At 30.2% G+C, this 57671-nt stretch carries 66 protein-coding genes (1 of these 66 only partly in view); 59 read left to right on the top strand and 7 right to left on the bottom strand.

Going from position 1 to position 57671, the window contains the following annotated elements; translation table 11 throughout:
* Positions 1-128 precede the first annotated feature (128 nt).
* The 35 genes from rpsJ to truA all read left to right on the top strand — a co-directional run bounded on the left by rpsJ (position 129) and on the right by truA (position 18717).
* Entirely contained in the window at positions 129-452 is a 324-nt protein-coding gene (rpsJ, locus tag AYC61_RS11960; RefSeq protein WP_066502457.1) for a 30S ribosomal protein S10, read from the top strand.
* Between the two features lie 73 nt (positions 453-525).
* Positions 526-1158, top strand: a complete 633-nt coding sequence (rplC, locus tag AYC61_RS11955; RefSeq protein WP_066502452.1) for a 50S ribosomal protein L3 — start codon at positions 526-528, stop codon at positions 1156-1158.
* Positions 1159-1182: 24 nt separating this feature from the next.
* The gene (gene rplD, locus AYC61_RS11950) at positions 1183-1806 is read left to right on the top strand and encodes a 50S ribosomal protein L4 (protein WP_066502451.1); all 624 of its coding nucleotides are present in this window, start codon (positions 1183-1185) and stop codon (positions 1804-1806) included.
* Positions 1806-2096: a 50S ribosomal protein L23 gene (gene rplW / locus AYC61_RS11945; protein ID WP_066502450.1), complete on the top strand. Its 291-nt coding sequence runs from the start codon at positions 1806-1808 to the stop codon at positions 2094-2096. Before rplD ends, rplW begins: the two co-directional genes overlap by 1 nt.
* Positions 2097-2135: 39 nt before the next feature.
* Complete coding sequence (rplB, locus tag AYC61_RS11940) at positions 2136-2969, top strand: 50S ribosomal protein L2 (protein WP_066502446.1); 834 nt, start codon at positions 2136-2138, stop codon at positions 2967-2969.
* Positions 2970-3020: 51 nt separating this feature from the next.
* Entirely contained in the window at positions 3021-3305 is a 285-nt protein-coding gene (gene rpsS / locus AYC61_RS11935) for a 30S ribosomal protein S19 (protein ID WP_066502443.1), read from the top strand.
* Between the two features lie 39 nt (positions 3306-3344).
* Positions 3345-3680, top strand: a complete 336-nt coding sequence (rplV, locus tag AYC61_RS11930; RefSeq protein ID WP_066502441.1) for a 50S ribosomal protein L22 — start codon at positions 3345-3347, stop codon at positions 3678-3680.
* Between the two features lie 17 nt (positions 3681-3697).
* Entirely contained in the window at positions 3698-4363 is a 666-nt protein-coding gene (rpsC, locus tag AYC61_RS11925; protein WP_066502437.1) for a 30S ribosomal protein S3, read from the top strand.
* A gap of 24 nt (positions 4364-4387) precedes the next feature.
* Entirely contained in the window at positions 4388-4831 is a 444-nt protein-coding gene (gene rplP, locus AYC61_RS11920) for a 50S ribosomal protein L16 (protein ID WP_066502434.1), read from the top strand.
* A complete protein-coding gene (rpmC, locus tag AYC61_RS11915) occupies positions 4821-5024 on the top strand; it encodes a 50S ribosomal protein L29 (RefSeq protein ID WP_066502431.1) in 204 nt (67 codons plus the stop codon). The genes rplP and rpmC overlap by 11 nt, the downstream gene beginning before the upstream one ends.
* 38 nt (positions 5025-5062) lie before the next feature.
* Positions 5063-5317, top strand: coding sequence for a 30S ribosomal protein S17 (gene rpsQ, locus AYC61_RS11910; RefSeq protein WP_066502427.1), 255 nt, complete (start codon positions 5063-5065; stop codon positions 5315-5317).
* A gap of 31 nt (positions 5318-5348) precedes the next feature.
* Positions 5349-5717 (top strand): 50S ribosomal protein L14, encoded by a 369-nt coding sequence (gene rplN / locus AYC61_RS11905; RefSeq protein WP_066502423.1) that lies wholly within the window; start codon positions 5349-5351, stop codon positions 5715-5717.
* A gap of 14 nt (positions 5718-5731) precedes the next feature.
* Positions 5732-6043: a 50S ribosomal protein L24 gene (gene rplX, locus AYC61_RS11900; RefSeq protein ID WP_066502420.1), complete on the top strand. Its 312-nt coding sequence runs from the start codon at positions 5732-5734 to the stop codon at positions 6041-6043.
* 28 nt (positions 6044-6071) lie between these two features.
* The gene (gene rplE / locus AYC61_RS11895) at positions 6072-6614 is read left to right on the top strand and encodes a 50S ribosomal protein L5 (protein ID WP_082759933.1); all 543 of its coding nucleotides are present in this window, start codon (positions 6072-6074) and stop codon (positions 6612-6614) included.
* A 14-nt stretch (positions 6615-6628) separates the two neighbouring features.
* Positions 6629-6814, top strand: a complete 186-nt coding sequence (locus tag AYC61_RS11890) for a type Z 30S ribosomal protein S14 (protein WP_066502418.1) — start codon at positions 6629-6631, stop codon at positions 6812-6814.
* A gap of 30 nt (positions 6815-6844) precedes the next feature.
* Entirely contained in the window at positions 6845-7243 is a 399-nt protein-coding gene (gene rpsH / locus AYC61_RS11885; RefSeq protein ID WP_066502416.1) for a 30S ribosomal protein S8, read from the top strand.
* Positions 7244-7281: 38 nt separating this feature from the next.
* A complete protein-coding gene (gene rplF / locus AYC61_RS11880) occupies positions 7282-7821 on the top strand; it encodes a 50S ribosomal protein L6 (RefSeq protein ID WP_066502415.1) in 540 nt (179 codons plus the stop codon).
* Positions 7822-7837: 16 nt separating this feature from the next.
* On the top strand, positions 7838-8200 hold the full coding sequence (gene rplR, locus AYC61_RS11875; RefSeq protein WP_066502408.1) for a 50S ribosomal protein L18: 363 nt from the start codon (positions 7838-7840) through the stop codon (positions 8198-8200).
* Positions 8201-8215: 15 nt separating this feature from the next.
* On the top strand, positions 8216-8722 hold the full coding sequence (rpsE, locus tag AYC61_RS11870) for a 30S ribosomal protein S5 (RefSeq protein WP_066502406.1): 507 nt from the start codon (positions 8216-8218) through the stop codon (positions 8720-8722).
* A gap of 12 nt (positions 8723-8734) precedes the next feature.
* Complete coding sequence (gene rpmD, locus AYC61_RS11865) at positions 8735-8911, top strand: 50S ribosomal protein L30 (RefSeq protein WP_066502403.1); 177 nt, start codon at positions 8735-8737, stop codon at positions 8909-8911.
* A 34-nt stretch (positions 8912-8945) separates the two neighbouring features.
* A complete protein-coding gene (rplO, locus tag AYC61_RS11860; RefSeq protein ID WP_066502400.1) occupies positions 8946-9386 on the top strand; it encodes a 50S ribosomal protein L15 in 441 nt (146 codons plus the stop codon).
* A 3-nt stretch (positions 9387-9389) separates the two neighbouring features.
* Positions 9390-10667, top strand: a complete 1278-nt coding sequence (secY, locus tag AYC61_RS11855; RefSeq protein ID WP_066502398.1) for a preprotein translocase subunit SecY — start codon at positions 9390-9392, stop codon at positions 10665-10667.
* Between the two features lie 31 nt (positions 10668-10698).
* Positions 10699-11346: an adenylate kinase gene (locus tag AYC61_RS11850; RefSeq protein WP_066502395.1), complete on the top strand. Its 648-nt coding sequence runs from the start codon at positions 10699-10701 to the stop codon at positions 11344-11346.
* A gap of 2 nt (positions 11347-11348) precedes the next feature.
* A complete protein-coding gene (map, locus tag AYC61_RS11845; RefSeq protein WP_066502393.1) occupies positions 11349-12119 on the top strand; it encodes a type I methionyl aminopeptidase in 771 nt (256 codons plus the stop codon).
* Positions 12097-12387, top strand: a complete 291-nt coding sequence (locus AYC61_RS11840; protein WP_338026048.1) for a KOW domain-containing RNA-binding protein — start codon at positions 12097-12099, stop codon at positions 12385-12387. The genes map and AYC61_RS11840 overlap by 23 nt, the downstream gene beginning before the upstream one ends.
* 25 nt (positions 12388-12412) lie before the next feature.
* Positions 12413-12631 (top strand): translation initiation factor IF-1, encoded by a 219-nt coding sequence (gene infA, locus AYC61_RS11835; RefSeq protein WP_066502389.1) that lies wholly within the window; start codon positions 12413-12415, stop codon positions 12629-12631.
* A gap of 15 nt (positions 12632-12646) precedes the next feature.
* Positions 12647-12760, top strand: coding sequence for a 50S ribosomal protein L36 (gene rpmJ, locus AYC61_RS11830; RefSeq protein WP_066502387.1), 114 nt, complete (start codon positions 12647-12649; stop codon positions 12758-12760).
* 52 nt (positions 12761-12812) lie between these two features.
* Positions 12813-13181: a 30S ribosomal protein S13 gene (rpsM, locus tag AYC61_RS11825; RefSeq protein WP_066502384.1), complete on the top strand. Its 369-nt coding sequence runs from the start codon at positions 12813-12815 to the stop codon at positions 13179-13181.
* 24 nt (positions 13182-13205) lie between these two features.
* Positions 13206-13604 carry a 30S ribosomal protein S11 gene (gene rpsK, locus AYC61_RS11820; RefSeq protein ID WP_066502382.1) on the top strand — a complete coding sequence of 133 codons (399 nt, stop codon included), beginning with the start codon at positions 13206-13208 and terminating at the stop codon, positions 13602-13604.
* A gap of 71 nt (positions 13605-13675) precedes the next feature.
* Positions 13676-14623 (top strand): DNA-directed RNA polymerase subunit alpha, encoded by a 948-nt coding sequence (locus AYC61_RS11815; RefSeq protein WP_066502380.1) that lies wholly within the window; start codon positions 13676-13678, stop codon positions 14621-14623.
* A gap of 53 nt (positions 14624-14676) precedes the next feature.
* Complete coding sequence (gene rplQ / locus AYC61_RS11810; RefSeq protein WP_066502378.1) at positions 14677-15018, top strand: 50S ribosomal protein L17; 342 nt, start codon at positions 14677-14679, stop codon at positions 15016-15018.
* Between the two features lie 414 nt (positions 15019-15432).
* Positions 15433-16266 carry an energy-coupling factor transporter ATPase gene (locus AYC61_RS11805; RefSeq protein WP_066502376.1) on the top strand — a complete coding sequence of 278 codons (834 nt, stop codon included), beginning with the start codon at positions 15433-15435 and terminating at the stop codon, positions 16264-16266.
* On the top strand, positions 16266-17129 hold the full coding sequence (locus AYC61_RS11800) for an energy-coupling factor transporter ATPase (protein ID WP_066502482.1): 864 nt from the start codon (positions 16266-16268) through the stop codon (positions 17127-17129). The genes AYC61_RS11805 and AYC61_RS11800 overlap by 1 nt, the downstream gene beginning before the upstream one ends.
* A complete protein-coding gene (locus tag AYC61_RS11795) occupies positions 17122-17922 on the top strand; it encodes an energy-coupling factor transporter transmembrane component T family protein (protein WP_066502374.1) in 801 nt (266 codons plus the stop codon). The genes AYC61_RS11800 and AYC61_RS11795 overlap by 8 nt, the downstream gene beginning before the upstream one ends.
* A 57-nt stretch (positions 17923-17979) precedes the next feature.
* Positions 17980-18717, top strand: a complete 738-nt coding sequence (gene truA, locus AYC61_RS11790; RefSeq protein ID WP_066502371.1) for a tRNA pseudouridine(38-40) synthase TruA — start codon at positions 17980-17982, stop codon at positions 18715-18717.
* A 267-nt stretch (positions 18718-18984) separates the two neighbouring features.
* Here truA and AYC61_RS11785 read toward each other — a convergent pair whose 3' ends face one another.
* Positions 18985-19476: a hypothetical protein gene (locus AYC61_RS11785; protein WP_066502368.1), complete on the bottom strand. Its 492-nt coding sequence runs from the start codon at positions 19474-19476 to the stop codon at positions 18985-18987.
* Positions 19477-19792: 316 nt separating this feature from the next.
* Between AYC61_RS11785 and rplM the strand changes: the two genes are divergently transcribed.
* From rplM to AYC61_RS11760, 5 genes are all read left to right on the top strand, one after another.
* Positions 19793-20221, top strand: coding sequence for a 50S ribosomal protein L13 (rplM, locus tag AYC61_RS11780; protein WP_082759932.1), 429 nt, complete (start codon positions 19793-19795; stop codon positions 20219-20221).
* A gap of 21 nt (positions 20222-20242) precedes the next feature.
* The gene (gene rpsI, locus AYC61_RS11775) at positions 20243-20635 is read left to right on the top strand and encodes a 30S ribosomal protein S9 (RefSeq protein WP_066502355.1); all 393 of its coding nucleotides are present in this window, start codon (positions 20243-20245) and stop codon (positions 20633-20635) included.
* A 1039-nt stretch (positions 20636-21674) separates the two neighbouring features.
* Positions 21675-22274, top strand: a complete 600-nt coding sequence (locus AYC61_RS11770) for a Type 1 glutamine amidotransferase-like domain-containing protein (protein ID WP_066502353.1) — start codon at positions 21675-21677, stop codon at positions 22272-22274.
* A 352-nt stretch (positions 22275-22626) separates the two neighbouring features.
* Positions 22627-23376, top strand: coding sequence for a DUF2971 domain-containing protein (locus AYC61_RS11765; protein ID WP_066502351.1), 750 nt, complete (start codon positions 22627-22629; stop codon positions 23374-23376).
* A gap of 345 nt (positions 23377-23721) precedes the next feature.
* Positions 23722-24345: an ABC-2 family transporter protein gene (locus AYC61_RS11760; RefSeq protein WP_066502348.1), complete on the top strand. Its 624-nt coding sequence runs from the start codon at positions 23722-23724 to the stop codon at positions 24343-24345.
* 238 nt (positions 24346-24583) lie between these two features.
* Here AYC61_RS11760 and AYC61_RS11755 read toward each other — a convergent pair whose 3' ends face one another.
* Positions 24584-25252 carry an XRE family transcriptional regulator gene (locus AYC61_RS11755; RefSeq protein WP_066502346.1) on the bottom strand — a complete coding sequence of 223 codons (669 nt, stop codon included), beginning with the start codon at positions 25250-25252 and terminating at the stop codon, positions 24584-24586.
* Positions 25253-25436: 184 nt separating this feature from the next.
* Here AYC61_RS11755 and AYC61_RS11750 point away from each other — a divergent pair, with 184 nt between their 5' ends.
* Positions 25437-26024 (top strand): Holliday junction resolvase RecU, encoded by a 588-nt coding sequence (locus tag AYC61_RS11750; protein ID WP_066502335.1) that lies wholly within the window; start codon positions 25437-25439, stop codon positions 26022-26024.
* Positions 26025-27383: 1359 nt separating this feature from the next.
* On the top strand, positions 27384-28346 hold the full coding sequence (locus AYC61_RS11745; RefSeq protein WP_066502333.1) for a glycerophosphodiester phosphodiesterase family protein: 963 nt from the start codon (positions 27384-27386) through the stop codon (positions 28344-28346).
* Between the two features lie 689 nt (positions 28347-29035).
* Here AYC61_RS11745 and AYC61_RS21280 read toward each other — a convergent pair.
* Entirely contained in the window at positions 29036-29179 is a 144-nt protein-coding gene (locus AYC61_RS21280; RefSeq protein ID WP_156456446.1) for a hypothetical protein, read from the bottom strand.
* 563 nt (positions 29180-29742) lie between these two features.
* Between AYC61_RS21280 and AYC61_RS11740 the strand changes: the two genes are divergently transcribed.
* Complete coding sequence (locus AYC61_RS11740) at positions 29743-30573, top strand: helix-turn-helix domain-containing protein (RefSeq protein ID WP_066502329.1); 831 nt, start codon at positions 29743-29745, stop codon at positions 30571-30573.
* Between the two features lie 656 nt (positions 30574-31229).
* On the opposite strand, the gene AYC61_RS11735 is transcribed toward AYC61_RS11740, so the two are convergent.
* Positions 31230-31577 (bottom strand): RidA family protein, encoded by a 348-nt coding sequence (locus tag AYC61_RS11735; RefSeq protein WP_066502325.1) that lies wholly within the window; start codon positions 31575-31577, stop codon positions 31230-31232.
* A gap of 304 nt (positions 31578-31881) precedes the next feature.
* Here AYC61_RS11735 and cwlD point away from each other — a divergent pair, with 304 nt between their 5' ends.
* Both cwlD and AYC61_RS11725 read left to right on the top strand, forming a co-directional pair.
* Positions 31882-32613, top strand: a complete 732-nt coding sequence (gene cwlD, locus AYC61_RS11730; protein WP_066502317.1) for an N-acetylmuramoyl-L-alanine amidase CwlD — start codon at positions 31882-31884, stop codon at positions 32611-32613.
* Between the two features lie 329 nt (positions 32614-32942).
* A complete protein-coding gene (locus AYC61_RS11725; RefSeq protein WP_242866785.1) occupies positions 32943-34019 on the top strand; it encodes an amidase domain-containing protein in 1077 nt (358 codons plus the stop codon).
* Positions 34020-34104: 85 nt separating this feature from the next.
* On the opposite strand, the gene AYC61_RS11720 is transcribed toward AYC61_RS11725, so the two are convergent.
* Positions 34105-35487, bottom strand: a complete 1383-nt coding sequence (locus AYC61_RS11720; protein WP_066502313.1) for an alanine/glycine:cation symporter family protein — start codon at positions 35485-35487, stop codon at positions 34105-34107.
* Positions 35488-35856: 369 nt separating this feature from the next.
* On the opposite strand from AYC61_RS11720, the gene AYC61_RS11715 reads away from it, so the two are divergent.
* The 11 genes from AYC61_RS11715 (at position 35857) to AYC61_RS11665 (ending at position 50091) form a co-directional block, all read left to right on the top strand.
* A complete protein-coding gene (locus AYC61_RS11715; protein ID WP_066502305.1) occupies positions 35857-38883 on the top strand; it encodes an efflux RND transporter permease subunit in 3027 nt (1008 codons plus the stop codon).
* Between the two features lie 54 nt (positions 38884-38937).
* Positions 38938-39864 (top strand): hypothetical protein, encoded by a 927-nt coding sequence (locus AYC61_RS11710; RefSeq protein WP_066502302.1) that lies wholly within the window; start codon positions 38938-38940, stop codon positions 39862-39864.
* Between the two features lie 161 nt (positions 39865-40025).
* Positions 40026-41573, top strand: a complete 1548-nt coding sequence (locus AYC61_RS11705; protein WP_066502300.1) for an FGGY-family carbohydrate kinase — start codon at positions 40026-40028, stop codon at positions 41571-41573.
* A 16-nt stretch (positions 41574-41589) separates the two neighbouring features.
* Positions 41590-42417, top strand: coding sequence for an aminotransferase class IV (locus AYC61_RS11700; protein ID WP_066502298.1), 828 nt, complete (start codon positions 41590-41592; stop codon positions 42415-42417).
* A gap of 21 nt (positions 42418-42438) precedes the next feature.
* Positions 42439-43179 carry a TrmH family RNA methyltransferase gene (locus AYC61_RS11695; protein WP_066502295.1) on the top strand — a complete coding sequence of 247 codons (741 nt, stop codon included), beginning with the start codon at positions 42439-42441 and terminating at the stop codon, positions 43177-43179.
* Positions 43180-44255: 1076 nt separating this feature from the next.
* The gene (locus AYC61_RS11690) at positions 44256-44900 is read left to right on the top strand and encodes a site-2 protease family protein (RefSeq protein WP_066502289.1); all 645 of its coding nucleotides are present in this window, start codon (positions 44256-44258) and stop codon (positions 44898-44900) included.
* A gap of 838 nt (positions 44901-45738) precedes the next feature.
* Complete coding sequence (locus tag AYC61_RS21880; protein WP_066502287.1) at positions 45739-46200, top strand: coiled-coil domain-containing protein; 462 nt, start codon at positions 45739-45741, stop codon at positions 46198-46200.
* 16 nt (positions 46201-46216) lie between these two features.
* The gene (locus AYC61_RS11680) at positions 46217-47251 is read left to right on the top strand and encodes an ArsR/SmtB family transcription factor (protein WP_066502285.1); all 1035 of its coding nucleotides are present in this window, start codon (positions 46217-46219) and stop codon (positions 47249-47251) included.
* Positions 47252-47555: 304 nt separating this feature from the next.
* Positions 47556-48530, top strand: a complete 975-nt coding sequence (locus tag AYC61_RS11675; protein WP_066502274.1) for an ABC transporter ATP-binding protein — start codon at positions 47556-47558, stop codon at positions 48528-48530.
* Entirely contained in the window at positions 48527-49312 is a 786-nt protein-coding gene (locus AYC61_RS11670) for an ABC transporter permease (protein ID WP_066502269.1), read from the top strand. Before AYC61_RS11675 ends, AYC61_RS11670 begins: the two co-directional genes overlap by 4 nt.
* Positions 49312-50091: an ABC transporter permease gene (locus tag AYC61_RS11665; protein WP_066502265.1), complete on the top strand. Its 780-nt coding sequence runs from the start codon at positions 49312-49314 to the stop codon at positions 50089-50091. The genes AYC61_RS11670 and AYC61_RS11665 overlap by 1 nt, the downstream gene beginning before the upstream one ends.
* 119 nt (positions 50092-50210) lie before the next feature.
* Here the strand turns inward: AYC61_RS11665 and AYC61_RS11660 are convergent, their stop codons facing one another.
* Complete coding sequence (locus tag AYC61_RS11660) at positions 50211-51989, bottom strand: M3 family oligoendopeptidase (RefSeq protein ID WP_066502258.1); 1779 nt, start codon at positions 51987-51989, stop codon at positions 50211-50213.
* A 586-nt stretch (positions 51990-52575) separates the two neighbouring features.
* Here AYC61_RS11660 and AYC61_RS11655 point away from each other — a divergent pair.
* Entirely contained in the window at positions 52576-54216 is a 1641-nt protein-coding gene (locus tag AYC61_RS11655) for a M20/M25/M40 family metallo-hydrolase (protein ID WP_066502256.1), read from the top strand.
* A gap of 61 nt (positions 54217-54277) precedes the next feature.
* On the opposite strand, the gene pepT is transcribed toward AYC61_RS11655, so the two are convergent.
* Positions 54278-55504, bottom strand: a complete 1227-nt coding sequence (gene pepT / locus AYC61_RS11650; RefSeq protein ID WP_066502253.1) for a peptidase T — start codon at positions 55502-55504, stop codon at positions 54278-54280.
* Between the two features lie 799 nt (positions 55505-56303).
* Between pepT and AYC61_RS11645 the strand changes: the two genes are divergently transcribed.
* Together AYC61_RS11645 and AYC61_RS11640 are read left to right on the top strand one after the other, a co-directional pair.
* A complete protein-coding gene (locus AYC61_RS11645; RefSeq protein ID WP_066502251.1) occupies positions 56304-56567 on the top strand; it encodes a TIGR03905 family TSCPD domain-containing protein in 264 nt (87 codons plus the stop codon).
* 866 nt (positions 56568-57433) lie between these two features.
* Positions 57434-57671 carry the start of a DNA polymerase Y family protein gene (locus AYC61_RS11640; RefSeq protein WP_066502247.1) on the top strand. Its footprint extends 1016 nt past the window's final position, so only the first 238 of its 1254 coding nucleotides appear in the window; the start codon lies at positions 57434-57436; its stop codon lies off the right edge, out of view.

Raw genomic sequence — 57671 nt, 5'->3', positions numbered from 1 at the left:
TGTTCAATTATAAATTGGGCGATTGGATTGGCTGATTTAATTATCACTACAAAACACACGGATAAGTGTATCGGCTATCCCATGTCGTATGTAGAACTAAAACATGCGATAGAAGGAGGGAATTACTAATGGCAAATGGAGTTAATGTGAAGCAGAAAATAAGAATTAGACTTAAGGCATATGATCATAAAATTCTTGATGTATCAGCACAAAAGATTGTTGAAACTGCAAAGAGAACAGGAGCAAAGGTATCAGGACCTGTACCACTACCAACAGAAAAGCAAATTATTACAATCTTAAGAGCGGTTCACAAATACAAAGACTCAAGAGAGCAGTTTGAACAAAGAACACATAAGAGATTAATAGATATCTTAAGTCCTACTTCAAAAACTGTTGAATCATTAATGAGATTAAACTTACCTGCTGGAGTAGATATTGAAATCAAGCTATAAGCTGAGCTATACACTCTGCTTAGTATGATTGTATAATTATACAATCCGCTGTAAGATAATAGGAGGTGTAAAGATGAAAGGAATTTTAGGTAAAAAAATAGGAATGACTCAAATATTTGACGAACATGGAGTTGTTACTCCGGTTACAGTAGTTGAAGCAGGACCACTTACTGTATATCAAAAGAAAACTAACGAGATAGATGGTTATACAGCTATACAAGTTGGATTTGGGAGTATAAAAGAGAAAAAAGTTAACAAACCACTTAAAGGACATTTTGAAAAAGTTGACAAAGAATACAGAAAGTATTTGAGAGAATTTAGAGTTGATAATATAGATGACTACGAGGTTGGACAAATATTGAAAGCTGATATTTTTGCAGCTGGAGATAAAATTGATGTTATTGGAACATCTAAAGGTAAGGGTACACAAGGTACAATCAAGAGATATAATCACTCAAGAGGTCCTGAGACTCATGGTTCTAAATATCATAGAGCTGCTGGATCATTAGGTGCATCTGCACATCCTTCAAGAGTTTTTAAAGGCATGAAAATGGCTGGACATATGGGTAATGAAAGAGTAACAGTCCAAAACTTAGAGGTAGTAAAGGTAGATGTAGAGAAAAATCTATTATTAATAAAAGGTGCCGTACCAGGACCTAAAGGTGGATTTTTAGTACTAAAAGAAAGTGTGAAGGTTTCAAAATAAGCTTCGTAGAAAGGAGGATATAGAATGCCAAAAGTAGCTTTATATAATATTTCAGGCCAACAAATAGGTGATATAGAATTGAATGATAATGTGTTTGGTATAGAAGTGAACCAACATGTTTTATATGAAGCTGTTAAAAACCAGCTTGCTAATAAGAGACAAGGAACTCAATCAGCAAAAACAAGAGCAGAAGTACGTGGTGGAGGAAGAAAGCCATGGAGACAAAAAGGTACTGGTAGAGCTCGTGCTGGTAGTATAAGACAGCCAAACTGGGTAGGAGGAGGAGTTGTATTTGCTCCTAAACCAAGGGATTATTCTTATAGTATTCCTAAAAAAGTAAAAAGATTAGCTATGAAGTCTGCTTTAAGTTCAAAGGTTCAAGAAAATGAAATAGTAGTATTAGACGAATTGAAAATGGAGCAGCCTAAAACTAAAGATATGGTTAATATCTTAAAGAATTTTGACGTAAAGAGAAAAGCACTTATAGTAATGCAGGAAAAAGATGAAAATATTTTAAAATCAGTAAACAATATTCCAGGTGTAGAAACTGCATTAGTTAATACATTGAATGTTTATGATATCTTAAAATATGACATGTTTATTATTACTAAAGATGCAGCAAGAAAAGTTGAGGAGGTGTATGCATAATGAAAAGCCCTTATGACATTATAAGAAAGCCAATAGTATCAGAGCAAAGTATGGATGAAATGGCAGATAGAAAGTACACCTTTGTTGTTGACAAGAGAGCGAATAAGTCTGAAATCAAAAAGGCGATAGAACAAATTTTTGATGTAAGTGTTGAAAAAGTAAATACTATGAATATGAATGGTAAGCTTAAAAGAATGGGTAGAAATATTGGTAGAAGACCAAGTTGGAAAAAAGCTATTATTAAATTAACAGATGATAGCAAAACTATCGAATTCTTTGAAGGAATGTAGTTAATCATATAGATAAGTTTAAAGAAGGAGGGAAAGACTGTGGGTATCAAAAAGTTCAAGCCTACTTCGCCAGCTGTTAGGCATATGACTGTTTCTACTTTTGAAGAAATAACAAAAAAAGAGCCAGAAAAGTCGTTACTTACAAAGTTAAAGAAAAACGCTGGGAGAAATGTACGTGGTAAAATAACAGTTCGTCATAAAGGCGGAGGAGCAAAAAGAAAATATAGAATCATTGATTTCAAGAGAAACAAAGACGATATACCTGGCACAGTGGTTGCGATAGAATATGATCCTAATAGATCAGCAAACATAGCACTTATAAACTATGCTGATGGTGAAAAAAGATATATTATAGCTCCAAACAAATTAGAGGTTGGAACTGTAATTATGTCAGGAGTAAATGCTGATATAAAAGTAGGTAATGCATTACCACTTAAAAACATACCAGTAGGTACTACTATTCACAACATTGAAATGAAGGTTGGTAAAGGTGGTCAACTTGTTAGATCAGCAGGAAATCAAGCTCAACTTATGGCTAAAGAAGGTGACTATGCTCAAGTAAGACTTCCATCAGGAGAAGTTAGAATGATTAGAATTGAGTGTAGAGCTACTATTGGTCAAGTTGGAAATACTGATCATGAGAATATCACAATAGGTAAAGCTGGAAGAAAGAGACATATGGGAATTAGACCAACGGTTAGAGGTAGTGTAATGAACCCTAATGACCATCCACATGGTGGTGGAGAAGGTAGAGCTCCTGTAGGTAGACCAAGTCCTGTTACTCCTTGGGGTAAACCGGCATTAGGATACAAAACTCGTAAGAAAAATAAGAAATCAGATAAATTTATAATTAAGAGTAGAAAGAAAAAATAGGCTTTCGTAATTTAATTAATAGCAAATCCGGTTCGAAAGGAGGAGCCTTAAATGAGTAGATCAGTAAAAAAAGGTCCATTTTGTGATGATCATTTGTTAAAGAAAGTAGAACAATTAAATGAAGTAAACGAAAAAAAGGTAATAAAAACATGGTCACGTAGATCAACTATTTTTCCACAAATGATAGGTCATACATTAGCTGTTCATGACGGAAGAAAGCACGTGCCTGTATATATAACTGAAGACATGGTAGGACATAAGTTGGGAGAATTTGCACCAACTAGAACATATCGAGGCCATGTAGGAAAAAATGAAAAATCAAGTTCTGTAAAATAAATTATTTAGCGATATAATAGTCAATAAGGAGGGATATGAGTGGAAGCTAAAGCTATTGCAAAACATGTCCGTATTTCACCTAGAAAAGTGCAATTAGCTGCTGATTTAGTAAGAGGTAAGAGTGTTATGGAAGCTGTTGCTATACTTAAATACATGCCAAATAAAGGAGCTGCTGTTTTAGGTAAAGTAGTTAAATCAGCACTAGCAAATGCAGAAAACAACTTTGATTTAGATAGAGACAATTTATATGTTGCTGAGGCATATGCGAATCAAGGACCAACCCTAAAAAGATTTAGACCAAGAGCACAAGGTAGAGCTTTTCAAATTAGAAAGAGAACTAGTCATGTTGGCGTTGTGCTTAAAGAAAGAGAGTAGGAAAAGGAGGGGAAAAAATGGGTCAAAAAGTTAATCCGCATGGGTTAAGAGTTGGAGTGATAAGAGACTGGGATTCAAGATGGTATGCTAAGAAAAAAGATTTTGCAGACCTTCTAATTGAAGACCATAAAATAAGAACTTATGTAAAGAAAAAATTATTTTTGTCAGGAATAGCAAAAACTGAAATAGAGAGATCTGCAAAAAGAGTTAAATTAAATATCTTCACTGCTAAACCTGGAATGGTTATTGGAAAAGGTGGATCAGGTGTAGAGCAATTAAGAAAAGATATAGAAAAAATGACTGGCAAAAAAGTATCATTGAACGTTGAAGAAATAAAAATACCTGAAGTTAATGCACAATTAGTTGCAGAAAATATTGCTTCTCAATTAGAGAGAAGAGTATCTTTCAGAAGAGCAATGAAACAATCAATTCAGAGATCTATGAGAGCTGGAGCTAAAGGTATTAAAACATCTGTATCCGGAAGACTTGGTGGAGCAGATATGGCAAGAACAGAAGGATATAGTGAAGGAAATATTCCATTACAAACATTAAGAGCTGATATAGGATATGGTTTCACTGAAGCAAATACAACATATGGGAAAATCGGTGTAAAAGTATGGATATATAAAGGTGAAGTTCTACCAACAAAAGGAGAACAAACTGGTAAAAAAGTAAAAAAGTAAGAGCTGCAGGAAGGAGGAATATCTATGTTAATGCCTAAAAGAGTAAAACGTCGTAAAGTTCATAGAGGAAGAATGACAGGTAAGGCAACTCGTGGTACAAAGGTGACTTATGGAGAGTTTGGTTTACAGGCATTAGAGCCTGCTTGGATAACATCTAATCAAATAGAGGCTGCCAGAAGAGCAATGACAAGGCATGTAAAAAGAGGTGGAAAGATATGGATTAAAATCTTTCCAGATAAGCCAGTAACTCAAAAGCCTGCTGAAACTCGTATGGGTAAAGGTAAAGGTTCACCAGAGTACTGGGTAGCTGTTGTTAAACCGGGTAGAGTAGTATTCGAAATGGCTGGAATTGAAGAGGAAGTAGCTAGAGAAGCTATGAGACTTGCTGCAAATAAGTTACCAATCAAATGTAAATTTGTAGTAAGAGAAGACCTAACTGAAAAGGGTGGTGAAGCTAATGAAAGCTAGTGAATTAAGAGAGCTGACTGCTCAAGAGTTAGATTTAAAAGTAACAGAATCTAAAACGGAACTTTTTAATTTAAGGTTTCAACTAGCTACAGGACAGCTTGATAATCCTATGAGAATAAAAGCTGTAAGAAAAGATATTGCAAGACTAAAAACTATTATTAGAGAGCGCGAATTGAATTTAAATAACAAATAGATTGCGTTATAGCTTCAGAAAGGAGGGCTATTTGAGATATGGAAAGAGGCAATAGAAAAGTAAGAATTGGCCGTGTAGTTAGCAACAAAATGGATAAAACTGCTGTTGTTGCTGTTGAAACCTTTGTTTCTCACCCTTTATATGGAAAACAAGTTAAGAGAACTACAAAATTCAAAGCTCATGATGAAAATAATGCTTGCACAATTGGTGACAAAGTAAGAATAATGGAAACAAGACCATTAAGCAAACAAAAAAGATGGCGTTTGGTTGAAATTGTTGAGAAAGCAAAATAATTAATGCAGTTATTCGAAGGGAGGGTAACAAATGATCCAAGCGGAAACTCGTCTTAAAGTAGCTGATAATTCAGGCGCTAAAGAGTTGTTATGTATAAAAGTACTTGGTGGCTCAAGAAGAAAATATGCTACCGTTGGAGATATAATCGTATGTTCAGTTAAAAACGCAACACCAGGAGGTGTTGTTAAAAAGGGGCAAGTTGTAAAAGCAGTTATAGTAAGAACTGTAAACCCTGTTAGAAGAAACGATGGAAGCTATATTAATTTTGATGAAAATGCTGCAGTAATCATAAAAGATGACAAAACACCAGTAGGAACACGTATATTTGGCCCTGTTACTAGAGAGTTAAGACAAGGTAATTTCATGAAAATAATATCATTGGCACCTGAAGTGTTATAGAAGGAGGTGTAATAATGCACATAAAGAAAGGCGATACAGTTGTAAAGATAACAGGTAAAGATGCAGGTAAAGTAGGTAAGGTTTTAGGAGCTATACCTAAAAGTAATAAGGTTATTGTTGAAGGAGTGAATATGCTTACAAAGCATAAGAAAGCCTCTCAAAAAGTTCAACAAGGTGGAATTATACACCAAGAAGGACCAGTAGATGCATCAAATGTTATGTATTATTGTAATAAAGATAAACAAGGTGTAAGAATAAAACATAAAGTGCTTGAAAATGGTCAAAAGGTTAGAATTTGTGCTAAATGTGGCGAAGTTCTAGACTAGAGCTACTGTAGAAAGGAGGCAAGCGAAAGTGGCATCGAGACTTAAAGAAAGATATAAAAGCGAGATAATTCCGGCATTAATGGAAAAATTTAAATATCAAAATGTAATGCAAGTTCCAAAACTAGAAAAAGTGGTTGTAAATATGGGACTTGGAGAAGCTAAAGATAATCCGAAAATTTTAGAAACAGCTGTTGAGGAAATGGGTATTATAACTGGTCAAAAACCAGTTATCACTAAGGCTAAAAAGTCAGTTTCAAACTTCAAACTTAGAGCTGGTATGCCAATAGGATGCAAAACAACATTAAGAGGAGAAAAAATGTATGACTTCTTAGATAAGTTAGTGTCAGTTGCATTACCAAGAGTTAGAGATTTTAGAGGTGTTTCTTCTACTGCTTTTGATGGAAGAGGAAACTATGCACTAGGTATAAGAGAACAACTTATTTTCCCAGAAATTGAATATGATAAAATTGATAAAATTAAGGGAATGGACATAATTATAGTAACTACAGCTGAAACAGACGAGGAAGCTAGAGAATTTTTAAGACTTATGGGAATGCCCTTTAAAAAGTAGAAGGAGGTATACTTGTGGCTAAGAAATCGATGAAGGTTAAGCAACAAAGAGAACCTAAATTTAGTACAAGAAGCTATTCAAGATGTAGAATATGCGGAAGACCACATGCTTATTTAAGAAAATTTGGCATTTGCCGTATTTGCTTTAGGGAACTAGCATATAAGGGTGAGATACCAGGAGTTAAAAAAGCGAGTTGGTAATATTTAGGTAAATGGAAGGAGGTAGCTCTAATGGTTATGACTGATCCAATTGCTGATATGTTGACTAGAATCAGAAATGCAAATAACGCGAGGCATCAAAATGTAGATGTTCCTGCTTCTAACATAAAGAAAAGCATAGTTGACATATTATTGGAAGAAGGATATGTAAGAGGTTGTGATTTAATAGAAGATGACAAGCAAGGAATAATTAGAATCAAACTTAAGTATACAAGTGACAAAGAAAAAGTTATATCTGGAATTAAAAGAATATCAAAGCCAGGCTTAAGAGTTTATGCAAAGAAAAATGAAATTCCTAAGGTTTTAGGTGGACTTGGAATCGCAATATTGTCTACATCAAAAGGAATTATGACAGATAAAAATGCAAGAAAAAATAATGTTGGTGGAGAAGTTATCTGCTACGTTTGGTAATAGATTTTATGTTATACTAGGAAACAGGAGGTGCAATCATGTCAAGAATAGGTTTGAAGCCAATAGATATACCTGCTGGAGTTGAAATTAAATTAGATGAAAAAAATCATTTAATAGTAAAAGGACCAAAAGGACAGCTAGAACAACAAATTGATAGAGACATGAAAATTGAAATTCAAGATAATGTTATAAATGTTGTTAGACCATCTGAAATCAAAAGACATAAGTCTCTACATGGATTAACTAGAAGTCTTATAGCTAACATGATTGAAGGAGTTACTAAAGGTTATGAAAAAACTCTTGAAATAGTTGGCGTTGGATATCGTGCTGCAAAGCAAGGTAAAAAATTGGTTCTTAATTTAGGTTTTTCGCATCCAGTTGAAATGGAAGACCCTGAAGGTATTGAAGTCGAGGTACCAGCTAACAATAAAATAGTTGTTAAAGGTATAGATAAGCAAAAAATAGGAAATTACGCTGCTGTCATTAGAGATTGGAGAAAACCTGAACCATATAAAGGTAAAGGAATTAGATATGCAGGAGAACAAGTAAGACGTAAGGAAGGAAAGACTGCTAAGTAGAAAGGAGTGAAAAAGGATGCTTAAAAAAGTTAATAAGAATGAAAAAAGAAAAAAAAGGCATTTAAGAAGCAAGGCAATAGGAACTCCTGAGAGACCAAGACTTAATGTATTTAGAAGCCTAAAACATATTTATGCACAGGTTATAGATGATAAAACAGGTAAAACTATAGTTTCTGCATCTACTTTAGATAAAGAAGTTGCAGAAAAAGTTAATGGCACAGGAAACAAAGAAGCAGCAAGAATTATTGGTAAGATAGTAGGAGAAAGAGCAAAAGAAAAAGGAATAGAAGCTGTAGTATTTGATAGAGGCGGCTATTTATACCATGGAAGAGTTAAGGAACTTGCAGATGGTGCAAGAGAAGCAGGACTTCGATTTTAAAAAGGAGGGAAATAGATGCGCCGTGAATTAATAGATGCAAGCCAATTAGACTTAAAAGAGCAGGTTGTTAATATAAATCGTGTTACTAAAGTTGTTAAAGGTGGTAGAAACTTTAGATTTAGTGCTTTAGTAGTTGTTGGAGATGAAAATGGTTATGTTGGAGTTGGAATGGCTAAAGCTATAGAGATTCCAGATGCTATAAGAAAAGCTATACAAAATGCTAAAAAACACGTTATAAAAATACCTTTACTTGGAACTACAATTCCTCACGAAATAATTGGAAATTTTGGATCAGGTAGCGTATTATTAAAACCTGCTCCAGAAGGTACAGGAGTAATTGCAGGAGGTCCAGTACGTGCTATACTTGAGCTTGCGGGAGTAAAAGATATTAGAACTAAATCATTAGGATCAAACAATCCAAGAAACATGCTAAATGCCGTTATTAACGGTTTAGCAGAGCTAAAAACTGCAGAAGAAGTTGCAAAACTTAGAGGAAAATCTGTAGAAGAGATCATGAGTTAGGGGGGAAATACCTTGGCTACTATTAAAGTAAAATTAACTAGAAGCAAAATTGGAAGAATAGAAAAGCAAAAAAGAACTATTGAAGCATTAGGTCTAAAGAAGATAGGACAGATTGTTGAACATGAAGATAATGCTCAGATTAGAGGAATGATTAAAAAAGTAAACCACATGGTTGAAATAGTAGAATAATTTTCGATATGAACATAAAGGAGGTGCAGCTGCTATGAAACTACATCAATTAAAACCTAATCCAGGGACTACAAAAAATCGAAAAAGATTAGGTAGAGGTACCGCAACTGGTCAAGGTAAAACAGCTGGTAGAGGTCAAGATGGCCAGAAATCAAGATCAGGTGGTGGGGTAAGACCTGGGTTTGAAGGTGGTCAAATGCCTTTAGCAAGAAGACTTCCAAAAAGAGGCTTTAAGAACATTTTTGCTAAAAAGTATGTTATTGTCAATATTAGTGACTTAAATAGATTTGAAGATAATACAGAAGTTACTCCAGAGCTATTACTTGAAACTGGAATACTAAAGAAACTTGAAGATGGTGTGAAAGTGTTAGGTAATGGTGAATTAAACAAAAAATTAACAATAAAAGCCCAAAAGTTTAGTAAAAGTGCATTAGAAAAAATTGAAGCTACTGGGGGAAAGGTAGAGGTGATTTAGTAGATGATATCAACTCTAAGAAATGCTTGGAAAATACCAGATTTAAGAAAAAGAATGCTATTTACATTAGCGATGTTATTTATTTTTAGATTAGGTGCTAATATTCCGGCTCCATTTATTGACAAGAAGCTTATTGCTAATTTGTTTAATACTGATTCTGGCTCAGTTTTGGAGCTTTTCAACTTAATGTCAGGTGGAGCATTCAAGAGATTTACAATTTTTGCATTAGGAGTTTATCCATATATTACATCATCAATAATTTTTCAGCTTCTAACGATAGCTATACCTAGCTTAGAAAGATTAGCTAAAGAAGGGGAAGCAGGCAGAAAGAAAATTGCACAGTATACTAGATATGGTACAGTTGTATTTGCATTGATTCAAGCAGTAGGTTTAACATTGGGATTATTTAGAAATGCGCTAACAAACAACACATTTTTAGGTAAATTCACAGTAATATTAGTATTAACAGCTGGAACTGCATTCTTAATGTGGTTAGGTGAACAAATAACTGATAAAGGTATTGGTAATGGTATATCATTAATAATCTTTGCTGGTATAGTTACAAAAATACCACAAGATATATATACTGTTTCAACTCTTTATGTAACAGGTGGTATTAGTATAATAGCTTTAATACTATTTGTAGCGTTATTACTTGCTGTTGTAACAGGTGTGGTTGGTATACAAGAAGGACAAAGAAGAATACCAGTACAGTATGCAAAAAGAGTAGTTGGAAGAAAAATGTATGGAGGACAAAGTACACACATACCATTAAAGGTATTAATGGCAGGAGTTATTCCTGTAATATTCTCAACTTCTATACTTCAGTTTCTACCAACATTAACAATGTTCTGGCCTAACTCAGGATTTGCTAATTTTGTTACTGAATACTTTACTATAAGAGGTACTGTAGGAATATGGATTTACAGTTTATTAAACTTTATTTTAATACTAGGATTCACTTATTTCTACACTATGATACAGTTTAATCCAGTAGAGTATTCTAATAATCTTAAACAGTACGGAGGATTTATTCCAGGAATTAGACCAGGAAAACCAACATCAGAGTTTTTAAGCAAGGTGTTAAACAGAATTACCTTTATTGGGGCGGTTGCTCTTGCTCTAATAGCTACAATACCACTACTAGTTAATACCCAATCAGGTATTACGCTTAGCTTTAGTGGAACATCATTACTAATTGTTGTTGGTGTTGCCTTAGAAACTGTTAAGCAAATAGAAGCACAGATGCAAATGAGACATTATAAAGGATTTTTGAAATAATAGCTTGAATACTCCATAGGAGATGATCGTTTTGAGGTTAATATTACTAGGACCACCTGGAGCTGGGAAAGGAACCCAAGCTTCAGGTATAGTAAAAAAATATAATATACCACATATTTCAACTGGTGATATTTTCAGAAAAAATATTAAAGAAGGTACAGAGCTTGGAATTAAAGCAAAAGAGTACATGAATAAAGGCCTTTTGGTACCAGATGAGCTTGTGGTTGCAATAGTAAAGGACAGATTAGTTCAGGATGATTGCAAAAAAGGATTTTTATTAGACGGTTTTCCAAGAACCGTTGCACAAGCAGATGCTTTAGATATTGAGTTAAAAAATTTAAAATATAATTTAGATAAAGTAATTAATATTGAAGTTTCTAAGGATGAATTAATTAAAAGGGCAGTCGGACGCCGTATATGTAAAGAATGCGGCGGGACTTACCATTTAATATTCAATCCTTCAAAAACAGAAGGTGTTTGTGATGAGTGCGGTGGCGAATTATATCAAAGAAAAGATGATAATGAAGAGACCGTTACAAAAAGAATCGAAGAATATCTGAATAAAACACAGCCATTGATTAATTATTATGAAAAGCAAGATAAGATAGTAAATATCGATGGAAAGCAAGATATAGATAAGGTTTATGAAGATATTTTAAAAGCCCTAGGGGGCGAATAGTAATGATAATTTTAAAAAGCGATAGAGAGATACAGAAGCTCAAAAAAGCTGGAGCTATTGTAGCACAGACTCATGAATATCTTAAAAGCTTTATTAAGCCAGGAGTTACTACAAAAGAACTAGATGAAGTTGCAGAGAAATTCATTAGAAAACTTGGTGCAGAGCCTGCATTTAAAGATTATAATGGTTATCCTTCAACTATATGTACTTCAATAAATAATGAAGTAGTACATGGAATACCAGGGTTAAGAAAGTTAAAAGATGGCGATATTATAAGTATAGACATAGGATCGTTAATTGATGGATATTATGGGGATGCGGCTAGAACACATGCAGTTGGTAATGTATCAGATGAGGCTTTAAAACTTATAAATGTTACTGAGAGAAGTTTTTTTGAGGGATTAAAATATGCTAAAGTAGGATATAGATTATCTGATATATCACATGCAATACAAAAGTATGTGGAAGCTAACGGTTTTTCAGTGGTAAGAGATTATGTAGGTCATGGTGTTGGTCAAGAGCTACATGAAGACCCTCAAATACCACATTTTGGACCTCCAGGAAAAGGTCCAAGATTAAAGAAAGGCATGGTGTTGGCAATTGAGCCAATGGTAAATGCTGGCTCATTCCATGTTAGAGTACTTGAAGATAACTGGACAGTTGTCACAGTAGATGGTAAATTATCAGCTCATTATGAAAACACTATAGCTATTACAGATGGAGAACCAGAATTATTAACACTATCGCGAGGTGAAATTAGTGGAAACAACTGATGATATAACAATTGGTCAAGTTGTGATATCTAAAAGAGGAAGAGATAGCGGAAGGTGCTTTGTGGTTTTACAAAAGCTAGATAAAGAATATATTTTGATATGTGATGGAGATTTAAGAAAGCTTGATAGACCAAAGAAGAAAAAAATAAAGCATGTAGGCGTTACAAATACCGTATTAGAAGAACTAAAGAAGAAAATTGTTAAAAATGAAAGAATTAATAATTCTTATATAAGAAAACAATTGGCTACTATTAATGATGGCAGATAGCCAGAAACGGAGGTTAGATAACCTAATGTCCAAAAAAGATGTTATTGAGGTTGAAGGTACAGTTATAGAAGTGTTACCTAATGCTATGTTCAAAGTTAAATTAGAAAACGAACATATAGTATTAGCTCATATATCAGGAAAGCTGAGAATGAATTTTATTAGAATTCTTGCTGGAGACAAAGTTATTTTGGAACTATCTCCATACGACTTGTCAAGAGGAAGAATAACTTGGCGTAATAAGTAGCAAGGAGGGTTTACAATGAAAGTAAGACCATCTGTTAAGAAAATATGTGAAAAATGCAAGATTATTAGAAGAAAAGGCAGAGTTATGGTTATATGTCAAAATCCTAGACATAAACAAAAACAAGGATAAGAGTATGAAATAGAGTACAATTGACATACACAGTTTAGGAGGTGTAAAGTTAATGGCCAGAATTGCAGGTGTAGACTTGCCAAGAGAAAAAAGAGTCGAAATTGGATTGACATATATCTTTGGCATAGGAAAGTCAAGATCGCAAGAAATTATAAAAAAAGCTGGTATAAATCCTGATACACGTATAAAGGATTTAACAGAAGAAGAAGTTGCTAAGTTAAGAAGCATAATTGATGAATTTGCTGTTGAAGGTGATCTAAGAAGAGAAATAGCAATGGATATAAAGAGACTTAAAGAGATTGGATGCTATAGAGGTATTAGACACAGAAGAGGTCTACCAGTAAGAGGACAATCTACTAAGAACAATGCTAGAACAAGAAAAGGTCCTAAAAAACTTTCTAGCAAAAAGAAAAAGAAATAGGAATTGAAAAGGAGGGACTTCTAAGTGGCAGCTAAGAAAAGAAGGAATACCCGTGTAAGAAGAAGAGAGCGTAAAAATATAGAAAAAGGTCAAGCGCATATTCAATCTACATTTAATAATACACTTATTACCTTAACAGACTTAAGAGGTAATACTATATCATGGGCTAGTGCAGGACAGCTTGGATTCAAAGGTTCAAGAAAATCAACTCCTTTTGCTGCACAAGTGGCTGCTGAATCAGCTGCAAAAAAAGCAATGGAACATGGTTTAAAAGCTGTTGAAGTGTATGTTAAAGGTCCAGGATCTGGTAGAGAAGCAGCTATAAGATCATTGCAGGCTACAGGTCTTGAGGTAAGCTTGATTAAGGATGTTACACCTATTCCTCATAACGGTTGTAGACCACCAAAGCGCAGAAGAGTCTAATTAATTATTTCTAGGTGATACTAGAATCAGTTGCCCTCAAGTAAAATATATAAAAAAAGGGAGGGTTATAAATGATAGAAATTGAAAAGCCCAAAATTCAAATGGTTGAAATAAACGAAGATAATACACATGGAAAAATAGTTGTAGAACCTTTGGAAAGAGGTTATGGTACAACACTTGGAAATAGTTTAAGAAGAGTATTATTATCATCATTACCAGGAGCTGCAGTATCATTAATAAGAATTCAAGGGGTATTACATGAATTCTCAGCAGTTCCAGGTGTTTTAGAAGATGTAACAGAGATAATATTAAATATTAAAGCTATTGCTGCAAAAATGTACACAGAAGAACGTACTACTTTGGTAATAGATGAAGTAGGTCCATGTGAAGTTAGAGCTGGAGATATTAAAACAGGTCCAGACGTTGAAATAGTTAATAAGGATTTACTAATTGCAACTATAGAAGAAGGCGGTAAACTATACATGGAGTTGGAAATGGTCAAAGGAAGAGGCTATATTCCAGCTGATAAGAATAAAAAAGAAAACCATACTATTGGTGATATACCTGTGGATTCAATATTTACTCCAGTTAAGAGAGTAAACTTTAAGGTAGAAGATACAAGAGTTGGTCAAGATGCTAACTATGATAAGCTTACTTTAGAAATCTGGACAGATGGAACAATTAAGCCAGATGAAGCAACATCATTAGGAGCTAAAATTATAAATGAGCATTTAAATTTATTCATAGATTTAACTAGTCATGTTAGTGACGTAGAAATCATGGTTGAAAAAGAAGAAGATAAGAAAGAAAAAGTTCTTGAGATGACTATTGAAGAATTAGACTTATCTGTGAGATCCTATAACTGTTTAAAAAGAGCTGGAATCAATACAGTAGAAGAGCTTACTCAAAAGACTGAAGAAGATATGATGAAAGTAAGGAATTTGGGTAAAAAATCTCTAGTTGAGGTTCAAAGAAAATTAGCTGAGTTAAATTTATCTCTAGCTAAAAAAGAAGATTAGAGCTATGATATGAGAAGATAAACTCATATAAGACCGAAGGGAGTGATACGAGAATGGCTAAGTTAAGAAGACTTGGGCGCCCTACTGACCATAGAAAAGCAATGTTAAGAAATTTAACAACTAGCTTGTTACATCATGGTAAAATTGAAACAACAGTGACTAGAGCAAAAGAAACTAAAAGAATGGCGGAAAAGATGATTACTCTTGGTAAAAAAGGTGATTTACATGCTAAACGCCAAGCTTTAGCATATTTATATGATAGAGATGTAGTTAAACTTCTTTTTGAAGAAATTGCACCAAACTATGCTGAAAGAAATGGTGGTTACACTAGGATATTAAAGCTGGGTCCACGTAGAGGAGACGGCTCTGAAATGGTAATTTTAGAATTAGTGTAAGCTAGTTATGGGGATTAAGTTTAATAACTTAGTCCCCTTTGTAGTATAAAGCCAACATTTGTAATCTTTCAAGGAAGGATTTTTTAAGGTTTTGTTGAACGCTTGTTTTTGAAATATATATAAAACAAGTATTCAACGAACTCTTAAACGAAATTATAAAAAGGCGTAAGATGTCCCCAACCTCTATAGGTAGTGGGTACCGATTAGATTTAACAGGCGGTGTGTAATTTTTCGCCTCGTTGAAACGGTGTGTTGCAATTATTACGTAATTGCTTCCGTTGTATAATATAAGGATATACTATTATATAGTTGCTAAAATAAATATATAGCTTGAATTGACTATAGATTTTTGCTAAAATTAAAAACGAAATGATAATTCAAAGCAAAAATTAAAGCTTTGAAAGGTGGGATATCATGAAAGAAGATATAATGATAAAAATTGATAATATAACATTTGAGTATAAAAATGAAGAAGAAAAAGAAGTTAAGGCATTAGATAAAGTTAGCTTAGAAGTAAAACAAGGTGAGTTTATAGCGATATTGGGTCATAATGGTTCAGGAAAATCGACACTAGCAAAACATATGAATGCAATACTTGAACCTACAAGTGGAAAAGTATACGTTAAGGATTTAGATACTTCTGAATATGATAATGTGTGGAATATAAGACAAACAGCGGGAATGGTATTTCAAAACCCTGACAATCAGATAGTTGCTACAATAGTAGAAGAAGACGTAGCCTTTGGCCCTGAAAACCAAGGTGTAGAGCCTAAAGAAATCAGAAAAAGAGTAGATGAAGCTTTAGATATCGTCGAGATGTCAGAATATAAAAGCCATGCTCCACACATGCTCTCTGGAGGGCAAAAACAAAGAATAGCAATAGCAGGGGTATTAGCTATGAACCCAGAGTGTATAATATTTGATGAACCTACTGCAATGCTTGACCCATCCGGTAGAAAAGAAGTTATGAATACAATACAAAAACTGAATAAAGAGCAACAAAAAACTATAGTTTTAATAACACACTATATGGATGAAGCAGTATTAGCTGATAGAGTTGTAGTTATGGAAAAAGGTAAAGTAGTATTAGAAGGTTCTCCTAGAGAAGTATTTAGCCAAGTTGAAAAAATAAAAGGATTAGGATTAGATGTACCACAGGTTACAGAATTAGCTTATAAACTTAGGAAAGAAGGAATAGATATTCCAAGTGATATATTAACTGTTGAAGAGATGGTGGTAAACATATGATGAGTATTATTATAGAAAATTTAACACATATATATAATCCAGAAAGTCCTTTTGAAAGAAAAGCTTTAGATGATGTTAACTTAAAAATAGAAGAAGGACAATTTATAGGATTAATAGGACATACAGGTTCAGGGAAATCTACATTGATACAACATTTAAACGGTTTATTGAAGCCAAGTAGCGGGAAAATATTAATAGATGATATTGATATAACAGATAAAAAAGTTAAGCTAAAAGAGATTAGAAAAAAGGTAGGATTAGTCTTTCAATATCCAGAACATCAGCTTTTTGAAGAAACTATATACAAAGATGTATCTTTTGGTCCTAAAAACATGGGCTTAAGCGAAGAAGAAATAGATAAAAGAGTGAAGGAAGCAATAGATTTAGTCGGGCTTGATTTTGAAGCGGTAAAAGACAGATCACCATTTGAATTAAGCGGAGGTCAGAGAAGAAGAGTAGCTATAGCGGGAGTTATAGCAATGAAACCTAAAATTTTAATATTAGATGAACCAACAGCTGGCTTAGATCCAAAAGGAAGAGATGAAATACTAAATCAAATAAAAGAACTTCACCAAAAACAAGGTATAACAATAATATTAGTTTCACATAGCATGGAAGATGTAGCAAAACTTGTTGATAGATTAATAGTAATGCACAGAGGTAAAGTTGCTATGACAGGTGAGCCAAAAGAAGTGTTTAAACGAGATAAAGAACTAGAAGAAATAGGACTTGGAATTCCTCAGATAACATGTTTTATGAAACAATTTAAAGAAAAAGTAAAAGTTGTAAGAGATGATATAATAACAGTAGATGAAGCTAAAGAAGAAATACTAAAATACTTAAGGAGTAGAAAAGATGCTTAAAGATATAACAATTGGTCAATATTTTCCTGGTGAGACCGTAATCCATAAACTTGATCCAAGAATTAAGATAATAATAACATTTATATTTTTAATAGCTATATTCCTTGTTAATAAATTTCTGCCATATGTTTTTGTTGTTGCCTTTTTAGGTAGTGCAATAGCTTTATCAAAAGTACCAGTTAAATTTATATTTAAAGGGTTAAAGCCATTGTTTGTAATAATTATTATTACATTTTTGATTAATGTATTTATGACTAGAGGGCAAGTTATATATAGCTTAGGACCATTAGATATAACTATAGAAGGTTTAAGACAAGCGACATTTATGGCATTAAGACTTATATTCTTGGTAATAGGCACGTCTCTACTAACGCTAACAACATCACCTATATCACTAACAGATGGTATAGAAAAGCTGTTAAATCCTTTTAAGAGGATAGGCGTACCAGCACATGAACTTGCAATGATGATGACAATAGCATTGAGATTTATACCTACATTATTAGAAGAAACAGATAAAATAATGAAGGCACAAATGGCTAGAGGTGCTGACTTTGAAAGTGGTAATTTATTGGCAAGAGCAAAGAGTTTAGTTCCTTTATTAGTACCACTATTTATAAGTGCGTTTAGACGTGCTGATGAGCTAGCAATGGCAATGGAAGCAAGATGCTATAGAGGTGGAGAAAATAGAACCAGAATGAAGCAATTAAGTATTCATAGACGTGATTACGGTGCTATGGTATTAACCTCACTTTTAGTTGCTGTTATTGTTGTTAGTAGATATGTATATTAAACGGATTATTCTAAGTTATATGAATAATTTGATTAAAAGGTGTGAGAAATCTATAATATGAGAAATGTAAAACTTATTATTGAATACGACGGTACAATGTATAATGGTTGGCAAAAGCAGCCTGATTGCAATACAGTTGAAAGCGAAATAGAAAAAGCTATATATAAAATAACAAAAGCTGAAGTTAAAATATACGGCTCAGGAAGAACTGACCGAGGAGTCCATGCATATGGACAAGTGTGTAATTTTTATACAAACAGTAAAATACCATGTGAAAAAATGAAAATGGGTTTTAACAGTGTATTACCAAAAGATATAGTTATAAAGTATGCAGAAGATATGGATAGTGAATTTCATTCAAGATATCATGCAGTTGGGAAACAATATAGATACAGACTTTATAATGATAGAGTTAGAAGACCATTATTAGAAAATAGAGCATATCATGTATATAAAAAGCTTGATTTAGATAAAATGAAAATAGCAACAAAATACTTTTTAGGAACTCATGATTTCGAGTCATTTATGTCAAAAGGAAGCTCGGCAAAGACTACCATAAGAACAATACATTCTTTAGATATGGTGCATAAAGATGAATACGTTGAATTTAGAATAAAAGGTGATGGTTTTTTATATAACATGGTTAGAATAATAATAGGAACTTTAGTAGATGTAGGGTTAAACAAAAAAGAGCCAGAGGATATAATAAATATAATAGAAGCTAAAGACAGACGCAAAGCAGGAAAATCAGCACCAGCTCATGGATTGTATTTGTATGAGGTGTATTATGAATAAAAATAGTGATAAAACTAAAAACAAGAGTGAGTCATTGTTCTAGGTTTATTTATAAAAAAACTAACTATTTTAATGTTCCTTGAGTATTTAAAAATGTTGTCTATAGAAAAAATTCTTGAGACAGTATTCTTATGTCGATATATATAAAATAAATCATAATTTCGTTTTTGCTGGTTATTTGAGGCATAGTAGATATATAAGTATAATGAATATTGCTAATGTTTTATTTTTCATCAATGTACTTTTATCAATGATTTTAGTTTTACATTATTTAATTTGTTTAATATTTTTAAGCATATCTTTTATAAATATATGACTGTTTGCCAAGATATCTTCAGCTATATATTTTGGGAAAAGTGATTTTAAAGAATCACCATAAGCCTCACCATCCATGGGTTTTTTAAATTTTATAACTGAATATGTTTCATTATAGTTTTTTTTCATTTTTACAACTACTGGATTGCTACCGCTTGATCTAGAATGATATTGACTATAATAAATTTCATAGGCATAGTACATATAAACATAATATCTATTAAGCCTCTTTCTGACTTCAAAAACCTTATGAGCTTCATACATTTTATATATTTTGCTATATTCTTCTGGAGGAAACATTTCTTCTCTTATATATTTTAGAAAAGCATCCTCCATAGCGGGTTCGTAATTAACTATTTTTGTTGGTTTTTTGAAGAGTATAAAATATACTAAGGTAAAAGTAATAAAGAGTATGATTAATGTTGTAATTTTTTTATGTTTCATGTCATCATCCTTCTAATAAAATAAATAGCAATACTAAAACATAATAACATAAATAGGAAAAAAAGTAAAATAAAATCCTTGTTAATACTTAAAATTTAATGATTTCATTGAATACATATTAATAGCAAGTTGTTATTTACTATATTTGTGGAATTATATTTCTAAAACAAATTAATGTAGATAGATTACAAATTTATTATCAAAGAGACTTGACACACAAGGTTGATTGTATTACAATAAAAAGAGTATGGATAATAAAAAACCACTAGCCCCGGTTTTTTAAAATATACGAACGTTGCAACAAGGAGGGAAAATGATGAAGAGTTTTATTGCAAAGCCGCAAGAAATAGAAAGAAAATGGTATGTAGTAGACGCTGAAGGTAAAAGACTTGGTAGATTAGCAAGTGAAGTTGCGAAAATATTAAGAGGTAAAAACAAGCCTATATATACTCCACATGTTGATACTGGAGATTTTGTTATAATCATAAATGCAGAAAAAGTTGAATTAACAGGTAAAAAGTTAGACCAAAAACTATATAGATATCATACAGGACATCCTGGTGGATTAAAAGAGGTACCTTACAAAAATTTAATGCAAAACAAACCAGAATTTGTTATAGAACATGCTGTTAAGGGAATGCTTCCAAAGAACAGCTTAGGTAGAAAAATGATTAAAAAGCTTAAGGTTTATAGAGGAACTGAACACAAACATGAAGCTCAAAAACCTGAAGTTTTAGATATATAGTTCAGGAAGGGAGGACTGTAAGTGGCTAACGTACAATATTATGGAACAGGAAGAAGAAAGAAATCTATAGCTAGAGTTAGATTAATTCCTGGAACAGGAGTTATAACTATAAATAACAGAGATATAGAGGAATATTTTGACTATGAAACATTAAGAGTTAAGGTTAGAGAACCATTAGCTATTACTGATACTTTAGGAAGATATGATATTTTAGTAAAAGTTGAGGGTGGTGGCTATACAGGTCAAGCTGGAGCTATTAGACACGGTATTTCAAGAGCTTTATTAAAAGTTGATGATGAGTTAAGATCTACTTTAAAGAAAGCTGGAATGTTAACAAGAGATTCAAGAATGAAAGAAAGAAAGAAATATGGTTTAAAGAAAGCAAGAAGAGCTCCTCAATTTTCAAAGAGATAATATTATTAAAAAATATAAACCCTCAAACATTGAAGTTTGGGGGTTTTATTTTTTTACATAATAAGAAAGCTCAATTTTTCAAGTGAAAGTTCAAAAAAATGTTGTAAATATATGTTGTAATTGCCGACTAGGATTTTCAGAGTAAATCTCTGAGGGATATGTAGCTCATCGTTTTATTATTGAAGCCATACAAGACATTTTTTTTACTCGGAGATGCCTATATTTTTCTGATTGTATGAGGATGAAAAAATATAGGCATCAATGTCGTGGTCAAAAAATGTCATGTAGCTTCTATTGGGATTGTTGGTAGTATATCTTTAGGGTAAAGCGTTGTGAGTACAATGAAGAAAAATAGTGATAAGAATAACTCATTGGTGTAGGCAAACATCTGATAATCTTTGCTGGTTCAGTAAAGAGGGAGTTTAAAAACATTGAATAAAAGCGTTGAGTAAACTCCCTCTCAAATTCACCGACAAAGAAACATCAGATGCTTGCCTAGTTACTATATTGGTTGTAGTGTTTATTTTTAATACAAAGCTTTGCTAGCCTTTTTTTATGCCTTTTTTAAACAGTATTAGTGTAAAATTAACATTGAATAAAAGGGTTTGTAAGATGAATGTAGAAATATAATGATGTGGATATGAGTTTGATAAATGTAGATAATGTCTATAATGTGAAACTAAAACAGAAATAAATAGTTAAATATTTAATAATTAGAAAAGTTATTGTATATATTTTGAGACATTCGATTGCTACTCATTTATTAGAAGGAGAAACAGATTTGAGATATATACAAAACTTTTAGGGCTGAATAGTTCTAAAATAACTGAGATATATACACATGTAATTAATAAGAGTTTAAGTAATATTAAGAGTCCATTAGATAATATATAAGAGGTATTTGCGAAATTCAGTTCGCAAATACCACCAAATTTGGGTAATAGTTAGAACTAATATACGGAGATTTAAAAGTTATATGACATGCCTACCAGGCTATAAAAACCTACTACAGCATGATGAAAAGGAGGTATAAAGAGTCGTGTTAGTATTAAATGGAGGTTCATACTATCCAGAGTCTAGAAAAATTGATGAAGAGTGGATTCAACTTATAAGTAAAAAAGACTTAATAGGATTTGTTCCGGCAGCTACAGTTAGATCAGAAAAAGAGTATTTCCATTTCTTCAGAAATCAAATGGCGAATTATGAGTTAACTAATATTCCTTCTATAGATTTATATAATGATTGGGAAATTGCTATTAGGGCTAAGGTTATTTTTATTGCAGGTGGTAATACATATAAATTAATGAATATTATGAATACATCAGGTTTTTCGATGTTTATATCAAAGAAGTATAAAGAAAAGATAATTGTAGGTAATAGTGCTGGAGCGGTAGTATTTGGTGAAGATATAAAAACAGCAAATAGTGATGATATTATTGGAATGAGGGATACTAAAGGGTTAGGATTAGTTAAATATTCTATATGTCCCCATTATACTAAAGATAAATATACTAGGCTAAAGAATATATCATTAAAGTTAAATAAAAAAGTTATAGGACTACCAGAAAAATCTGCAATAGTAATAGATAAAAAAGGCGAAAGAGTAATTAATGATATAGAAATAATAAGTCCAATTTAGACTAAAAGTTTATCAGATAAAGGGTTATGTACAGGTATTTTCCATAGGGCACATCATATAACAAAACATTTGCACAAGGTTTGTGCGTGGGTCATAAAGCCTTTTGGGACATGCCCTCACACATTCCTCAACCTAAGCGTAGTAGCGCCACTCGGCACATTAGCCCTTATCAGGGCATGAGCACCTTCGTTCTAAGGTTGAGAAACGTCGCAAAGCCGGAACGTTAGGTGCAATAGTCGCTATCGAGGTATTTCTTTTGGGTCTTATTATTTGGTTAAGAGTTATTAAGTTTTAAAAATAATAAGCTGATGTCTATTATATAATGTGACAACATTTCAACAAGGAGGCAGAGATGATTAAAGAATTTATATTTGATAATTGGGATAACAAAATTTCAGAAAAAACTAAAATATATAGATATGTAACATTAGATCAATTTTTATCAATGGTAGAAAATAAAACTAATTATTTTAAAAGACTTTCAGCATGGGATGATACTTGGGAAGCACCAAGCAGAAATATTCCAACTGAACATGAAGACGGAAGACTTGAATATGCTTCGTATTCAATTAGCCAAGATTTTTTTGGACAGTGTTGGACATTGAAAGAAGAATCTGATGCAATGTGGAGAATATACTCTTTGGATAATAAAGGGTTAAGAATTTCTACTTCAATTGAGAAACTTAAGATGATAGAAGGGATAAATCGCTTGTATTGTGGTAAAGTATATTACTATGATAAATTGATTGAAGGTTTAGAGTTTACAAAAACTAAGGGAAAGGAAGCGTTTTTTAGAGAGGGAATTATAAAAAGACATGCATTTAATCATGAAGAAGAGATTAGATTTTTGACTATTAATCAAGAACCTTTTGTTCAAAATAGAGTTGAAAACGTCAATTGTTTAGAGTTTAGTTTCGACCCAATTAGTATAATCGATGAAATTACGATTGATCCAAGAGCAAAAGAGTACTACGTTGAAACAATTAAAAATTATTGCAAAAGGGCAGGCTTTTCAATCATTCCTGTTAAATCAAAACTATATGATGATGATATTTATGAAAAAGAAAGAATTGTACAAAAATGGGTAAGTGTAACTAAGTGAATTTAGGGTATAGGCGACTACAGCACCTAAAAATGTATTTCCATTCGCTATGCACATCTCTTCACCAGGTGGCAAGCACAGCCTACGAAGAAGGGCTTCGAGGGCCTGGTTCAGAGACGTCGAAAATACGAGACGTTAGGCGACAGAATACATAAATGTACAGGCATATATTTATAAACAAGAGGTGAGATTGTGGAAACTGATAAGACACAAAGAAAAAGACACCCACTGGGGACGGTTCTTTTTGGGTGAAATAGAAATAGATAACAATATTATTCAAATAAAAGAAATCAGTTATTTTAGATGAATTAAATATAAAACACCGAAGAATAAGTAATATATTTCATGGCTTATATTTTTACAAAATATGATTGCGAAGAAAACAATAATAATTTGACCTGTTTTATCTGTTACATCTTTATCATGTATGAAATGATACTTTTATTAGGTGTTTCAAGATTTGTATCTGCACTTTACTTTACACTGTTTATAAATAATGTAACCAGAATACCCAAATATGTTATGGATGGTACTCTTGATTTAGCTTTATTGAAACCATGTAACTCTCAATTTTATCTATCAACAAGGTATCTTTATCTTAATGGTGTATTTGACATAATACTATCACTTATTTTGATTATATGTGCAAGTATAAATGTTAATTTATCTATAGAACCAGTAACATTTTTAATATCAGTACTATTAATTTTATGTGGATTTATGATTGGGTATTCAATATGGATTATGTTAATTGCTTTGTCGATTAGAATCTTACATTTAGATAACATTTCTGAGCTATTTATTTCAGTTTTAAATTTTACTGAGTACCCTAGCGGTATATATACAGGTGTTATACACCCACTGGGGCAATGTCATCAACCTGCACCCACTGGGTACGGTTCTTTTTTGGGTGAAATAGAAATAGATAACAATATTATTCAATCAAAAGAAATCAGTTATTTTAGATGAATTAAATATAAAACACCCACGAGTTATTTTTTAATTCACCTAACTTTCGATTTTTATTAGATTGTTAAGTCTTTTAGGGTCTCCTCTATGTGATAAAGGCGTAACAGATCAAATAGGTAAAATACATTATTGTTTCTTCGTAATTATATTTTGAACAAAAGTAAAACCATGAAATGAATTACAATTTCATGGTTTGTATGTATATTTATTTTATTATTATTCTACATTATCGAGTTTTTTATATAGAAAATTCATTTTTGATAATTTTTCCCAAAATCTTCATCTTGCTCATATCAGCAGTTATAGCACAATCATCATTTGCACATTTTGATAGTTTCACTTTCTTGTTTGCTTCTTTTTTTAGCTGTCTAATCATTTTCTTTCCGTTTATTTCAAACAAATATATACAGTAGTTTTGTATATCTTTAGTTATAAATACAGTTAACACATCATCTTTATTAATTCTAAAGTTTTCCATATCGTTATTTGGAGATTTTACAAACATTATTTTATCTGGATGATGACCTTCAATCTTTTTACTTATTATAGGTAGCTCTTTATAATCAATGATCTTGTTAGTATATAGCTCATATATAGGATATTTCTTAATAACTCCTGCCAAAGCATCAGCCCAAGTTTGGTTTGGCTGGACGGGAATAGTTCCTTGAGGTTTATGAGCTGATTTAGTTTCTTTGTTTTTTTCTATAACCTTTTCTTCTTTAACAAAGTCTTCTTTAGTTCCTAAGGATTTTAAAATCTTATCAGCAACACTTTCATTTATGATTTTCTTACCTGATTCAACTTGTATTATATAGGTAATTGATAAACCACATTTTTTAGCCAGCTCTTTTTCTGTTAGTCCAGCCTTTATTCTAGATTCTTTTATTTTTACTGCAAGTCTGTTCATTTAACATCACCTCTACTGTTTTAAATTATTTCAACTTCTAATTAAGTGGCAGTATATATATTAAGATTATACTAAATATACTCAAATAGATAAACCTCTAATTTATTTTATTAAGTAGACAAAGTGACAGGGACTCGTATGGAAACGAAAGATATGATACAATTCTGTTGAGGTGATATTTTAAATGACAAAATGGAGAACTTATGGACATAGAGGAGACGAAACAGAAGAATTAATTAATAGTACAAATGAATATTATAGGAATTATAATGTAGGTATTATTACTAAGATTCCAGTTCCTATTAAAGTTATGGAAATAAACAGGAAAAACAAAGAAGATATTTTTGGTGGTAAAACGAAAGGTTCTGCTATTATAACCAAGGCTTTTTTTGAAGAGAAATCAACAGTAGACTACATAGGATGTGTACAAGGTTTTACTATTGTTTTTGATGCTAAAGAAACTAATAAGAACTATTTACCTCTTCAAAACATACATAAGCACCAAATTGAATATATGGAACTAATAAGAAAACAAAGAGGAATTGCTTTTATAATAGCTCATTTCAAAATACAAAGAAAGTTTTATCTAATTCCTATTGAGATAATAAAAAGCTATTATGACAGAAGTTTCAAGGGGGGAAGAAAATCTATTCCCATGGAAGATTTAGATAACAACTTTGAAATAGCTTATAAAAATGGATTGCTTTATTATTTAGATACAGTAAATACATATCTTGACTATATAAAGGAAGGAAAAATTAAAAGTGTATAGAAAGCAGTATACGCTGGGGATGTTTATTTTGGGTGGAACAGAAATAAACAACAATATTATTCAATCAAAAGAAACATTGTATTTTAGATGAATTAAGTATATAACAGAGAAGCATAAGTAATGTACCTTCATTAGAGACAGGTATTTTTGGATAAATAGAAAAAGGTTTTGTTACAATTAAAAAGGTGTATTTAATGCTATTAGTAGATTTAAATATAATAAAATTTTATTAGTGACAAAAATTATTTGTATATTTATAAAGCATGAGACTGTAATATATTTCATGGTTTCAACTTTTTATAAAATATAAATATAATGTAGAAATGAATGAAATAAAAGGTTTCATAAGATAAATCAATTGGAGAATGTTATTGTAAAAATAATTATAACTGTTACTTTTGGTGAAATGAGAAGGAGCTGTTATAAGTACTTAATATAGTTTAAATGTAACTAACACACAACTAACAAAACACCATCAAAACATTGAATAATAAGCCTTACAAATTCTCAAAAAGATAGGGAATATATGAAAATCAAAACCTCTCAGACGGTTATGTTTGAGGGGTTTTCTATTTTTTGTAATATGATTAGCTTAAAAATGTATTAAAAGGGTTTTCAAGCTAAATGTAGAAATATAATGATGTGGATTTGAGTTCGATTAATGTAGATAATGTCTATAATAGGAAAGTGAATATAGTAGTTGTGAGTTAAGGGTGAGTAAAATTTATTAAAGTTTAGGATGTGATATGGTTAACCTTACCATAAGAAGTGCGGTTTTTACTAAAATTTGATAGAAAATAGGTGTCAGGTGTATTTTGTCTCAATCAGTGAAACCCACGAATATATATGAGTTTGACATCATCACCCGTGGCACTGATAATTATGAATATAAGGCTTATTATATATAATAGACTACCAAGTTTAGTAAGCTATATTAGGTAGTTGCAAAATGTAAATTTAAAAAATGTGGATAACTTTTAATGTTTTTAGCTCATAAGTTTTTGGCGAGGGAAACTATCTCTACACGTAATCCAATAATTTTTTCAATATGTATATAATCTTTGACGGTTCCGACAAGAGCCCGTTTTGAAGCAAATATGAAACTCACTACTCACTGCGTTCCTAGCAGTAAGTGATTCACTCAAAATCGTAGATTTTGGTTCTCTACTTAGAAGCGATGAAGAATGAACTCTTGAAGTCACGCTTTCAAAGAAACATTAGATGTTTCCCTAGTGACTTTACTTGATTTTTAGAGAAATGCTTTGTAGCTATTTGAATTGAAGCCAAAAAGGGCATAACAAAATAAAGGTTGAGGCAATTATATGTAAGGAATTTAAAAGTAGAGAGGAGATTAACTTTATGAAGAAGGTAAGAATGAGGAGGATTACAGTAGCAATTATTGTTTCTTGTATATTATTGCTATGGTTAAATAATACTAGTTTATTTACAAATAAAACAGATACTTATAAACTACTAGCACATAGAGGCTTAGCTCAGACATTTGATGTTTCTCAAGTGGAATGGGATACTAATACAGCACAAATTATTTACGAGCCTGAACATGAATATTTAGAAAATACAATTGAGTCAATGGAAGTAGCTTTTGAATATGGTGCAGATGTAGTAGAACTAGATGTTCAAAGAACAAAAGATGGGAAATTAGCAGTTTTCCATGACTATGATTTATCAATGAGAACTAATGGAGAAGGTTCTGTAAATGACTATACAATGGATTGGCTAAGAAAATTAGACATAGGATATGGATATACTGCAGATAATGGAAAAATTTACCCATTTCGAGGAAAGGGCATTGGTCTAATGCCTGAACTTAGTGAGATATTAGAAACTTTTAAAGATAAAGAGTTATTAATACATATGAAAAATGGTGATTTAGAAACTGGAAAAATACTATGGACATATTTAAAGAATATGTCTGATAAAAGGTTAGCTCAAATAACTGTTTATGGAAACGATGATGGATTAATGTATTTAAGAGAACAAAATAGCAGTATAAGAATCCTTTCTATGAATCTTTTAAAGAAGGCATTAATTAAATACGAATTATTAGGATGGTCTGGATATATACCAAAAGAACTACATAACATGGAAATCCATATACCTTTAAGTTATGCTAAATATTTATGGGGATGGCCAAATAAATTTGTAGAAAGAATGGAATCTGTTAATACAAGAGTTGTTATAGTAGAAGGGAATGGAAAATGGTCAGAAGGATTTGATACTGTTGAATCTTTAGAAAAAATTCCAAAAGGATATAGTGGATATGTTTGGACGAACCGTATTGATACTGTTTCAAGTAAATAAATGATGAGGTATGAATTAATTCTTTTCTTGTTTTATTATAAAATTCAAAATTAATCGTAGGTATGATTCTTGAGATTCGGCTCCACCAGCGAAAACCACGACAGTATTGGATAATCCAGTATCGTCGTTTTACGTCTATTGGTAGTGTGCATTCTTGATCTTATTTCAGGTTGGTGGAAAGCTAAAAAGTCATGATAGAGATTATACATTATAGGAATAAATTATGAAAAGTAAGCTAAATTAAACTACAATATAAAAATAAAGAGGAGGTAAACGTGAATTGAAAAGTAGTGTATTAGATATAAGATTAGGTGAGTTAATACATCCAGTGGGGCAATGTCATCAGCCTAAGAATACGTAAATTAACAATAGAAATTTAAAGAAAATTCAAAAAAACACTTAACTTTTCAAAAGAATCTAATAATCGATAGGAATACTATTTTAATTAAGTATATCTTATGGATTAATAGGGGTGTAGTTAAATGAAAAATAAAAGTTATTTCTTAGAAGGAATAAGTATTTCACAGGAGCTAATTAATAATTTAATATTTAATAAAAGAAACATATGTAAGAATAGGAAAAAGTAAAATGGATTTTAAAAGCATTATTATTTTTATTTTAAACTTTGTAAAAAAAGTTTAGGCTTAAGCTCAAGTTCTAGTGAGCTTAAGCCTAAACAGTCTTTACTACTATAGAGGAAGAGGATCATCATCATAACGATGATGTCTAGCACTATAGTCAGTACTGCCTTCAGGGTCTACATAGCAATATTCACATGCCAATTTAAATATAGCAATAGAATTTGTATTAATTTTCTTTTTAAGTTTTTTCATAATTACCCTCCTTTCTCATTAAATCTAATAATTTTAATTAGTCTATATATTAGATAAATTAACATGCAAATATGTTCCAATTAAATAAAGAGTTTCATCCTAAATTAAACATAATTAGTGCTAATATAACATAAAGAGTATCTGGTAAATAAAGAAATATAAACATCTGATAATTTTTGCTGGTTTAGTAAAGAGAGAGTTTAATAGCATTGAATAGAAGCGTTAGAAAACTCCCTCTTAAATTTACCGACAAAGAAACATCAGATGCTTGCCTAGTTACTTTATTGGTTGTAGTATTTATTCCTTTTTTTTATGACTTTTATAAACAGGATTAGTGTAAAATTAACATTGAACAAAAGGGTTTGTAAGATAAATGTAGAAATATAATGATGTGGATATGAGTTTGATAAATGTAGATAATGTTTATAATTTGCACTTGGTAAAATGAACACTTGATTAGTGGTAGACTCTACGAATAGTTTACTTGACCGTATTCTACGGATAGTCGGGTGCTTTAATATAAATTGTCCTATAAAATTGCATGTGAAAGGAAGGTGTTTATTATGAATAATGAAAGCATGGCTAATTTTATTTGTGAACTACGAAAATCAAAAAATATGACACAGAGACAATTAGCAGAAAAATTGAACATTACAGATAAAGCAGTTTCTAAATGGGAAAGAGGATTGGGGTATCCAGATATATCAATATTATCCTCACTAGCTGAGGCCTTGGGAGTTACTGCAAACGAACTACTTAATGGGGAAAGAAGTGTTGCTTCACCTTCAGATGCAAATGTAATTGTTGAAACAACTTTGCAATATGCAAATAAAGTTACATTCAACAAGAAAGAATCAGTAAAATTCATTGCAAAAATTATAATTACGGTAACTTGTTTGCTCGGTATATTTATTTGTATTATATGTGATATGGCTATCTCAGGTGATTTTACATGGTCATTATATCCAATTACTGCTATTTCATTTGCATGGCTTATTATAATTCCTCTTTTTCAGTTTAAAAAAAGTAAAGTGTGTATGTCGCTTGTTTCGTTAAGTATTTTTGTCATTCCGTTTTTATTTATTTTAGATAAAATTATTGGTGGTACAAAATTCATGTTACCGCTCGGAGTTCCCGTATCACTGATTGCTATTGCCTATATGTGGGGTATATATATTTTGTTTTCAATTAAGAAGGCAGTAAAATGGAATATGGCATCAATTTCTATTCTATTAGGAATTCCTGTTTCTTTAATTATAAATTATATTGTCGTAAAATTTACAAACCAACCAATAATCGATGTGTGGGATATTTTATCATGTGGAATACTGGGAATGGCATCAATTGTAGTTTTCTTCATAGGAAGAAACAGGAAGGCTAAGACTTCCTGTTAGGAGCATAATACATACTTCTTTTTCCCATAATACACCCCTCTCTAATATCCTAAACATTACTATAATTACAGTATATAAAATAATTACAAAATGTCAACAATTGTATAAATTTATATTATTAATGGTAGTATAAAGAATTTATCACTTGTACAATAAGTAAATTTTACTTTGTAACAGAGTTCAAATTTTGTTTTAAATAGAAGCGCTTCAAAAGTGCTCCTTAAAAGTAATCTGCAAAGAAATCTCAGTTTGAGCTTTAGTGGATTTATAAGTTGAAATAGTTATTATAGCAGTTGTTTAAGGTAGTGCTGTTAAATAAATAATAACAAGGCACAAGATGTCCCCCAACCTCTATAGGTGGAGGGTACTGATTAGATTTGACAGGCAGTGTGCATATCTTTCGCCTCATTGAAACGGTGTGTTCCAATTACTACGTAATTGCTTGTTGTTATAACCAATATATAACTAGGATATCTCTAAGATTTCTTCGGAAGGTGACTACAAAAGCTTCTTTCTTCAACGCTTTTACTAATCAAAGGAAACAAGTTTTTGTAAAACAAACCATATAGGTTAAGACTCAAACAAAAACCATCAAAATTTAGATTGACTAATTTTGATGGTTTTTGTGATTGAAATATTAAATTAAAGAATATTGACTACTTAACAGCTGCTATAACTGACATTTCTACTAAAATATCTTCTCTTGCTAATTTAGCTTCTACACATGCTCTTGCTGGTTCATTTCCATCTTTTACCCATGCGTCCCAAACTTCGTTCATTTCTTGGAATAATGACATATCTTTTAAGTATATTGTTGTTGAAAGTATGTTATTTTTATCAGAACCATATTTATTAAGTAAAGTTTCAATTTTTTCAAGTACTACTTTTGTTTGTTCTTTTACGTCTTTTCCATCTAAGCAAGTTTGTCCGCACAAATAAATAGTTCCATTATGAACTACAGCGCGACTCATTCTTCCTGTACCTTCATATCTTTTTATTTCCATGTAAATACATCTCCTTTATGTTTAGTTATTGTTTGTCAATATTAATTATAATATATTTGATATTGATATTCAATTTATATAATCTACTGGCTATTATTAAGTAAAGTTTGTTTTTTATTTTATTGACTAATATATAAGAAACAATAGTATTATTAACTATTCAAGTTATAATTTGTTATATAGTTGAACATAAAATATTTATAAACAAAAACAATGATGTTATGCAATTGATTTTCTTCTTCTTTTAGTAATAAGGACAATTTTCCTATAATATCATAGTAATATGAAGTTTTAGGGGGTTGGCATGAGAATTATTATAATAAAGAAAAGAAATTTATTGGTTTTACCGATATTATTAATACTTATTATTACAAGTGTATTAACTTATAATAAACAATATAATACTATACCAGCTTTTTCATCACCTATAATAAATAAAGTTATAGCAATTGATCCTGGTCATGGAGGTTTTGATCCTGGTGCTTCAGGAAAATCTGGTGTGAAAGAGGATGATATAAATCTTCAAATATGTTTAAGAATTAGAAGGTTATTAGAGCAAGCAGGTGGAATAGTAATATTAACCAGAGAAACTGATGATGGACTTGATACTAGTAAGTCAAAGACAATAAGACAAAGAAAAAATGAAGATTTACGTAATAGAAGAATTTTGATAAATGAAAGTAAGCCAAATGTTTTTGTGAGCATACATTTGAATAGCTTTGAACAAGCTAAATATCATGGCGCACAGGTTTTTTACAAAAATGGTTGCTCCGATAGCAAGGAACTAGCTGACATTGTTCAAAAAGAATTAAGAAGAGTACTAGACAAAAACAACAAGAGAGTGCCGCAGTCCAGAAAAACTGTTTATTTACTTAAAATGGTTAAATGTCCATCTATTTTAGTAGAATGTGGTTTTTTATCTAATGCAAATGAAGAAAAAATGCTTCAAGACCCCTCTTATCAAGAAAAGATTGCTTGGGCAATATACATTGGTCTATTGAATTATTTTGATGAAGAAAGAGAAAACCAGATTTAATATAAAGCATATCACATTTTTCATATCTAGAATTTTCATCCTAAATAAAAAGAAAAAATTAAAGGAGGTGAAACCGTTTATATTAGTGCCTATCATCATATATGTAAAATTTTAAAAAAAATCCCAAAAAATATATAAAAATTATATAATTAAATTCTTCTATTCTCTGAATGAGTAAGCGACTAACAAAAAATCAAAGATTTAGTTATCTGCTCATAATTCAAAATTATTTAGCACACTTTTCATATAATCTGGGATAATATTTATTTAGATAGGCTTTATGTTATAGTAAACGGTATGGCATGGTTAGTTTTTTAAAGAGAAAATATATGAAATATGTATTTATATTTTGTATTTGTTTAATCATGATTCTTATTTTAAAAAAATGTATAGATCGTAAAAAAAGTATAGTTACTTTAAATAACGAAGTAAATAATGTATTAGAGCATATTGTACTTAGTAGAAATAATGCGTTGTTAAATAATAATAAAGATTTATTGAACAAGCTATATGACCATAATACTGTTTATGGAAGATGGGCTTTAGAACATGAAAATAAAAGAATAAATTACCTACAGCTTTGGGCAAAAAAGCAAGGAATAGTTTTTAAAGATGTAAAATCAGAAATATTGTTAAAAAATATAAAAGAGAATCGACAAAAACTAACTATTAATTTTTCAATGTGTACAAAATATTATTATTATTATGTAGATATGCCTAATGAAGTAAATTCTATGGGAATAGGTACATATCATTCAATGGAAGTGATAAATGATGATTCGTCATATAAAATCATAAAAGAATGGTATACAGATCCATTTGAAGATTCACTTAATGAAAAGGATAAATACTTTGATAGTATAACAAAATATATCAGTTCACAAAAAATAAGGAGTTTTGCAAATTTAAATGACAAAAGATTAGATACAGTAGAATATGTAAATAGATATTGTGGAGCAGCATATAAGGTTACTAATGAGTATAATAAGAAATATAGAAATTATAACTATACTGGCGGTGATTGTGCAAATTATTTATCACAGGCATTACATGAAGGTGGTAAATTTAGAAAAAATAGAACTTGGAATTATGAGAAAAGATCAGGAAGTAAAGCATGGGTAAATGCACATTCTTTTAAAAGCTATATGCTATATAGTGGTAGAGCATCATTAATAGCATATGGTAGTTATAATAAAATATATAAATTAGCATATAAATTACTTCCGGGCGATATAATTGCTTATGGCGCTAAAGGTAAGGTTAAACATGTTTCAATGGTTGTAGGTGCTGACTCAAAAGGATATCCGTTAGTTACATGTCATAATATTGATAGATATCGTGTACCTTGGGATTTAGGATGGAATGATAAAGACATAAGATTTTGGTTATTAAGAGTAAATTACTAAATGGGTATTTCGAAATAGTATAATGCCATAAACTTCATTCACTTTGAAATACCCATGTTAAAAATGAATTTAGAGATAGTTATTTTTATAATTTATTTTTAAACTTATAGTCTTTAGTCATAGTAAAGACTAAACCACTTAAGGAAACAAGACCTATTAGATTTGGAATAGCCATTAGTCCATTAAAGGCGTCTGATAAGTCCCACACAATATCTATTGAGCTAAGGGCTCCTACATAACAAAGTAATATATAAAAGACTTTATATATTTTTACTGCAGTTAACCCTGCAATATATTCTAAGCATTTTGAACCGTAATAAAACCAGCCAAGTATTGTTGAAAATGCGAAAAATACAAGACCTATTGAAACTATATAACCTCCAAAACCTGGTAGACCTTCGTTAAATGCTGTTGTGGTTAGTGCTGCTGATGTTAAATTATTAGTAATAGTCATTTTACCAGCTGCATCTATATTTACTAAACCAGAAACTAATATTACTAATGCAGTCATTGTGCAGACAATTAATGTATCTATGAAAGAACCTAGTGAACCAATAATCCCTTGTGATACAGGATCATCATTAGTAGAAGCAGCATGGGCAATTGGGGCACTACCTAAACCAGCTTCATTTGAAAAAACACCTCTTGCAACACCATATCTTATAACTGTTCCGATAACACCACCACCAACAGCTTTACTAGAAAAAGCATTAGTGAAAATCATAGATAACGATGGTAACAATCTACTTGCATTCATTATAAGCACTGCACCTGAACCTAAAATATAAGCTATAGCCATAGCAGGGACAACTTTGTCAGTAACATTACCTATGCTTTTTATTCCTCCTATTATAACTAATCCAGTTGCAAGAGTTATAACAACACCAGATACTTTAGGGTCTATTCCAAATGATACATTAAGAGATGTAGAAACAGAATTTGCCTGAACCATATTACCAATACCGAATGAAGCAAAAAATCCAAAAAATGCAAACATCCAACCTATTATACTACCAAATTTGCCTGCTTTTTCACCAAAATTATCTTTAAAGCCCAATTTTAAATAATACATAGGACCACCAGATTTTTCACCATTTTTATTAGTAATTCTATACTTTAATGCTAGCAAAGCTTCAGCGTATTTTGTAGCACCACCAAATGCAGCAGTAACCCACATCCAAAAGACGGCACCTGGACCACCAGCAGCTATAGCTGAAGCTACACCAGCTATATTACCAGTACCTATAGTGGCAGCGAGAGATGTCATCAAAGCTTGAAAAGGTGATATATCACCTTCACCTTTAATATCCTTTGAAAAAAGCAATTTAAAAGCATAACCTAATTTTCTAAACTGAATAAATTTCGTACCAATACTTAATAATACACCTGTACCAACTAAAAGTACAATCATGATTGGACCCCAAGCAAAATTTCCAAGTGCTTTTATTATTTCTTCGAAGCGTTCCATTTACTTTTACCTCCTAAAATTCATCTAATAAGTATTTATTTTTATTTAAAATTTCCTGTAAATTTGTAACATATTTAAATTTGTCTAACTTAGTTTTAATACTAGTATTATAAAAAATCATATAATTAATTCATATTATAAAATCTTTAAGTTAAAAAGAAAGTTGCATTTTAAGAGAACAATCTATGATTTTAGTTCTTTTAATTCTTAACATACAAACTTATATGTTAAGAGTTCACTGAAATCTTTATAATTTGAACTATACTGCATATTATGGGGAATAATATGAACAATTAGAGATAAATTATTAGGTTATAAAATGCAAATAATAAATAATATTAAATTAACATTAACTTGGTAGGTGATTAGATGATTAAAAATTTTATTAAATTTAATATAGCAAACAAAAAAATAACACTTTTTATAATTTTTATTTTGATAATTATAGGTATAAATAGTTATTTTGTATTACCAAAGCAAGAATCGCCTGATTTGGCTGCACCTGCTGCAATTATAACTATTATATATCCAGGAGCATCATCTATAGATGTGGAGAGCTTAGTGACAAGAAAAGTTGAAAATGAGGTTTTTGAGATAGAAGGATATGCTTATTGTGAATCATTTTCTTCCAATAGTGTATCTACTACATCTTTGAGATTAGAATATGGTACAGATGTAGATAACGCATGGGCACAGTTAAAAGAAAAATTGGAGAGTTTAGAAGATAAATTACCTAAAGAATGTTTAAAACCACAGCTTAAAACTGATTTAGCGAGTACAGCTGGTATAATTATAAGCGTTTCAAGTAATGAAGCTTCTTATCAAGAATTAGAAAATTACACCGATAGAATCAAGGAAGAACTTATGAATATCAAGGAAATTAATAAACTACAAATAAAGGGTGTTCAAGATAAGGAAATTATAATTAATGTCGATATAAGTAAACTAAATTATTTAGATTTATCATTAGACGATATAGTAAATATTATAAAATTGAATAATGTAAATATTCCAGTGGGTATTCTTAAAGATAATTCTTCAAAAATAAATATCAGAACTAATGGAGGATTTGCTGATATTGAAGAAATCAAAGATATCATTGTCAGTATTTCTAAGAATAGCCAAGCTGTGATTAGGCTAAGAGATATAGCTGAGATTGAATATAAAAACAAAGAAAATAATGTTATCTATACACATGATGGTGAAAAAAGTATATTACTGACGGGATATTTTAAAGAAGATATAAATATAGTTCCTTCAGGTAATGATATTAAAGAAAAACTTAATAAAATATCAACAGAATTTCCTAAAAATATAAATATAGATATAGTACATAACCAAGCAGAAGATGTAAAAACATCAGTAAATGATTTTATGATTAATTTAATGGAGGGAATTATTTTTGTTATCTTAGTAGTATTAATAGGAATGGGAATTAGAAATGCATTGATAGTTTCTACAGCAATTCCAATTTCAATATTATTAACTATAGTAACAATGAGGGTATTATCTATAAAAATACATCAAATATCCATAACAGCACTTATAATAGCATTGGGGATGCTTGTAGATAATGCTATAGTCGTAAGTGATTCTATACAAAATAGAATTGATCAGGGACAGGATAGAATGAAATCATGTATAGAAGGTGTTATGGATGTTATAGTTCCGATACTATCTTCAACATTAACTACAATAGGTGCTTTTATACCTTTAATATTATTAAAATCTGTAGCTGGAGAATATATGTCAAGTCTTCCTAAGATAGTTATAATAGCACTAATAGGATCTTTTCTAGCTTCTATAATATCGACACCTCTAATAGCAAGTATTTTTTTTAAGAGATCTAAAAAATCGGACAGATTAAAACCTATACGTGATTTGACGGTTAAGCTACTTAAGAGAGCATTAAAAAGAAAAGCTGCGGTTATAGCGATATTAGTTATAATATCTGTTATTACTTTGAAAATTGCATTAGATATAGATTTGCAATTTTTCCCTAAAGCTGATAAAAATATTTTATATATAGATGTCAAAGCTGAAGATGTTATGGATATAAATAAAACAAAGACTATGATGAATAATATTAGTGATATATTAAATAATCAAAAAGAAGTAATATCTCAAACAACAGCTGTCGGTGGATTACTACCTAAATTTTACACCACTTTACCTTATTCACCTGATGCTCCTAATATTGGCCAAGTAATGTTTAGAGTTGATTTAAATAATACAGATGTATTTAAAAATAATGCCGAATTTGCTATATATATACAAAAAATATTAGACAAAAATTTAGTAAAAGGAAAAGCAATTGTTAAGCAATTAGAGTTAGCAGAACCTATTGGCCATGCAATAAGAGTTAGATTGTTAGGTGATTCTGTTGATAAATTAGTAAACGAAAGTAAACAAGTTAGAAGTATATTAGAGGGAATAAATGGAACTATTAATATAGAGCATGATTTTCAATATGATGAATATGAATATGTTATTGATATAAATCAAGATAAAGCAGTTATGTTTGGTTTAACAAAATATAATATCCAAAACGAGACTAACATAGCATTAATGGGTAGAAATAGCTCAAATTTAAAGCTAGAATCGAAAGAATTGCCTATTATTTTAAAGGGTGATATAAATAGTAAGGAAATACTAGAAAATATTAAGATCAAATCACCGGTTACTTTGAGAAAAGTAGTATTAAAAGAAATAGCAGATGTAAGATTGATTAAAAATACTCCTATAATAAAAAAATATGATGGTAATTATACAATAATGGTTTCTTGTGACACAAGACCAGGTTATAATACAGTGGATATTCAAAAAAGTTTGGTAAAAGAAATCAACAATACTGGTTTAGGAAATCTAAGTATAAAGTTTGACGGAGAAAAAGAAAAAATTAGTGAGAATTTTGGAAAAGTAGGCGATTCAGCTATTATAGCAGCTATGGTGATATATTTAATATTACTATTTCAATTTAAATCATATTTACAGCCATTAGTAATATTGATTGCAATACCACTTTCTTTTGTGGGTTCTATTTTTGGCCTATTACTATTTAAACAGAAATTATCTTTTACAGCTTTGTTAGGGATGGTTAGTTTAATGGGTATTGTTGTAAACAATGCAATAGTACTTATTGATTACATAAATAAACTGAGAGAGCAAAATTATTCTGTGGAGGATGCTTGTATAGAAACATCTAAAAAAAGATTTAGACCTATAGTGTTAAGTACAATAACTACGGTAATTGGTCTTATACCTTTAGCATTATCAAATAGTAGTATGTTTAAACCTATGGCGATTTCTTTAATGAGTGGTTTGCTAGTTTCCATGATGCTGACATTAATTATTATACCTGTAGTTTATAGTATTGTTATAAAAAACAAAGTTTAGAAGAGTCGTTTATAAAAAACATCTTAGGGAATAATAATTCTGAGGTGAAATTGGATGAAGAAAATATATATAATTTTAATATTGATTATTATAGTCAGTTTACCGGCTTGTAAAAGTCAAAAAGAAGAAGATAAAAATACTGATAAGATACCTGAACAGTTAAAGACTATAACAGAAGGAAATGAAAAAATAGTTGAAAATATAGAAAAAATTCATGACTATTTAATTAATCCCAAAAAAGCAGAAATAGATCAAGATGAGATGTCTAAAGGTAAATCAGAAGAGGAAGACAGTGAGAATAAAAAAGAGGAAAAAGATGGTGAAAGTGGTAGTGAAGATGAAAAAAAAGAATCTGAGAATAAAAGTAATGAACAACAAAACACTGGTACTATAAAAAAAGATGAAGAAGACGGTAAAGAAACTGATTTATCACAAATTATAGTTAAAATGTGGGGAGAAATTACTAGTATATCAAAAGAGATTCATGGAAGTTGGAATGAGTATGAAATGGAAAGTCTGAAAAAAGGTGCAACAGAAGAAGATATACTTAAATTTGAAACAGCTATTAATGGTTTAACAATTGCAATAGATAATAAAGATATATTAGATATAATGTATAAAACAAATGATGTTACAATGAGTTTAGCTAGATTCTATGATTTATATAAAGATAATATAGATGGAGAAAAAAATAGGATTAATTATTATATAAGAGGTTCTTATTTGTATGGATTTGAAAATGATTGGGAAACAAGTTTAAGTCAAATACAACAAGCTAATAAACAACTAGAAAAACTTAATAATAAAATAATTTCAGATAAAAAAAATAGTAAATATCTAAAAAAATTAGAGATATCTATAAAAGATATGGAGAATGTAATTCCTAATAAGAGCAGAGAATTATTACGAATAAAAAGAGATATTGTACTTGATAACTTAGATGCAATAATACAAGGAGAAAAAAAGGACGAAGAAGAATAAATAAGGACTGAAAAAGTAGTCCTTTTTTTGATATAATAAAAAGTAAATCTATGTTTACTATTTAGAATGAGTCAAGGAATTATTAAAAAATTTTGAAACAAAGTCTTTTTAATAAAAATAATCTGGGTTAAATTATTTCAATAAATTTTTAGGGGGAAAAAATGAAGGAATATGTTCTATCAATAGATTGTGGAACTCAAAGCATACGAGCTTTGATTTTTGATAAAAAAGGAACTCTATTAGCTAAGAGCAAACAGGAGTTTAAACCATATTTTTCAATTAATTCTGGTTGGGCGGAGCAGGAAGTAACATTTTACTGGGATACAATATGTAGTGCATGTAATGATTTAAAAGAAAAGTATGCAGATTTATGGGAAGATTTAATTGCTGTATCAGTAACAACTCAAAGAGATACTTGTGTTGTAGTAGATAAAAATGGAAAAGCGCTAAGACCTGCAATACTTTGGTTAGACCAAAGAATGGCTGAATGTGAAGAACCGATGCCTAGAGTATATAGAATGATGGTTAAGACTATAAATATGACATATGAAATAGAAAGCTATAGAAAAAAATTTAAAGCGAATTGGATTAAGGAAAATGAACCGGAGATATGGGAAAAAACGTATAAATATTTACTGTTATCAGGATATGTGAATTTAAGGCTTACAGGAGAATTTGTTGATTCTATAGCTTCACAAATTGGACATATACCATTTGACTTTAAAAATAAAAAATGGGCTAGCAAATATGATATAAAGAATTTTATATTTGATATTGAAAGAGATAAGTTTCCCAAATTAATTAAATCTGGTGAAATAATGGGCAAAATCACCAAAGAAGCGTCTATGCAGACAGGAATAAAAGAAGGTTTATATGTTATAGCATCTGGCTCTGACAAAGGTTGTGATACACTAGGAACAGGTTGTATTGATGAAAGTAAAGGTAGTATAAGCTTAGGTTCTGCAGTTACTATTCAAACAACAGCTAAAAGATTTTATGAAATTTCTAAATATAATCCTCCATATCCGGCAATAAATCCAGAATGTTATAATCCAGAAGTTCAAATTAATAGAGGCTATTGGATGATTTCATGGTTTAAAAGAGAATTTGCTATGAAAGAGGTATTAGAAGCAAAGAAATTAAATGTAACTCCTGAATCACTTTTGGATAAGCATTTAAAGAAAGTGCCACCTGGATCTCATGGATTAATATTACAACCATATTGGGGTGCAGGGATAAAAAAACCTGAAGCTAAAGGTGCTATAATTGGTTTTGGGGATATTCATACAAGGGTCCATATTTATAGAGCTATAATAGAAGGAATAAACTATGCATTATTAGAAGGCATTGAAAATATACAGAAAAAATCAGGTGTACATATGAATTATGTAGTACTTACAGGTGGAGGTTCAAACAGTGATGAAATATGTCAAATAACAGCTGATGTATTAAACAGACCTGTTTATAGAGTACAAACTCATGAAACATCAGGTTTAGGTGCGGCTATTACTTCTTATGTAGCTTTAGGAATATATACTAGCTTTGATGAAGCAGTAAGAAATATGGTACATTATAAAGATGAGTTTAAGCCAGATGGTAGAAATACAGAAATTTACTCACAGCTTTATAACAAAGTATATAAACAAATGTACCCTAGAATGAAAAAATTATATCAAAATATAATGGATATTACTAAATACCCTAAATAAAAAAATGGAGGCAGCTATGAGAAATGAAGCAGATAAAACATACTATATATATAATGATGTAGTATGTAACAATAATAATGATGAAGGTTTTAAAATCATAAAGGGAGAGTCTATTTATGAAGTAATCAGAATCGCAAATGGGAAACCACTTTTTCTAGAAGAACATATTAATAGATTTAAAAAATCAGCTCAACTATTGAATTATACTTTAAAGCATGATGAAAACTATTTTTTTGAGTTAATTAATAAATTAGTAGACATTAATAAATGTAAAAACATAAATGTAAAGCTTATAGCAAGTGGTTTTAAAAAAGAAAAAGAAGATATTTTAGGATGCTTTATAAAGAGTTATTATCCTGATGAAAAAACTTATAGAGAAGGCATTAAAACAATATTAATAGATGTAGAAAGAGAAAACCCGAATGTAAAAAGTATAAATACTAATTTTAAAAAAAATATAAAAGTAAAATTAGAGGAAAATCAAGCATTTGAAGCATTAATAGTCAACGATGAAGGATTTATAACAGAAGGAAGTCGTTCTAATATGTTTTTTGTAAAAAATGATTTACTATATACTTCTCCAGCAGGAGATGTATTATTAGGAGTTACAAGAAATCATATAATAAAAGCTTGTGAAGATTTACATATTAAAATAGTACAAGAAAATATACATGTGAATGATTTAGAAAAGATAGATGGAGCATTTATGACAGGTACATCTGTGGGGGTGTTACCAATAACGTATATTAATGATTTGAGCTACAATTCCGTTGCTATAGATTTAATAAAAAAAATATCAGAAAAATACAATGATGATGTTAGGAATTATCTTTGTAGAAATTAAATTATTTTTGGAGGAAATTAAATGGAAGAAGAAATTATACTTGAAGGGCACATATCAATAGAAGCCGCTATAAAAGCAAATAATAGAGAAATATTTACAATATACATAAAGAAGAATAAAGGATATCGAGAAACTGCTAAACTTCAAAAAATGGCTAAAGCAAAGAATATACCTGTAAAAAGAGTGAGTACTGAGTTCATTAACGCAAAAGTACAAGGACAAACTCATGGAGGTATGATAGCTATAGTAGGTCAAAGAAAGCTTCTAAATTTAGAGGATTTAATTAAAGATAAAAAGAACCCTTTTATAGTAATGATAGATGGCATTGAAGATCCCTTTAATTTTGGATTTGCTGTGAGATCACTATATGCAGCTGGTGTAGACGGGTTAGTTGTAAGAAATAGAAATTGGATGTCAGCAGCAGGAGTAGTAGCAAAATCTTCAGCAGGAGCAACGGAATTGATACCAACAGCTTCGGTAGAAACAGCATTGGAGGCAGCTGAATTTTTTAAATCTAAAGGTTTAAAAGTTGCATGTACTGCAAATAAAAATGCTGTTGATATATACGAAGCAGATTTAACGTATCCAATGTTCTTATTGATAGGTGGGGAAAAACGTGGAATAACAAGATCTTTTTTAAATAAAGCTGATATATTACTTAGAATACCATATGGAAGAGAATATACCGCTTCACTAACTGCATCTTCTTCATCAGCGATTATATCTTTTGAAGCTATGCGCCAAAGGGGTAGGATTGTTTGAAAATGGCGAATTGCTGCGTTGTTGAAAATCTTACGATTAATCACGTACAAAAGTACGCTCATATCCGTAAGATTTTCAACGCCTTGCACTTCACTCATTTTGAAACAATCCTTGGGTTGTCTGAAATGGCAGACTTCTGCACTGTTGATATATATTCCAAGATTTTATTACGCTCATATCCCTGAAGATTTTAACGCCTTGAATTCCACTCATTCTGAAACAAATCCCTGGGATTGTGCCAGGTTAGATATTGAGGCTGATCATAAGTAGAGAACCCAAATCTGTGATTTGGTATGAATCACTTACTCCTAGGAACGTAGTGAGTAGAGAGTTACATTTAAATACAGAACCCAAATCTGTGATTTGGTGTGAAATCACTTACTCCTAGAAGCGAGAGCGAGTAGTGAGCTACATATGAAAAAGTACGCTCATATCCGTTAGATTTACACCGCCTTGTACTTCACTCATTTTGAAACAATCCTTGGGATTTGTCCCAGAAAGATGAACTACTGCGTTGGTTTAATTCTAACGACTAATCATGAGTAGAGAACAGAAATCTGTGATTTCTTGTGAATCACTTACTCCTAGGAGAGAGCGAGTAGTGAGCTACATATGAAAAAGTACGCTCATATCCCTGAAGATTTTAACGCCTTGAATTCCACTCATTCTGAAACAAATCCCTGGGATTGTCCCAGGTTAGATATTGAGGCTGATCATAAGTAGAGAACCCAAATCTGTGATTTGGTATGAATCACTTACTCCTAGGAGCGAAAGCAGGTAGTGAGCTACATGTAAAAAGTACAATCATATTCTCAATATTTCTCATTCTTTAAATTTCACATTTTAGAACAATCCAGCAAGGTTACGGACTTGTAATTCACTCATGAGTAGAGAACCATATCTTATACTTAAAATTTGTATAGTCTTGGTTTTACTTTAGCTAAATAGATGACAAAATATTTAATTATCTGTTGCTAATTTTTACAATTACTTAAAAATAAAGATATTTGCAATAGAGGAGTATTTAATATATACTAAATAGGTGCACTAAAGCAGAGTAAGGAGGAAAATTTACTGTGAATTTATTTAATTTTGACCTACGTCAAATATTGTTGACAATACCAGCTATATTAGTTGGGTTTTCGTTTCATGAATATGCACATGCACAGGTAGCAGTATGGCTTGGAGATAATACTCCAAAATATCAAAATAGATTAACATTAAATCCAACAGCACATTTAGAACCTATGGGATTTATATCCTTATTGTTACTTGGTTTTGGATGGGCAAAGCCAGTTCAAATTGATCCTAATAATTTTGAAAATCCTAAAAGAGATGATATATTAGTATCATTAGCAGGACCAGTAATGAATTTTTTAATGGCAATAGTTTTTATGATTATAATGAAACTATCGACATATCTACCAGATTCAATATTAATGTCTAGTATATATCCGACAATATGGCAAGTATTGTCATATACTGTATTTATTAATATAGTACTGATGGTATTTAATCTTATACCTATACCTCCATTAGATGGCTCACATGTGTTGTTTGGAATCTTAAACTTAAAGGATACAGAGTTTTATTATCAGTTACAGTCAAAAGGTACATTGATTTTATTGGCATTAATTATCTTTGATGTAATAGAAAAGATAATGACACCGCCTATACTATTTATATATAACAATTTACTAAGAATATTTTTTGGATTTTAAGCTAATTAAATAATATTATCGGTTTTTTACTCCCATTTATATGGGAGTATTTTTAAGCAGAGAACCCAAATCTATGATTTGGTGTGAGTCGCTTACTCCTAGGAATGAAAATGAGTAGTGAGTTTCATATTAGAGAAATGAATATGAGGTACAACTCTCGCTTACTCCTAGGAACGGAGTGAGTAGGAGTTACAAATTGAAGATTAATATAAAGAGAAAGTAAAAATGTCAGAAATGCAAAAAGATTATATTAAAAACGATGCGAGGCAAAGAGTTAGAAAGCAGAGAACCCAAATCTATGATTTTGAGCAGGGAACTAAAATCTACGATTTTATGTAAGTCGCTTACTCATGAGTAGAGAACAGAAATCTATGATTTCTTGTGAATCACTTACTCCTAGGAATGAAAATGAGAAGTGAGTTTCATATTAGAGAAATGAATATGAGGTACAACTCTTGCTTATTCCTAGGAACGGAGCGAGTAGGAGTTACAGATTGAAGATTAATATAAAGAGAAAGTAAAAATGTCAGAAATGCAAAAAGATTATATTAAAAACGATGCGAGGCAAAGAGTTAGAAAGCAGAGAACCCAAATCTATGATTTTATGTGAGTCGCTTACTCATGAGTAGAGAACAGAAATTTATGATTTCTTGTGAATCACTTACTCCTAGGAATGTAGTAAGTAATTTTATTATTCAAAATAACAGAAGTAATACATATAATTCATAAATGATACAAAAAAAGTATATTATTATATATAATCCTAAATAGTTAAACAATTTTGCGAAAAAATGATATAATACTAGTATACCAATTAAGAGTGGAAGGAGAATATTTAATGGACGAAAAAATATTAAGCTTGCTAGAGAAAATGTATATTGACTTAAATGGTAAAATGGATAATATGAATGATAAAATGGATAATATGTATACAGAGTTAAATGGTAAAATAGGTAACTTAAATAATGAAGTGAAAGGTGTAAAAAGTGATATTCAGTATCTTAAATCTGACATGCAATTTGTTAAATCTGACATTCAAAATATAAAATCAGAAATGAGTGACACTAAATTAGAAATTAAAGATATGAAATCAGAAATGAAAGATATGCAGTCAAATATGGCTACAAAGCAAGACTTGGCTAGACTAGAAGATCAAATGAAAAATAATCACCGTGCACTTTATGATGGTTATAAAATAAATACAGAGAGTATAAGTATTATTAAGAATAAACTAGAAAATTTAACTGAGAAAGTTGATAATCAAGAAATAAAATTACAGGTCATAAGAAGTTCTAACTAAGATTTGAGGTGAAACAATGTCACTAGATGTAACATTGGATACAAAAGAACCTATAATAAAGGTACTTAAGTCAAAAACTATTGAATTAATAGCAGCCATACATGTTTTAGCAGATTGCAAGCACCATAATTATGCAAAAGATTGGGCTGAAAATATGTATAAACAGCTAAAAGAAAAAGAACTTTTAAATCTTTTAGTTTTGATTTCTAAATTAAACATGAAAGGCTTAGAATTTATTGAATTTGTATTAGATAGTGAAGAATTTGAGGATATAGACAAACTTATACTAAGTATAAAATCATATGATGATATTGAAATTTTATATAAATTATTTAGTGAAGAATTTAGTTTTGATGAAATAGCTGAAATGGTCAGTGACATAAAAAGTGTTGACGTCATCATAAAAGAAAAAGAATACACTCATTACTTAGAAGCTAATAATGTTAAAGATATAATCAATAATTTAGATTTGATAAAAAATAATATAGATAAATTGTTTTATTGTGTAGATAATAATAAATTTAGCAAGCAATTTAATGATATAGATATATTATATGAAGAAGGTATTAAAGAAATTAATTATATGCTCATGAAAGATAAACCACTAGATGTAGCACAAAAAATAATGGGGAAAAAATTTCGTAGAGTATCTGATTATAAAAAATATTTTTTTATCCCGTCGTTTTTTATAAGTCCTCATAACATAAGGATTTTTAATAAAGAGTATAATATATTAATTTATGATACAAGAAGTTTTAATATAGATTTAAAAGAAAAATCTAAAGATATAGTAAAAGCATTAAAAGTTGTATCAGATGCAACTAGATTAGAAATATTGAGACAGCTAATAAGTAGCCCGACATATGGTAAAATTTTAGCAAGTAGATTAAATTTAACTACTGCAACAATATCGCATCATTTGGAACAACTAAAAAAAGTTGATTTAATAGTAGAAGAAAGAGTCAAATCAACTAAGTATTTTAAAGCCAATATAGAAAATATAGAAAATTTATTTGAAAGTGCAATGAATTATTTGTTTAATAAAGATTAAACAAATAATAATGCACTTTTTTTATATACTAGGCTACTTTTGTGGTAAGGATTAAAAAAGTGTTAATAGCTGGGTTAACCTTTGAGGTAAGTATGGCTCAATTTTTTTTGTTGATATTAGAGAAGATAGCATTAGAAAATACATATGAGTAACCAATATTAATACAGCGTATGCTGTTTATTATTCTGTATTTTAATAATAATTTTAACTAGTTTATTTATATTATAGCTTGACACAAAGTAATAAATTAATATATCATATAAACATCTAATAAGATGTACATCTAATATTGAGGAGGTATAAAATGACTCTTGCTATTGAGATAAAGGATTTAACTAGAAAATATGAGGTTACAAAAGGTATATTACACAAAAGAAAATCTAAGATAAGTGCATTAAAGGGTATAGATTTTGATGTAAAAAAAGGAGAAATTTTTGGTCTGTTGGGACCAAACGGAGCTGGAAAAACTACGACTATCAAGATATTAGCTACATTGTTAGCACCTACATCTGGACAAGCTAAGGTGTTAGGCTATGACACATTTAAAGATTCAAAAAAATTACGACCTAAAATAAATTTTATATTTGGTGGAGAGAGAAGTTTATATTGGAGATTAAGTGCAAGAGATAACTTGTTATACTTTTCTGATTTATATAAAATAGATAGAAAAATTCAGAAAAAGAGAATACCAGAATTACTAGAAATGGTAGGAATTAAAGATAGAGCGGACGAAAAAGTAGAAACATATTCAAAAGGCATGAAGCAAAGATTACAAATAGCTAGAGGATTAGTAAATGATCCGGAAATTATATTTTTAGACGAACCTACAATAGGATTGGATCCAATAGGAGCTAGAGATTTGAGAAAAATAATTAACAAACTATCAAGTTTAGGCAAAACAATTCTCTTAACTACACATTATATGCATGAAGCTGAAGAGCTTTGCAATAGAGTTGCAATAATAAATAATGGAAAAATTATAGCATTAGATACACCAGAAGGATTAAAAAGGCTTACTGTAGGTAAATCAGTATTAGAGGTTAAAGTGCTTAGTGTAGATGATCAAAAAATGGAGAAAATGAAAAAAATAAATGATATAGAATCAATAAACGTGAGAAATGAACAACAATTCCAAATTATACAATTACAGTACTCTGGAAAAGAAGATATAACTGAGAGAGTAATAAAAATATTGGAAGGTTGTATGATTTTAAATGTCTTAACGAGAGTAGCAACATTAGAAGATGCATATATAAAGTTGGTTGGTGATGAAAAATGAAAAAGATTTTAAATGTTATATGGGCAAGTTGTATATTGCAAATGAAACAATCTTTTGCAAGAGCTACATTTAAATTTTGTATAATAGTACAGCCTATCATATATGGCATGATAACATACTTGATGTATAGAAATTCAGGACATGATAATTTTGTTTCCTTTGTAATATTAGGTACTGGATTTATGAGTTTATGGAGTTCTATATGTTTTTCTTCGGCAGGTGATATAGAAAGGGAAAGATATATGGGAACTTTAGAAATTATTACTTCGGTGCCATCAGATTTTAGAATTATAATGCTGGGTAAAATATTTGGTAATATAATATTGGGTTTATTATCAATGTTTATAACTTTCATATTTGTTACATTCACATTTTCAGTAAAAATGAATATAATTCATCCATACATATTTTTTGCTGTTTTTGTATTAACAATAATATCATTTATAGGAATATCAATGCTTTTAGCTTCAAGCTTTACACTTTCAAGGAATGCACGTGGTCTTATGAATTGTTTAGAATACCCAATATTCATACTGTGCGGTATAGTGTTTCCTATAAGTGTATTACCTTCATGGACTGCACCAATATCATATATATTGTCACCAACATGGTCATTAAAGATACTTAGAATGTGTGTTTCAGGCATAAAAGATGTACATGCTTTTTATATGTATTTAATAATACTTATAATATTAACAATTATTTATTCAATATTAGCTGTATTTTTATTTAACAAAATAGATCAAAGAACTAGAATAAAAGCAACGCTGGGGGTGTACTAATGATATCAAGATTTTTTAGACAATCAGTTATCTCATTTAAAGCATTATTTGGATGGCTTGATCCCAAAATATATATATTAGTAAAAGTAATAAATCCAATATTTCAGTTAATATTCTTCTGTCTATTAGCTAAATATACTTATAATACAAATGATATAAAACCATGGGTAATAGGCAATTCTATAATTTTATGTACATATAATTGTATATTTGGAGTAGGTACAATTTTATCAAATGACCGTAGATTTGGGACGCTAAAACTTGTAACAGCTTCTCCAACAAATAAATTTTATATATTTATAAGTAGAGCTTTCATGCATATAATAGATGCATTTTTCACTGTAAGCATTGGATTTATAGCAGGAGCTTTAGTATTTGGAGTAAATTTGACGGGGATTAATATCAGTTTGCTGGTATTAACAATATTGACAGCTATGATATCAGCAACCTGTTTCGGATTGATTATAGCAAGTTTAGGCTTAGTGACAAGAGACATGAATTTGATAATGAATAGTACTGCGATGGTGTTGATGCTCCTAAGTGGAGCTAATATATCAATAAATAATCTTCCCAAAGTACTACAAAAAATATCTTATTACATGCCATTATCAAGAAGTATTCAAGCGGCAAAATTAATTGGTGATGGAATATATACTGGCATATATTCTTTAATAGGACAAGAATTACTTATAGCTGTAATATATGCATTAATAGGGTTTATTATGTTTAAAATAACTGAAAGGCTGGCATTAAAGACAGGTAGTTTAGAAGCATATTAGTCCAAGATTTAGGGTTTAAATTTATAGTTCATAAAAAGAGATAAAGAAAGTAAAAAACCGAGCAAAAGTTACAGTTAAAGTACTCTTTTTGCTCGGTTTATTAATTTAAGATTTATGCGTTATAGCTTTTTACTCAATTCAATAAACTTATTTATATCCTCTTCAATTACATCAAGTGAGCTTTTCCAAAACTCTTTACTTCTTATGTCTATATTCACCATACTAGTAATAGTAGGGATATCGTTTTTACCTGTAGCTGCTAGTAGTTTGTCATATTCATCTATGAAAGAATCACCTTTCTTTACATATTCAGCGTATAAGCCTTTAGCAAATAAATCTCCAAATGCATAAGGGAAATTGTAGAAGTTTGCATCTGCATAATAGTAATGTGGTTTGCATACCCACATGTATGGATGTAATACACTGTGGTCAAGACCATCACCATAAGCTTCTTTTTGTGCATTTAACATTATTTCATTAAATTCCTCTACAGATAGTGCATGATCTTTTCTTACTTCAAATACTTTTGATTCAAACAAATAACGGCTGTATATGTCTACTATGACTTGAGTAGCTGATGATACTGATTGTTCTAATATACAAAAAGCTTCTTCATCAGTTGCTGATTTAAGAGCAGCTTTACCTACTATAGTTTCACAAAAGATTGATGCAGTTTCAGCAATTGGCATTGGGTAATCACTGTTTAATATAGATTCATTTTTTAAGCATGATCCATGATAACCATGACCAAGCTCATGAGCAAGTGTTGTCATGTTATTGTAAGTATTATTGAAGTTTGCTAGTATTCTACTTTCTCCTATGGAGTGTAAACCTGCACAGAAAGCTCCGCCTCTTTTACCTTCTCTAGGTTCTGCATCTATCCAATTTTTTTCAAATGCATTATCTGCAAAATTAGCCAATTTATCACTAAAAGTTTTAAAATTATCAACTATATACTTTCTGGCTTCTTCATATGTGTATTTAATATCTACATCACCTATAGGAGCAAAAATATCATAGAATGGCAGACCATTTTTGTGACCTAAAATTTCACCTTTAGCTTTTAAATATTTATGGAATACTGGTAATTTTTCTTTCATTGCTGAAAGCATAGCATCCAAAGTTTCTTTATCCATTCTAGAATTAAATAGAGTTTGAGCGAGAGGTGATTCATATCCTCTCATTTCAGAAAGAGTTAAAACTTCTCCTTTTATTCCATTTAAGCAAGCAGCTGATGATTCATCAATTTTTTTATATGCTTTTAATTCAGCTGAATATGCTTTTTGTCTTATTATTGGATCCTTATCATATGCAAGATTTCTGATTACAGGTAGAGGAAGATGTTTTTGTTCTCCATCTAACTCTATATCAACTAACAAATTAGAAGTTAGTATATCTTGAAGCTTTGACCAAGAAGTTGAACCTGTAGTTTTCATTTTAGAAATAGCTATTTCTTCTTCTTCACTTAATAAATATTTAGATTTATTTGCAAGTTCTTTTAAATAAAAACTATGTTCTTTTAGTAAATCATCTGAAGCTATTATTTCATCAAGATTTTTGACATTACCTAAATATTTTTCAAATAAAACATTTGGTTTTGTTAGTTTAGTAAGCATTATATCTAATTTATCACAATAATTTAATGCTGTTTGGTTTTTAGCATCTACACTTGTAGTTAAGTTAGCGAAATTAAATAATCTTTCAAATATAGTCGAAAATTCCATGTCAAGGTTCATATAGTCTTTTATTGTTTTAGCTGGGTTTTGAATATTTTGAAGGTTTTCATTAGACCATTTAATCATTGTGTCTATAATATCATTACATTTTGCAAGGTCATTTTTAAATTCATCACATTCAAAAGATGAATAAAGCTCATTTAAACTCCATCTCATTTCCATTGTATCTCCTCCTAAATTTATAGTATTAACCTGATTCATTGAAATGTATTAAAAAAAGTTATAGGTTTAATTAAATCATATAATTATTATACTCAAAAACACAAAAATATTAATAAAATTTAATAGATTGTATTTATATAATAGAAAAAAGGTTGTTACATCATTAAATATTTATGTAATGCAATAACCTTTTTAAATACATATGAATGTAATCATATGTAAATCAAAAAAATAATTGAAAGCTTATACTAAGATTTGAAGTTTTTAGTGTAGCGTTTTATACAATGGGTAATAATCATTTCTTTGTGCATCTTGAACCTAGCAAAAGCATAGACGGCAAACATAAATAGCATAAGCTTCTAAATTTAGATTTGCTTTTTTATTTGAATTTTTCACTTTATCACATTCTTTAATAAATTATTTGAAAATTGTTATAAAAACATTAGAACAGTTAAAATATAAAAAATAACAACAATTGCTTAAAATTATATATCAATATAATTAATAAAAATATATCAATTTTAAAATAGTGATTATATAATAAAATAGTAATAAATATATGTAATATCTGTGAGGAGGGGCATATATGAAAAATGATATTTACAACATTTTTAAAGAATTAGTTGCAATAAAAAGTGATACTGGAACAGTGCTAGAAAAAGATGTTGAAAATTACATATATACGTACATACATAATATAGATTATTTTAAACAAAACCCGTCATATTGTGGGAAATTTAAATTATCAGTAGATGAAGATTACTTTGATAGGGCTGTAATTTGGGGGCTAGTTAAAGGTGATGGTGAAGATACAGTTATTCTTATTAATCATCATGATGTTGTTGATTCTCTTGATTATGGAGTTTTAGCAAAATATGCATATGACATAGAAGAAATAAAAGAAAAATTAAAAGATATAGATATATCAAGAGAAGTAAGAGATGACTTAGAAAGTGATGATTGGATATTTGGAAGAGGTACCTGTGATATGAAAGCGGGCGGTGCTATACAACTTGATTTACTAAAGGAATACTCTAAATTAAAAGATTTTAAAGGAAATTTATTATATATTTCTGTTCCAGATGAAGAAAATTTGTCATTAGGTATGAGGGAAGGTATAAAGCTTTTAATTAAGTTAAAAAATGAATTTAATCTAAACTATAGCTTACTTATTAATTCTGAACCACATCAAAGGCAAAAGAATGATACAGGTATTCTATATGAAGGTTCTGTTGGCAAAATAATGCCTCAAATATATGTAAGAGGCAGAAAAACACATATAGGTGATATCTATCAAGGTTTAAACCCTAGCTTGATTTTATCTGAAATAGTTAAAAAGGTAGAAGTAAATACAGACTTTTCTGACATTGAAGGTGATGAAATAACACCGCCACCTTCATGGATCTATTTTAGAGACAAAAAAGAAAGATATGATGTGTCTATACCCCAGACAGCCGGTGGGTACTTTAGTATACTTACATTAAATAGAACTCCAAAGGATATTTTAGAGCAATTAGAAAAAGTGTGTGAAGATGCATTTGAAGAATCAATAAAGCATTTGCAAAATAGTTATAAGAAATATAATGAACTAACTAATAAAGAAAATGAGTCGCTTAATTGGAAAATAAACGTAAAGACTTTTGAAGAAATATATGAAGAAGCTAAACAAAATCATAGAGAAGATTTTCTGTCAGCATATGATGAAAAAGTCAAAAAACTAGAAATTAAGTTAAGAAAAAATGATATAAATTTACCAGAGTGTGGTTTTGTATTAATTCAAAAGACATTAGAATATATAGATGATCTATCACCAATAGTAGTGATATCATTTGCGCCACCATATTATCCTCATGTAGATAATATCAAATTAAATAATATAACAGATAAAGTAAGTGACTTAAGTGAAGTAATTAATGAATTTGCAATTAAAAATTGGGAGGAAAAATATATAAAAAAGAATTATTTTATGGGGATATCAGATATGAGCTATACAGGGCTTTTAGATAGTAGCAAAACAATACCATATATTGCACCTAATATGCCTCTATGGGCTAAGTTTTATACAATACCATTAGAAGAACTAAAGCAGTTAAACATTCCTGTTATAAATATAGGACCCTGGGGCAAAGATTTACATAAATTTACTGAGAGAGTATATAAAAAAGATTTATTAGAAAGAACGCCTATACTAATAAAATTAGCAGTAGATTATGTATTAAATTTGTAGAATACTCATTAGTAGACAGTTTCTTTGGATTGGAAAACCAAAAAAACTGTCTACAGTGAGGTTAATTTTTACTATATAGCTCAATAATTTTAAGAATAACTTCTACAGCTTTATTCATAGATTCAATACATACATATTCATATTTACCATGAAAGTTTTCACCACCAGTGAAAAGGTTAGGGCAAGGTAATCCCATAAATGACAATCTAGCGCCATCTGTACCTCCTCTGATAGGGCTAATCAAAGGAATAACATCACATTCTTCCATAGCTTTTTTAGCAGTTTCTATAATATGCATAACAGGTTCAATTTTTTCTTTCATATTATAATATTGATCTTTAAGCTTAAGTTCTACAGTGTTATCACCATATTTTTTATTTAAGAACTCTACTACATTTTTCATTAACTCTTTTTTCTCTTCAAATTTATTCATATCATGATCTCTAATAATGAATTTCATCGCTGCATTCTCTACAGTTCCTTTAATCCCCATAAGATGGAAGAAGCCTTCGTATCCTTCGGTATATTGAGGTTTTTGATCTGCTGGAAGCATTGAATTTAACTCCATAGCTATAAGAGTAGCATTGATCATTTTGTTCTTAGCTGAACCAGGATGGATATTTCTTCCGTTTATTTCAACAGATACGCCAGCCGCATTAAAGTTTTCGTATTCTAGCTCACCTATTGGTCCACCATCAACAGTATAGGCAAAATCAGCATTGAATTTTTTAACATCAAATAAATCAGCACCTGCACCAATTTCTTCATCTGGTGTAAATGCTATTTTTATGTCACCATGTTTTATATTAGGATTTTGGATTAAGTATTCTACAGCACTCATAATTTCAGCTACACCAGCTTTATCATCAGCACCTAGTAACGTTGTTCCATCAGTAGTAATTAAAGTTTTTCCAACATAATTTTTAAGTGCAGGAAAATCCACAGGAGATAGAATTATATTTTTATCAGAATTAAGTATAATGTCTTCACCATCATAGCCTTCAATTATTTGAGGTTTAACATTAGCACCTGACATATCTGGACTAGTATCCATATGGGCTATAAAACCTATTGAAGGAAGCTTTTCATTACTATTTGAAGGAAGCATTGCCATAACGTACCCGTTTTCATCTACACTTATATCTTGTAGATTTAATTCTTGTAATTCTTTAACCAATTCATTAGCAAGGTTGAATTGTTTTTGTGTACTTGGACAAGTTTTTGAATTTTCATCTGATTGGGTATCGATTTTAGCATATTTTAAAAACCTTTTTGCTACATTTGTCATTTAATCACTCCTCATAAACTAATATGTATCTAAAATTATTCTTAAATGTATTATACTTCTTATGGAAAAAAAAGAAAAGTTTTAATATGATGTTTTAAATAATAATTAATATTTTTAGTATTTCATAACACATAGAGAATTATAAACTAAATTCTGTTATTAAACTCAAATTATTCATAGAAAATTATGAGTAGTGAATCCAAATCTTGATTTGGTGGAACTGAATAGGAGATTCATTAACAAGATAGTTTTTTGATTATAACAAGGCACAAGATATCCCCCGCCTCGTTGAAACGGTGTGTTACAATTACTACGTAATTGCCTCCGTTGTTATAAGAAGTTCATTAAATGGCGGGAATCAACTCGGTATGCTTTCGAATTCACTGAAATTTTCTAATTCAGAGCTTACATCATATTTTCGGGAGTTATATGAATAAGCAGGTTTAATTAATACTAAAGATTTATAAATGACTTTTTTGTTAATACATGTTAAAATAAAACTGTTGCAAAGTTCTCTTTTTGAAATAGTGAAAATTTAAATAATTAGAATGCGTACACGAAGCAATCTTATTACATAGACTAATAGTGAAAGAAGGTTTTTATATACATAGGAAATATGTTATAATAATAAAATCCGTGTTAATCACACTAAATTAGTATTCAATCCAGATTATTCAAATTATATAAATAATCAGGGTTTTAAGTTCTGTTCTTATAACTCAGAACTATATAGCAAATTATCGGAGTTATATGATAATTTGGTTTAAATGTTACTTACAGAAAGGAGTTTGACTTTAATATGACTTACAATTATAAAACTAGTGGAGTATGTTCACAGCAAATCACATTTACTGTAGAAAATGGAATTGTAAAAAATGTATCATTTGTAGGTGGATGCCCTGGAAATCTTCAAGCAGTTGCTAGACTAGTAGATGGAATGAAGATTGAAGATGTTATTAAAAAATTGAAAGGTATAAAATGTGGTCCTAAATCCACTTCGTGTCCAGACCAATTTGCAACAGCACTTCAAGTAGTGTTAAAAAGAGAAGCAGAAGCTGTTTAAAATCTTAAAAAATGTTGATAAGCTGTGATGAGTGTGAAGCCATTTGTCACAGCTTAGTTTATTATTAATTTAGTATATTAGTTTTAAGTCTATATCAAGAAATTGTTATAGGCTTATTTTTTTTAAGCAGGGAACCCAAATCTATGATTTGGTGTGAGGTCGCTTACTGCTAGGAACGAAGTGAGCAGGAGTTACAGTTTGAAGGATTAATATAATGACTAATAAAAAGGAAATTAATAAAATAAATAATACAAAAACAATGTAGGCAAAGATTAAGAAAGCAGGGAACCAAAATCTATGATTTGGTGTGAGGTCGCTTACTGATAGGAACGAAGTGAGTAGGAGTTACAGTTTGAAGGATTAATATAATGACTAATAAAAAGGAAATTAATAAAATAAATAATACAAAAACAATGTAGGCAAAGATTAAGAAAGCAGAGAACCCAAATCTATGATTTGGTGTGAGTCGCTTACTCCTAGGAACGAAGTGAGTAGGAGTTACAGATTGATGATTTAAGAAATAAAAAACATTAAAGATAGACAAAAAATATATTATAAAAAAATGGGTATCTGAGTCAAAGAGTTAGAAAGCAGGGAATCCAAATCTATGATTTGGTGTGAGGTCGCTTACACTAAAATTTTTACACTACTGAATCAAAATAATAAGCCATGTGCCTTAAAAGGATGGTAATAGAAAATATATGAGCATCAATATTAACGCGACGTTGGATACTTTTGTTTTTAGCAAATAAATATACATACCAAAAATATACTGTTTTAGAATAAAAAATTTTTTAAATATGCTTTTAAAAAAAGAAGTAAAGTGATATAATAAATACGAACACACGTTCGGAAGGGTGATTTTTATGAATTCTAGGACTATTATGCACATAGATGTTAACAGCGCTTTTCTTTCGTGGCAGGCTGCATACAACAAGCAAATAGGCATAAAAGAGGATATCAGAGACATACCTGCTGTTATAGGAGGAGATATTTCATCTAGAAGAGGTATAGTGCTAGCTAAATCAATTCCAGCAAAAAAAGTGGGCATAAAAACAGGAGAAAGCTTATTTGAAGCAAGATTAAAATGCAAAAATCTTAAAG

This window comes from Abyssisolibacter fermentans (genome assembly GCF_001559865.1).
Lineage (GTDB): Bacteria > Bacillota > Clostridia > Tissierellales > MCWD3 > Abyssisolibacter > Abyssisolibacter fermentans.
This window is presented reverse-complemented; position numbering and strand designations above follow the sequence as displayed.

What these genes read in the sequence shown, in the direction of transcription:
- rplO (WP_066502400.1), top strand. Translation starts at nt 8,946, where the DNA reads ATGAAACTACATCAATTAAAACCTAATCCAGGGACTACAAAAAATCGA.
- AYC61_RS11670 (WP_066502269.1), top strand. Translation starts at nt 48,527, where the DNA reads ATGAAAAAGATTTTAAATGTTATATGGGCAAGTTGTATATTGCAAATG.
- AYC61_RS11660 (WP_066502258.1), bottom strand. Translation starts at nt 51,989, where the DNA reads ATGGAAATGAGATGGAGTTTAAATGAGCTTTATTCATCTTTTGAATGT.
- AYC61_RS11740 (WP_066502329.1), top strand. Translation starts at nt 29,743, where the DNA reads ATGAATAATGAAAGCATGGCTAATTTTATTTGTGAACTACGAAAATCA.
- AYC61_RS11675 (WP_066502274.1), top strand. Translation starts at nt 47,556, where the DNA reads ATGACTCTTGCTATTGAGATAAAGGATTTAACTAGAAAATATGAGGTT.
- rpsC (WP_066502437.1), top strand. Translation starts at nt 3,698, where the DNA reads ATGGGTCAAAAAGTTAATCCGCATGGGTTAAGAGTTGGAGTGATAAGA.
- map (WP_066502393.1), top strand. Translation starts at nt 11,349, where the DNA reads ATGATAATTTTAAAAAGCGATAGAGAGATACAGAAGCTCAAAAAAGCT.
- rpsE (WP_066502406.1), top strand. Translation starts at nt 8,216, where the DNA reads ATGCGCCGTGAATTAATAGATGCAAGCCAATTAGACTTAAAAGAGCAG.
- truA (WP_066502371.1), top strand. Translation starts at nt 17,980, where the DNA reads ATGAGAAATGTAAAACTTATTATTGAATACGACGGTACAATGTATAAT.
- rpsM (WP_066502384.1), top strand. Translation starts at nt 12,813, where the DNA reads ATGGCCAGAATTGCAGGTGTAGACTTGCCAAGAGAAAAAAGAGTCGAA.
- AYC61_RS21280 (WP_156456446.1), bottom strand. Translation starts at nt 29,179, where the DNA reads ATGAAAAAACTTAAAAAGAAAATTAATACAAATTCTATTGCTATATTT.
- AYC61_RS11710 (WP_066502302.1), top strand. Translation starts at nt 38,938, where the DNA reads ATGAAGAAAATATATATAATTTTAATATTGATTATTATAGTCAGTTTA.
- rpsJ (WP_066502457.1), top strand. Translation starts at nt 129, where the DNA reads ATGGCAAATGGAGTTAATGTGAAGCAGAAAATAAGAATTAGACTTAAG.
- rplR (WP_066502408.1), top strand. Translation starts at nt 7,838, where the DNA reads ATGCTTAAAAAAGTTAATAAGAATGAAAAAAGAAAAAAAAGGCATTTA.
- AYC61_RS11720 (WP_066502313.1), bottom strand. Translation starts at nt 35,487, where the DNA reads ATGGAACGCTTCGAAGAAATAATAAAAGCACTTGGAAATTTTGCTTGG.
- rpsS (WP_066502443.1), top strand. Translation starts at nt 3,021, where the DNA reads ATGAGTAGATCAGTAAAAAAAGGTCCATTTTGTGATGATCATTTGTTA.
- rpsQ (WP_066502427.1), top strand. Translation starts at nt 5,063, where the DNA reads ATGGAAAGAGGCAATAGAAAAGTAAGAATTGGCCGTGTAGTTAGCAAC.
- rpsH (WP_066502416.1), top strand. Translation starts at nt 6,845, where the DNA reads ATGGTTATGACTGATCCAATTGCTGATATGTTGACTAGAATCAGAAAT.
- AYC61_RS11705 (WP_066502300.1), top strand. Translation starts at nt 40,026, where the DNA reads ATGAAGGAATATGTTCTATCAATAGATTGTGGAACTCAAAGCATACGA.
- AYC61_RS11665 (WP_066502265.1), top strand. Translation starts at nt 49,312, where the DNA reads ATGATATCAAGATTTTTTAGACAATCAGTTATCTCATTTAAAGCATTA.
- rplD (WP_066502451.1), top strand. Translation starts at nt 1,183, where the DNA reads ATGCCAAAAGTAGCTTTATATAATATTTCAGGCCAACAAATAGGTGAT.
- AYC61_RS11655 (WP_066502256.1), top strand. Translation starts at nt 52,576, where the DNA reads ATGAAAAATGATATTTACAACATTTTTAAAGAATTAGTTGCAATAAAA.
- rplN (WP_066502423.1), top strand. Translation starts at nt 5,349, where the DNA reads ATGATCCAAGCGGAAACTCGTCTTAAAGTAGCTGATAATTCAGGCGCT.
- rpmJ (WP_066502387.1), top strand. Translation starts at nt 12,647, where the DNA reads ATGAAAGTAAGACCATCTGTTAAGAAAATATGTGAAAAATGCAAGATT.
- rplQ (WP_066502378.1), top strand. Translation starts at nt 14,677, where the DNA reads ATGGCTAAGTTAAGAAGACTTGGGCGCCCTACTGACCATAGAAAAGCA.
- AYC61_RS11715 (WP_066502305.1), top strand. Translation starts at nt 35,857, where the DNA reads ATGATTAAAAATTTTATTAAATTTAATATAGCAAACAAAAAAATAACA.
- AYC61_RS11750 (WP_066502335.1), top strand. Translation starts at nt 25,437, where the DNA reads ATGACAAAATGGAGAACTTATGGACATAGAGGAGACGAAACAGAAGAA.
- AYC61_RS11765 (WP_066502351.1), top strand. Translation starts at nt 22,627, where the DNA reads ATGATTAAAGAATTTATATTTGATAATTGGGATAACAAAATTTCAGAA.
- AYC61_RS11760 (WP_066502348.1), top strand. Translation starts at nt 23,722, where the DNA reads ATGGCTTATATTTTTACAAAATATGATTGCGAAGAAAACAATAATAAT.
- AYC61_RS11805 (WP_066502376.1), top strand. Translation starts at nt 15,433, where the DNA reads ATGAAAGAAGATATAATGATAAAAATTGATAATATAACATTTGAGTAT.
- AYC61_RS11745 (WP_066502333.1), top strand. Translation starts at nt 27,384, where the DNA reads ATGAAGAAGGTAAGAATGAGGAGGATTACAGTAGCAATTATTGTTTCT.
- AYC61_RS11755 (WP_066502346.1), bottom strand. Translation starts at nt 25,252, where the DNA reads ATGAACAGACTTGCAGTAAAAATAAAAGAATCTAGAATAAAGGCTGGA.
- rplW (WP_066502450.1), top strand. Translation starts at nt 1,806, where the DNA reads ATGAAAAGCCCTTATGACATTATAAGAAAGCCAATAGTATCAGAGCAA.
- rplX (WP_066502420.1), top strand. Translation starts at nt 5,732, where the DNA reads ATGCACATAAAGAAAGGCGATACAGTTGTAAAGATAACAGGTAAAGAT.
- AYC61_RS11695 (WP_066502295.1), top strand. Translation starts at nt 42,439, where the DNA reads ATGGAAGAAGAAATTATACTTGAAGGGCACATATCAATAGAAGCCGCT.
- AYC61_RS11645 (WP_066502251.1), top strand. Translation starts at nt 56,304, where the DNA reads ATGACTTACAATTATAAAACTAGTGGAGTATGTTCACAGCAAATCACA.
- AYC61_RS11700 (WP_066502298.1), top strand. Translation starts at nt 41,590, where the DNA reads ATGAGAAATGAAGCAGATAAAACATACTATATATATAATGATGTAGTA.
- secY (WP_066502398.1), top strand. Translation starts at nt 9,390, where the DNA reads ATGATATCAACTCTAAGAAATGCTTGGAAAATACCAGATTTAAGAAAA.
- cwlD (WP_066502317.1), top strand. Translation starts at nt 31,882, where the DNA reads ATGAGAATTATTATAATAAAGAAAAGAAATTTATTGGTTTTACCGATA.
- rplP (WP_066502434.1), top strand. Translation starts at nt 4,388, where the DNA reads ATGTTAATGCCTAAAAGAGTAAAACGTCGTAAAGTTCATAGAGGAAGA.
- rpmC (WP_066502431.1), top strand. Translation starts at nt 4,821, where the DNA reads ATGAAAGCTAGTGAATTAAGAGAGCTGACTGCTCAAGAGTTAGATTTA.
- AYC61_RS11815 (WP_066502380.1), top strand. Translation starts at nt 13,676, where the DNA reads ATGATAGAAATTGAAAAGCCCAAAATTCAAATGGTTGAAATAAACGAA.
- AYC61_RS11680 (WP_066502285.1), top strand. Translation starts at nt 46,217, where the DNA reads ATGTCACTAGATGTAACATTGGATACAAAAGAACCTATAATAAAGGTA.
- AYC61_RS11795 (WP_066502374.1), top strand. Translation starts at nt 17,122, where the DNA reads ATGCTTAAAGATATAACAATTGGTCAATATTTTCCTGGTGAGACCGTA.
- AYC61_RS21880 (WP_066502287.1), top strand. Translation starts at nt 45,739, where the DNA reads ATGGACGAAAAAATATTAAGCTTGCTAGAGAAAATGTATATTGACTTA.
- AYC61_RS11785 (WP_066502368.1), bottom strand. Translation starts at nt 19,476, where the DNA reads ATGAAACATAAAAAAATTACAACATTAATCATACTCTTTATTACTTTT.
- rplF (WP_066502415.1), top strand. Translation starts at nt 7,282, where the DNA reads ATGTCAAGAATAGGTTTGAAGCCAATAGATATACCTGCTGGAGTTGAA.
- infA (WP_066502389.1), top strand. Translation starts at nt 12,413, where the DNA reads ATGTCCAAAAAAGATGTTATTGAGGTTGAAGGTACAGTTATAGAAGTG.
- AYC61_RS11725 (WP_242866785.1), top strand. Translation starts at nt 32,943, where the DNA reads ATGAAATATGTATTTATATTTTGTATTTGTTTAATCATGATTCTTATT.
- AYC61_RS11800 (WP_066502482.1), top strand. Translation starts at nt 16,266, where the DNA reads ATGAGTATTATTATAGAAAATTTAACACATATATATAATCCAGAAAGT.
- rplM (WP_082759932.1), top strand. Translation starts at nt 19,793, where the DNA reads ATGAAGAGTTTTATTGCAAAGCCGCAAGAAATAGAAAGAAAATGGTAT.
- AYC61_RS11735 (WP_066502325.1), bottom strand. Translation starts at nt 31,577, where the DNA reads ATGGAAATAAAAAGATATGAAGGTACAGGAAGAATGAGTCGCGCTGTA.
- pepT (WP_066502253.1), bottom strand. Translation starts at nt 55,504, where the DNA reads ATGACAAATGTAGCAAAAAGGTTTTTAAAATATGCTAAAATCGATACC.
- rplC (WP_066502452.1), top strand. Translation starts at nt 526, where the DNA reads ATGAAAGGAATTTTAGGTAAAAAAATAGGAATGACTCAAATATTTGAC.